The 41,403-nt window shown below is 48.6% G+C and carries 33 protein-coding genes and 1 riboswitch; of the genes, 15 read left to right on the plus strand and 18 right to left on the minus strand.

Annotated elements, in window-relative coordinates; translation table 11 throughout:
- Positions 1–142 precede the first annotated feature (142 nt).
- From PPA03S_RS06985 to nirB, 4 genes are all read right to left on the minus strand, one after another.
- Positions 143–5,128 (minus strand): DUF4132 domain-containing protein, encoded by a 4,986-nt coding sequence (locus PPA03S_RS06985; RefSeq protein WP_062321187.1) that lies wholly within the window; start codon positions 5,126–5,128, stop codon positions 143–145.
- Between the two features lie 23 nt (positions 5,129–5,151).
- Positions 5,152–5,571, minus strand: a complete 420-nt coding sequence (locus PPA03S_RS06990; protein WP_062321189.1) for a hypothetical protein — start codon at positions 5,569–5,571, stop codon at positions 5,152–5,154.
- A gap of 328 nt (positions 5,572–5,899) precedes the next feature.
- Positions 5,900–8,032, minus strand: a complete 2,133-nt coding sequence (gene nasC, locus PPA03S_RS06995) for an assimilatory nitrate reductase catalytic subunit NasC (RefSeq protein ID WP_062321191.1) — start codon at positions 8,030–8,032, stop codon at positions 5,900–5,902.
- Positions 8,033–8,049: 17 nt separating this feature from the next.
- Positions 8,050–10,296, minus strand: a complete 2,247-nt coding sequence (gene nirB, locus PPA03S_RS07000; protein WP_062321193.1) for a nitrite reductase large subunit NirB — start codon at positions 10,294–10,296, stop codon at positions 8,050–8,052.
- 431 nt (positions 10,297–10,727) lie between these two features.
- Here nirB and PPA03S_RS07005 point away from each other — a divergent pair, with 431 nt between their 5' ends.
- The gene (locus PPA03S_RS07005) at positions 10,728–11,957 is read left to right on the plus strand and encodes a nitrate/nitrite transporter (protein ID WP_062321294.1); all 1,230 of its coding nucleotides are present in this window, start codon (positions 10,728–10,730) and stop codon (positions 11,955–11,957) included.
- 184 nt (positions 11,958–12,141) lie between these two features.
- Here PPA03S_RS07005 and fabF read toward each other — a convergent pair whose 3' ends face one another.
- Positions 12,142–13,380: a beta-ketoacyl-ACP synthase II gene (gene fabF, locus PPA03S_RS07010; RefSeq protein WP_062321195.1), complete on the minus strand. Its 1,239-nt coding sequence runs from the start codon at positions 13,378–13,380 to the stop codon at positions 12,142–12,144.
- Between the two features lie 142 nt (positions 13,381–13,522).
- On the opposite strand from fabF, the gene PPA03S_RS07015 reads away from it, so the two are divergent.
- Complete coding sequence (locus PPA03S_RS07015) at positions 13,523–14,386, plus strand: helix-turn-helix transcriptional regulator (RefSeq protein ID WP_062321296.1); 864 nt, start codon at positions 13,523–13,525, stop codon at positions 14,384–14,386.
- 119 nt (positions 14,387–14,505) lie between these two features.
- On the opposite strand, the gene PPA03S_RS07020 is transcribed toward PPA03S_RS07015, so the two are convergent.
- The 7 genes from PPA03S_RS07020 to PPA03S_RS07050 all read right to left on the minus strand — a co-directional run bounded on the left by PPA03S_RS07020 (position 14,506) and on the right by PPA03S_RS07050 (position 22,283).
- The gene (locus tag PPA03S_RS07020; RefSeq protein WP_062321197.1) at positions 14,506–15,345 is read right to left on the minus strand and encodes a MetQ/NlpA family ABC transporter substrate-binding protein; all 840 of its coding nucleotides are present in this window, start codon (positions 15,343–15,345) and stop codon (positions 14,506–14,508) included.
- A 76-nt stretch (positions 15,346–15,421) separates the two neighbouring features.
- On the minus strand, positions 15,422–16,096 hold the full coding sequence (locus tag PPA03S_RS07025) for a methionine ABC transporter permease (RefSeq protein ID WP_082704032.1): 675 nt from the start codon (positions 16,094–16,096) through the stop codon (positions 15,422–15,424).
- Complete coding sequence (locus tag PPA03S_RS07030) at positions 16,080–16,898, minus strand: methionine ABC transporter ATP-binding protein (protein ID WP_062321199.1); 819 nt, start codon at positions 16,896–16,898, stop codon at positions 16,080–16,082. The genes PPA03S_RS07025 and PPA03S_RS07030 overlap by 17 nt, the downstream gene beginning before the upstream one ends.
- A gap of 132 nt (positions 16,899–17,030) precedes the next feature.
- Positions 17,031–19,319 carry an outer membrane protein assembly factor BamB family protein gene (locus tag PPA03S_RS07035; RefSeq protein WP_167665993.1) on the minus strand — a complete coding sequence of 763 codons (2,289 nt, stop codon included), beginning with the start codon at positions 19,317–19,319 and terminating at the stop codon, positions 17,031–17,033.
- Positions 19,320–19,411: 92 nt separating this feature from the next.
- A complete protein-coding gene (locus tag PPA03S_RS07040; protein WP_062321203.1) occupies positions 19,412–20,206 on the minus strand; it encodes an energy-coupling factor transporter transmembrane component T family protein in 795 nt (264 codons plus the stop codon).
- On the minus strand, positions 20,181–21,689 hold the full coding sequence (locus PPA03S_RS07045; protein ID WP_062321205.1) for an ABC transporter ATP-binding protein: 1,509 nt from the start codon (positions 21,687–21,689) through the stop codon (positions 20,181–20,183). The genes PPA03S_RS07040 and PPA03S_RS07045 overlap by 26 nt, the downstream gene beginning before the upstream one ends.
- Entirely contained in the window at positions 21,690–22,283 is a 594-nt protein-coding gene (locus tag PPA03S_RS07050) for an ECF transporter S component (RefSeq protein ID WP_062321207.1), read from the minus strand. It abuts the gene before it with no gap.
- A gap of 520 nt (positions 22,284–22,803) precedes the next feature.
- On the opposite strand from PPA03S_RS07050, the gene PPA03S_RS07055 reads away from it, so the two are divergent.
- Complete coding sequence (locus PPA03S_RS07055) at positions 22,804–23,757, plus strand: copper amine oxidase N-terminal domain-containing protein (protein WP_062321209.1); 954 nt, start codon at positions 22,804–22,806, stop codon at positions 23,755–23,757.
- A gap of 179 nt (positions 23,758–23,936) precedes the next feature.
- Here PPA03S_RS07055 and PPA03S_RS07060 read toward each other — a convergent pair whose 3' ends face one another.
- The 3 genes from PPA03S_RS07060 to PPA03S_RS07070 all read right to left on the minus strand — a co-directional run bounded on the left by PPA03S_RS07060 (position 23,937) and on the right by PPA03S_RS07070 (position 26,672).
- Complete coding sequence (locus tag PPA03S_RS07060) at positions 23,937–24,605, minus strand: pectate lyase (protein WP_062321212.1); 669 nt, start codon at positions 24,603–24,605, stop codon at positions 23,937–23,939.
- Between the two features lie 362 nt (positions 24,606–24,967).
- Positions 24,968–25,843: a radical SAM/SPASM domain-containing protein gene (locus PPA03S_RS07065; RefSeq protein ID WP_062321213.1), complete on the minus strand. Its 876-nt coding sequence runs from the start codon at positions 25,841–25,843 to the stop codon at positions 24,968–24,970.
- A 136-nt stretch (positions 25,844–25,979) separates the two neighbouring features.
- Positions 25,980–26,672, minus strand: coding sequence for an aspartate/glutamate racemase family protein (locus PPA03S_RS07070; protein ID WP_062321215.1), 693 nt, complete (start codon positions 26,670–26,672; stop codon positions 25,980–25,982).
- Positions 26,673–26,959: 287 nt separating this feature from the next.
- Between PPA03S_RS07070 and PPA03S_RS07075 the strand changes: the two genes are divergently transcribed.
- The 12 genes from PPA03S_RS07075 to PPA03S_RS07130 all read left to right on the plus strand — a co-directional run bounded on the left by PPA03S_RS07075 (position 26,960) and on the right by PPA03S_RS07130 (position 38,781).
- Positions 26,960–28,150 (plus strand): iron-containing alcohol dehydrogenase family protein, encoded by a 1,191-nt coding sequence (locus PPA03S_RS07075; RefSeq protein WP_062321218.1) that lies wholly within the window; start codon positions 26,960–26,962, stop codon positions 28,148–28,150.
- Positions 28,147–29,202, plus strand: a complete 1,056-nt coding sequence (locus PPA03S_RS07080; RefSeq protein WP_062321220.1) for an ABC transporter substrate-binding protein — start codon at positions 28,147–28,149, stop codon at positions 29,200–29,202. The genes PPA03S_RS07075 and PPA03S_RS07080 overlap by 4 nt, the downstream gene beginning before the upstream one ends.
- A gap of 27 nt (positions 29,203–29,229) precedes the next feature.
- Positions 29,230–30,015 (plus strand): ABC transporter permease subunit, encoded by a 786-nt coding sequence (locus PPA03S_RS07085; RefSeq protein ID WP_062321222.1) that lies wholly within the window; start codon positions 29,230–29,232, stop codon positions 30,013–30,015.
- A gap of 23 nt (positions 30,016–30,038) precedes the next feature.
- Positions 30,039–30,815: an ATP-binding cassette domain-containing protein gene (locus PPA03S_RS07090; RefSeq protein ID WP_062321224.1), complete on the plus strand. Its 777-nt coding sequence runs from the start codon at positions 30,039–30,041 to the stop codon at positions 30,813–30,815.
- Positions 30,816–30,839: 24 nt separating this feature from the next.
- On the plus strand, positions 30,840–31,952 hold the full coding sequence (gene hisC / locus PPA03S_RS07095) for a histidinol-phosphate transaminase (RefSeq protein ID WP_062321226.1): 1,113 nt from the start codon (positions 30,840–30,842) through the stop codon (positions 31,950–31,952).
- Between the two features lie 116 nt (positions 31,953–32,068).
- A riboswitch (TPP riboswitch) is annotated at positions 32,069–32,171 on the plus strand.
- Between the two features lie 168 nt (positions 32,172–32,339).
- Positions 32,340–33,107 (plus strand): ABC transporter ATP-binding protein, encoded by a 768-nt coding sequence (locus tag PPA03S_RS07100; RefSeq protein WP_062321228.1) that lies wholly within the window; start codon positions 32,340–32,342, stop codon positions 33,105–33,107.
- On the plus strand, positions 33,094–33,906 hold the full coding sequence (locus tag PPA03S_RS07105; protein WP_245683534.1) for an ABC transporter permease: 813 nt from the start codon (positions 33,094–33,096) through the stop codon (positions 33,904–33,906). The genes PPA03S_RS07100 and PPA03S_RS07105 overlap by 14 nt, the downstream gene beginning before the upstream one ends.
- 153 nt (positions 33,907–34,059) lie before the next feature.
- Complete coding sequence (locus PPA03S_RS07110) at positions 34,060–35,127, plus strand: ABC transporter substrate-binding protein (RefSeq protein ID WP_062321230.1); 1,068 nt, start codon at positions 34,060–34,062, stop codon at positions 35,125–35,127.
- Between the two features lie 313 nt (positions 35,128–35,440).
- Positions 35,441–36,253 carry a hydroxyethylthiazole kinase gene (thiM, locus tag PPA03S_RS07115; RefSeq protein WP_062321231.1) on the plus strand — a complete coding sequence of 271 codons (813 nt, stop codon included), beginning with the start codon at positions 35,441–35,443 and terminating at the stop codon, positions 36,251–36,253.
- Complete coding sequence (thiD, locus tag PPA03S_RS07120) at positions 36,250–37,062, plus strand: bifunctional hydroxymethylpyrimidine kinase/phosphomethylpyrimidine kinase (RefSeq protein ID WP_062321233.1); 813 nt, start codon at positions 36,250–36,252, stop codon at positions 37,060–37,062. Before thiM ends, thiD begins: the two co-directional genes overlap by 4 nt.
- The gene (gene thiE, locus PPA03S_RS07125) at positions 37,062–37,727 is read left to right on the plus strand and encodes a thiamine phosphate synthase (protein ID WP_062321235.1); all 666 of its coding nucleotides are present in this window, start codon (positions 37,062–37,064) and stop codon (positions 37,725–37,727) included. The genes thiD and thiE overlap by 1 nt, the downstream gene beginning before the upstream one ends.
- A gap of 310 nt (positions 37,728–38,037) precedes the next feature.
- Positions 38,038–38,781 carry a MerR family transcriptional regulator gene (locus PPA03S_RS07130; protein ID WP_062321237.1) on the plus strand — a complete coding sequence of 248 codons (744 nt, stop codon included), beginning with the start codon at positions 38,038–38,040 and terminating at the stop codon, positions 38,779–38,781.
- Between the two features lie 376 nt (positions 38,782–39,157).
- On the opposite strand, the gene PPA03S_RS07135 is transcribed toward PPA03S_RS07130, so the two are convergent.
- From PPA03S_RS07135 to PPA03S_RS07145, 3 genes are all read right to left on the minus strand, one after another.
- Positions 39,158–39,640 (minus strand): hypothetical protein, encoded by a 483-nt coding sequence (locus PPA03S_RS07135; protein ID WP_245683535.1) that lies wholly within the window; start codon positions 39,638–39,640, stop codon positions 39,158–39,160.
- A gap of 264 nt (positions 39,641–39,904) precedes the next feature.
- On the minus strand, positions 39,905–40,561 hold the full coding sequence (locus tag PPA03S_RS07140; RefSeq protein ID WP_062321239.1) for a deoxynucleoside kinase: 657 nt from the start codon (positions 40,559–40,561) through the stop codon (positions 39,905–39,907).
- Positions 40,558–41,181 carry a deoxynucleoside kinase gene (locus tag PPA03S_RS07145; protein ID WP_062321241.1) on the minus strand — a complete coding sequence of 208 codons (624 nt, stop codon included), beginning with the start codon at positions 41,179–41,181 and terminating at the stop codon, positions 40,558–40,560. The genes PPA03S_RS07140 and PPA03S_RS07145 overlap by 4 nt, the downstream gene beginning before the upstream one ends.
- Between the last annotated feature and the right edge of the window lie 222 nt (positions 41,182–41,403).

The following is a 41,403-nucleotide window of genomic DNA, read 5'->3' on the forward strand; positions in this document are numbered from 1 at the left end:
GTACTCCGGCTATCCTAATTCATAAAATGAACAAAGGGGTTGTTCCTTATCATAAATAACGAACGGGGAAGTGATAAAAGTCCCGCCCACATCGGAACGGGACTTTCCATGAGTACACATTAAATTTATTGCATCTGATCTGTTAATTTTGCAATTGTGCCAGAATTTGTGGGTCCTTGATCTTCTTGTCTTCAGCCAATAACATCACTTTGGATAGAATCTCGGCCGTTCTTGGATCTTCATCAAGGAACGGCAGGAAGATTCTGCCCCGATGCTGGCTGTGTACAGGTACGATGTGAAGTGCGCCCGTCGCCTGCTTGAACACATTACCGCTACCAAGATGAACGGCGTATTCGCCCAGTTCACCATCAATTCGTGCGTAGTTTCCATCGAGATGTACGTTACCGACTTTCAACAGACGCAGTGACTCATTCACAATCACGTGACGCATCTCAATCGTGGTCAAGCTGGCTTCCGGATCTACTCCGCCAACATGTGCCATACTCACTACCAGATCGATATCACGCATGACTTCCGAGAAGAAGACCGGCGGTACATCTTTCAGCGCAACAGGTTTGTAACTCTTCCGATCATAGAACTGCACTGTCTCCAGAGTAGGTGCTTCAGTATCTGCGGGTGAGAACCAGTCTGCCATGGCATAGAGATTGGCAATCAGATTATGCTCATAGCTTACCTTTTGCAGCCCTTCCTCATAGCTGACTGTCCATTGACGTCCTTTAAGCAGAGCAACTGCTTTTTTCGGTTGAATCTGATAACCTGCATACCGACGGGATACGGTACCATTAGCCAGTTCATCCTCATTCGGAAGATAGAGTTCACGGAACACCTGCTTAAATGGCTGCCGTTCCTGGCGATTGAACAGATCCCGCTGGAATTCGCTCCAGGTTCCACCCAGGAACAGATGCAATGGATGTGCAATCAGCAGTTTATCCTGTTCCGTCAACGTTTGAATTGAGCTCTCTGTACCCTCCGCATCTGGAGCAATAAGGCCACCCGAAGTGACATCGAAGCGTCCCAGCTTATCACCTGCCTGGAAAATAAGGGTGCGAACCAGTGGACGAAGGACCGGATTCTGCATCAGATTGGCGATTTCCTCCCGTGTAAAGGAGGTTCCAGCTGTCATGGAACGCTCCAATTCCTGTCTTGCCCGGCGATACTGATCAACCAGATCGGACTTTAACTCCTTCAATTCGGTAATGTAACCCTCTTTTTTGAAGCGTGCAGGTACCGACTTGAGTATCTTCCCTTTACTTACGATGACCAATTCCGGTTGACCTTCTTCATCGATGACCAATTGGGCTGTGGTGACGTCATCCAATTCACGCGGCTCAAAATAGGATTTCATCTCATCCAGCTTGCGAGCTTCCATATCCCACATCAGCCGGGTAACATCCGCATACCCTGCATTCCTGGCAAGGTTGCCCAGCGCAATCTGTGATACCAGACCTTCACTGGCACGGCGCTGTGCGCCAAACTGCTTGCTCTGCAGCAGAAACTTCTGAATGAAGTCGTACCGCTCGCGCAGATCCTGTTCCCTTTCTTCCGCAAACGGAATCAGGCTGTAGGTCAACAAATGATCTTTGTTGCGCTTATTTTCCACAGACTCACGCATATCTTCAAGCTTCAGCTTCCCAAGTGCCGCATCAGCGAACAATTGTGATCTGCGGTGGTTGGCTCCCCCGGAGATATACTTGGCACAATCGTACAGCAGATTGAACCGCTCCTCACCGACAGCCTCATACGCCTCCTCAAACCAGGCAATATCAAATGCGCCCTCGTTAAAGTCCTGAGGCGAGATTGGAGAATAATGCGCTACGATGGTTTCTTTTTCAGCAGTGAAACGTTCATTAATATGGGCATGGAAGTACCAGGCTGCACTACGCAGACCTTCCCATCCGAGATGTTTCGCAACAATCTCCATCCATTGCGGCGCGTACATTGCGGCTTCCAGGAGCTTCTTCTCCTGAATGGGATGCTTCGCCAGCAATTGTCCCAGCAGCACTTCGTCCTCTCCATCACGTGGATGGCAAACCTGAATCAGATGGCTGAACGTTTCTTTACGAGTTGTATCGTCACCGTAGCTGTAGATATATCCACGGACAAAAGTATCCTGATCCATGGCAGCAACGAGATGCACCCAATGCTCCATGCCTTCAATGCGCTCAAGCTTCATCGCCAAGGTACTTACTTCTGTGGAGAGCTCCCCTCGAGTCAACTCTATCTCCAGAATCCGTTCAACAACTGTTCTTCGCAGTTCTGCCAATACCGGCTTCTCCGCAATCCAGTCATTCCGACTGGATGTCAGTTCGCGAATAAACAGGGCACGTGACTCTCCCACAAGCAGCTGCTTGTAGACTTCCTGTGCATCAATAAAATCCAGTTCATAGGCACGCAGATAGTCGTTCAGAGAGAGGAAGGAGCTTCGGTGACTGTCTTTGTTTAACCTGTCGAATTGACACATAGTCTGGAAGTATCGCATGAAGCTGTTATCATCATGTACACGATCCCGCACAATATAGAACCATGGCCCAGACAAGAGATCAAGCATGCCCGATTCCTTTTCCATTTGCTCTTCAGGCATCATTTTCATCAGTGCATACAGTGTCCGTTCCGCGATTTCAAATGTATCTGATTTATCACTGTCCTCATACATGGCCTCAATCAGCGTTCTTACCTGATCTTCGTAACGAAGTTCACTAACCATCTTTTTCATATCCTGAATGTACTGGAGCGGGTAGACTTCTTCGGCAAAATCCTTACGCCACCCTTCCAGCAGGCTGTGTTTCTCCAACTCATTGTAGTCATATACGTTGGAATAGTATCGATAATAATGATCCAGCTTCTTATTCAGATCCTCCATGCGGATCGTGAACAAAACTTGCAGCAGTTCCTTATTGTCCAGACCACTCTTACGGACATATTCCCCCCATATGTTATGGAGAGGGAACTGCTCCAATAATACAGCATCTTGCCGCTGATCATAAGGAATATAGACCATGGCGCGCAAAGTCGCACCTACCAGCAAGTTTTCTTTGTAGCCGGCGTAATATTCAGCCTCATATTCATGGTCCCTGTGCTCATGCACCAGCTCATCCAAACCTTCAAGAAACCACTTTGCCTTTTCCAGCGAAAGGGTAAACAGGTCCTTCGGCTTGAATCCGCCAAGATCGCGTTCTTCATGGAGCAGTGGATTTTCCTCTGAAGGATCAAACAAGCCGAATCCATTCAACGCAGTATACCTGCTGGTCTGCTCGGTAAGTTTGTCCAGCAGCTTCTGCTCCTTGGCCGTTGGTGTCTTGATTAACGTTATCAATGACTGCATCTGCTCCTGCTGCTCCGAACGCTGTGGGTCTGCGGAGATTTCAGTGAGCAGCTCCAGCGCGCCCAAACGCTGTAGTTCACTTTTGGATTGCAGAAGACGTTTCAGCGATATAATCAGCTGATCTGTCGGCTGAAGTAACAGCACCTGGATAATTTTTTGACGCAGCGATCCCGTTTTCAGCTTGAGCAGCGCCTCCATTTGCAGCATCTCTTCGAGCGTCAGTGTTAACAACCTGGCTTTGAGCAGAGCATTCTCACGGTTGTTCATACTCTTATCCGACAGACTGTCAAAAATAAACTGTCTTTGTACTTCATTCTCGGGATGATGGACAAACTGGGACAACAATTCACCGCGTAAGTCCGGGCTTAGCTTGTCCTTGAGTGCAATGACCTCACCAAGCCATTCCGGGTCCATGTCATACGCGGCAAGGTACAGCATTTTTTTCACCACATCATCCGGATCGATCCGATATTGAACAAATTCAAGAACACCGGATGGTCCACCAGCCCCTCCCTGCGGAATATGGGCCAGCATTTGTTTGAACAGATCAAAGTCACGCCGACGCACGGCTTTATCTTCAAAAACAGACAGTGGCCAGATGTGGACACTACGTTGATTCTCCCCATTTTCAAAGCTCCAGTTAAACATGTACATGGCATCATAATTCTCAATGACCCAATGCAGCAACTCCAGATCCTGTACTTCAAGATACTGACGTGCCACATGCAATCGCAATTCTCTGTTCTGGCTGTTCGCGAGCACGTATTGAGCAACAATCTGCTGATATACTTGTCCTTGATCCATGATCTGGATGACTTTTTGCTCCAACTCATCCTCTTCAATGACAGCCGCTGCCCAGAGGCTAATGAACAACTCATTTGCATTGGCACTTTGCTGCCATTTCTCCCGAACCGCAGAATCCGTTAATGCTTGATGAGCTTGTGTAATTAACTGAGCAGCAACACGCTGATTCGCCGCTTCAATTCCGATCCCTGTCCATACGCCAAGTGCCCTCACAACCGAACTGAACCGAATCAGGTTGTTGTCGATGATTATTTTTAATATGTATATATACGCCTCAAGCGTACCTTCATCCATCCGTTCCACAATGCTTTGTCGCAGACCCTCTTGCAGTCTTGCCGCAACCAGCAATTCTCCAACCATCTGATAGGCATCGACTTGATCACTCATGAAGATCCCCTTAATCATCTCAGTTGTCAGCAATCCATTCTGATTATCGCCGTAGATAATAGTATGCAGTGCCTGCTTCATATCTCCGGTTTCATGATCCAGTTCATAAGCTATGCAATCCGGCAAAACTGCTCTGATCTCATGAAGATAATCAAATTTGTATTCCCGCAGTGACACATATTCGCTCAAAGAGAAGCCATGCATCTCCATACGGAACAAAGCAATCATTTTGCGAAGGACCTGTCCGATATGCTGTTCGGGATCGATTGTACGAAAGGGTCTTCGTTCATAATTTTTGCTATAAGGAAAATTCGCTGCACGCTCTGCAATATACCAGAATCTCGCCAAAAGTGGTTCACTAACCAGCTGACCCAGTACATCCAGCAGCGGGCGGAACAATGAAGTTTGCGTCTCAGCAGCCAGACGTTTCAATTGTTGTTCTGTATTCAAATAGGCCTTTTCGTCTTCGCGCAAATAGGTGAATCCTGCCATCTCTGCAACATAACCTGCGAGTTCCTGCTCTATACCATGCAGCGATTTCACCTTTTCCTGCAAATCATTGTGATACTGTTGAACTTTATCATCCTGAGCCATTCCAATCTCCTCCTCGTCACGCTCTACCACAGACGCCCGGCAAGCATTGTAAAACGGATAAATACCACGTTATCGTCTTCTCGTAAAATGAGCGGCTCGTCCAGTCCCTGCAATTCTTCATCATTGAGAAACACTTTAAATAGCCCATCTTCATATGCGGTTACCGCTGTATCCATGGCACCTTCTACATTAGGAATCTCTTCATTGTAGATCGTGCCAAAGCCCACTTTGCCCGCTGTCCCCTGCTCCTGAATGTCCTCGGGCATCAGGTAGGCAAGCCATTCCGCATCATTTTTCCTGTCCTGAAGAGCCTTGATCTGCTGAGCGACTATGCTCCTAATAAGCTGTCTAAGCGTATCGGTTGTTTCCGGAAGTTCGGCAGCTTGTTTGGCAAGTATCGGCTTGCGTTTCCCCAGACTTTTCACCGTAATCCATACGTTCACCGCTTTCCCTCCTATGTACTGCTTTACATTATATAGAAGCTTCTATCTGCCCAAATATCGATACTACCATGGAAAACTGAATCGAACTTAGGCATCAGCTTGTTTCATCCCACTCATAAATGCGTACATATGTGCCCCTCTCAAACATCATAACGAATATTCCAGCCATATTCATGGGCCATTCCTCATGTTTACGTGGAACCTGGGAACTATTGCATTTCTACGTTTAATACGCAAAAAAAAGCCGCACGTTCCCATATAAATAGGGGAGCGCACAGCCGCCTAAGCTCTTCATCAGATACTCATCGTTCAGTTCAATTCGTATTACTCACCTGACTAACCGTAAAGGATGAATGGTTACTGCAACCGTCTTGAATCCTGGCATACGGCAATATGGATCCAATTCTGGTCTTGTTGCACGATTCACATTCTGAATACCGCCCCAGTGCATGGGCACGAACAACGTATCTTCCCGAATATATTCTTTGACTCGCGCACGCACGGTAAAGCTCCCATAGATCGATTGTATTTCAACCCACTCCCCATCCAGTACACGATTACGGGCTGCGGCAGCCGGATGAAGTTCAACGAAGTTTTCCACTTCACGGGCTTCAAGTGCTGCACTTCGATGTGTCTGAACCCCTGTCAGGTAATGAGGAAGCACACGCCCATTGGTGAGAATCAAGGGGAATTCCGGGGATACTTCATTCCAGCCTGGGCTGAACTCGGCTGTAAATACAGCTCTGCCGTCAGGGTGGGCAAATCGGTCACTAAATAACAACCCTGTGCCTTGCTCCTCCGGAGCAGGACATGGCCAATATACACCTTTCTCGTTACGCAAACGTTCATAGGTAATCCCATAATAATCCGCGATTCCCCCGCGACTTGCTACCCTAAGCTCATTAAATATGTCCTCCGCACAATCATATTGAAAGTAAGTGCCTTTGCCCAACTCTTCAGCAATTCGGCACAAAACATCCCAATCATGAAGCGTTTCTCCAGGGGAAGGCCGACCTTGTTCGCGCAACAGAACACGTCCTTCCAGATTGGTCAGTGTACCTTCATTCTCCAGATAAGACGTGACCGGGAGAACCAGATCAGCCAATCGGGCTGTTTCGGACAGAAACATGTCTGCCACAACCAGGAAGTCCAGTTTCCGGAGTGCCTCCTCGACCAAACGCACATTGGGATTGGATACCACCGGATTCGACCCCATCACAAGCAGCGCCCGAATATCCTGATCATGCACACGCTCCATCATCTCGTAGGCCGAGACCCCTTTTCCCGGTAAACTTGCCGGGCCCACTCCCCAGACTGAAGCTACATAGGCACGATCTGCTTCATTTTCGATGGAGCGATAGCCAGGCAGCTGGTCGGCCTTTTGCCCATGCTCCCGCCCGCCTTGCCCATTCCCCTGACCTGTGATAGCACCGTATCCGCAGCCTGGTTTGCCAATTTTTCCAGTCGCCAGAACCAAATTCAGAAAATGTCTGACTGCCAAATGTCCGTCCGTTTGCTGCTCCACTCCGCGCGCCGTCATGATCATTCCGGTGTCTGCTTTACCATATGCCATTGCTGCCTGACGAATCTGAGCCAGGTCAATCCCACATGCCGCTGCGGCCTGCTCCAGTTGTAAATCTGCCAATCCGTGCCGCAATTGTTCATATCCAAGCGTTCTTTCTTCTATGAAATGAGAGTCCACCATTCCGTTATCCATGATTACTTTCAGCATGATATCCGCCAGCAGAGCATCCATTCCAGGCTTCACCTGTAAATGAAGATCGGCCATCGCCGCGGTCGCCGTCCTGCGAGGATCGATAACGATAATATATGCTCCGTTCTCCTTAGCCTGATTGAAGTACGGCAGCAGAGTAGGTTGGCATTCGGCAATGTTGGTACCTGCCAGTATAATGCAGCCCGCCTTGGGAATATCGGATAAACGGAATGTCAGTCCACGGTCCATGCCGAATACTTTGCTCCCGGCAGAAGCTGCAGCTGACATGCAAAAGCGTCCATTATAATCAATATACTTCGTCCCTAATGCAACCCTTGCGAACTTGCCAAGAAGATAGGCGGTTTCATTGGTCAGAGAGCCGCCTCCGTATACCCCAACCGTATCTGCCCCATAGTCCTCTTTCATACTCTGAAATTGCTCAGCAATATATTGGATGGCCTCTTCCCAGGAACATGTCTCCAGTTCGCCATTGCGACGAATTAAGGGGTGCAGCAACCGCTGCCCACTGAGCGCATGCTGATGTGCATTCATGCCTTTAACACATAATCTGCCCTGGGAGGCTTCATTTGGAACACCCTGAACCGCATACTCTCCCCGATGCTGTCCTTTAACCGGTGCAGCAAGTTCCTCAACTGTCATTTTGCATTGTACACTGCAATACGGACACTGAGTCTCCTTTACATGGAGCCTTGAAGCTATTGGTTCTGAACTCACCAATGATCTCATCTGCCCATCCCTGCCTTTCAGCTATGATTAACCAATCCAAGCTCATCATTCCGTTTCGTCGCCAGTTCCGTCTGCAGCTGATCATCCAAAAGCACTTCCCGAATGGACATAAATCCTAAACGCTCCGTCCATGCCCATAACGGTTCTTCATACCAGGCGGTTTGACGATACCACTGAAGACAGGCAGATGCGAGCATGGCCGCTTGCAGCTCGGTTTCTGCAACCCCGAGCAATCTGCCTTCCTTGACTGGATGCTCCGCATGCCCGCCTACGTATATCTCCCATCCAACAGGTGAAGCCAGCAAGCCGATATCCTGAACCAATGCACTTACCCATGAGCCAGGCTGAGGTGCTATACCTACGTTCACGGGGGATGGCATATGTGCACCTGTCCAGCTCGCAAGAAGTATCGCCCCCAAGCCTCCCGCTTCCAGGGTATAGGATGACAAAGGAATACCCTCATCCCAGCGGACCTGAACTTCATGTTTATGCTCGATTCCAGCCTCCATGGACTGCTGTCGCATCCCTTCCCGCTCAGCAGCCGAATGTACATCGGTTATCGCCACCCGCTCATTCATCGTTGAAGTGGATACTTGCATGTAATAGTGGATCGACGGGCGACATACCGTGCATCCGTGCTCCGAACCCCAACCCAGCTTCTGCATGATGATGGTTAAGTTCATTTGCCGGGTGAACACCGATGAATGCTGCTGAGGCTCCTCTGCATCCACGCCATCTTCACGTAATACAAGAATGTGATCCAACCTTTCTTTTAGTTCCGCGTGCCCCAATGTTGTACAGCTGCATACCGGCATTTCAGTTACCCTGTCCGGTTTACCCAACGCTTTCACATCACCGTTATTCTTTAGCTGATGCGTATGCTTCACCAGCGCAGCAACCATGGGGCGACATCCGCCACATGAACCTGAAGCCTTCGTATGCTCCCTAACCTGATCTGCCGTTTCCAGACCCTGTTCCCGAATGGCTTTCATAATGGCGGCTTTGGTTACATTGTTGCAGGCACATACTGTATCCTGTTCCGGCAGTGCGGCGGCAGCAATCTCGGCAGGGTCCTGAGAACCTTCACGTGGTGCCAGCTCCGCCACATCCGCACCTCGCTGCACCAGCCCAAGCAGTGCTGTCCCCTCAGCCGTATCACCGAACAAGATGGCTCCGCGCACCTTACCAGCCTGCATCAGCACTTTTTTGTAAGTGCCGCGAATCCCGTCCAGCATTTGTATAGCAGTCTGCAAGCCTTCACCATTGATCTCACCCGCCGAGAAAACATCAACACCCGACACCTTCAGCTGAGAGTATGGAACAGACCCTTTGTATTCAGTCGTTTCCTGTCCGCAGAGTGTCCGTGCAAGTACTTTTCCCTGTTCGTATAAAGGTGCCACCAGACCATAACTGATCCCTCGATGTTCAGCGCATTCTCCAACCGCGTATATATCCGGTACACTCGTACGCATATAATCATCGACCACAATCGCTCGATTCGTAGCAATTCCACTGCGCCTGGCCAGATCCACATTCGGGCGAATGCCCACAGCCACAACAACAACCTGAGCCTCAAGCCTTGAACCATCGGTAAACAGGAGACCTTGGGCCTGCGAACGACCGATAATTTTCTGAGTATTTTTCGCCAATAGAAAGGTCATCCCCTGAGCCTCAAGCTCCTGCTGAAGCATCGAGGCAGCCTTCAGATCCAGCTGTCGGTTCATTATATAAGGTGCGTTGTGCACTACCACCGCTTCCATGCCCAGATGCAGCAATCCACGTGCAGCCTCCAACCCAAGCAATCCCCCGCCAATTACCGCTGCCTTATGGTACTCCTTTGAATAATCCGACATGCGCGTACAATCATCGATCGTGCGGAAGGACATCACCCTCTCTTTATCGATTCCGGGAATCGGTGGAATAAAAGGAGAAGACCCGGTTGCTAGTATCAGAATATCGTATGTTTCCCTTATGCCGGATTCAGTCTCTACATATTTTGCGTGGGTATTAATCCTGTTGATCGTTTCTCCTGTCCGCAGCCGAATCCCATGGTCGTCATACCAGGTCCAATCATTAATAAGAATATCCTGTAACGAATGCTCGCCTTGCAATACTTTGGATAACATAATCCGATTGTAGTTGGGACGGGGTTCATTACCGTAAATAACAATCTCATATGTATCAGGTCCCAGTGCAATAATCTCTTCCACACACTTCACACCAGCCATGCCATTCCCGATAACAACCAGTTTCGTTTTGCTCATCGGTTATCCCCCTTTCTCTGCCGCACATGCCTATAAATAAACAGAAAAAGCCCTTCTCCATGTATCGGAAAAGGGCACCGTTGCCTCCGGAATCCACACGCCATTGTGTAGATTCATAATAGATTCAGATTAAGGCAATTTCAGTTTTATGTCAATAAAATTAACATATAAATCAACAAAATCATAAAATGATTAAAACATTTTGGACTCTGTGTAATTTTTGTTGACATCTTTAATTTCTCTTTTTATAATTTGAATCAAAATCACAGTGCTGTGATCAACTCAGGTGCGGGAACACAATGACGTGTTCCGCCTGTCGGCAACGGGGCCGCAAATCGTTCTTATCGGGACGAATTGCGGCCTTTTTCTGCCTGAACATGCACATAGACAAGTTTCGAAGATTTCAATTGGATGAGGAGCGATGATGGATGATGGAGAGTAAAAGTTTTTGGAAGAGCGGGCATAAACCTACCCTGTTCGGGGCGTTTATGTATTTTGACATCAGTTTTATGATCTGGGGTATGCTTGGTCCACTCGCAGTAGTGATTGCCTTGGATTATCCAATGACACCATTGGAAAAAGCCAATCTGGTGGCCTTGCCTATTCTTGGTGGCTCCATTCTGCGACTTGTACTTGGCTTCCTGTCCGATTATATTGGACCGAAACTGACTGCACAGATTGGGATGCTCGTCACCCTTGTTCCCTTGTTGTTAGGATGGCTGTGGGTTGACTCTCTGAGCCAACTCTATGTGGTAGCTCTTCTACTCGGTGTAGCCGGCGCCTCCTTTGCTGCTGCATTGCCTTTGGCAGGACAATGGTATCCCAAAGAGCATCAGGGTCTGGCCATGGGTATTGCGGGAGCGGGGAACAGCGGGACAGTACTCGCAACGTTGTTTGCCAATCGATTGGCTACCCATTTTGGCAGCTGGGAAGTCGTATTTGGACTGGCGATTATCCCCATCGCAATCGTATTTATTCTCTTTTCTCTCTTTGCTCGTAACAGCCCCAACCGGCCTGAACCAAAGAAACTGTCTCAATACGGAAGCCTGTTGAAACAAAAGGATGCATGGGTATTCTGTGCCTTCTATTGTGTTACCTTTGGTGGCTTCGTGGGGTTATGCAACTATCTGACCATCTTCTTCAATACCCAATATGGGCTTTCTCCTGTTCGCGCCGCAGATATTACCACGTTCTGTGTAATCGCAGGTAGTTTCTTCCGACCAGTAGGTGGGTACTTGGCTGACAAGATTGGCGGAACACGTATGCTGACCTTCCTGTACACAGGTGCTTGTATCATGCTGATCGGTGTATCCTTCATGCCACCGCTTCCTGTTGTTGTTGTCATGTTGTTCCTGGGCATGATGTGTCTAGGTGCCGGGAACGGCTCCGTATTCCAACTGGTTCCCCAGCGGTTTGGCAACGAGATTGGCCTGATGACAGGCATCGTCGGTGCAGCTGGTGGCTTGGGTGGTTATGCATTGCCTCTGATTCTTGGTCAACTGTACAGCAGTTATCAATCCTACACACCAGGCTTCGTCATTCTTAGTCTGATTGCGGCTGCGTCCATGTTCCTCGTTCTCATCATGCAATCCCGCTGGCGTGTCAGCTGGCTGCAAAAAAGCAGTAAAGGGATCACTGAATCTCCGTCCCTATCGTCCTAATTATTCTGATCATCCCTTAATTATCCTGAGTATTCGAATTATTCGTCCGCAGTCTGCTGTATACAAATGCGGATCATCACGCCACGCCATAAAGGGGTTGTCCAATAAGTCATGAGCATGACGATGGACGCCCCTTTGTAGCGTTATTTTGTCTAATGAACCTGACACGCGTTATGCGCTCTGTTCAGGATGAATACTTTTGCAAAATAATGACTGCATTATGACCACCGAAGCCAAATGAATTGGACATGCCAATCTTCAGATCAGCTTCTCGTGCAACGTTGGGTACATAATCGAGATCACATGCCGGATCGCTCTGCTCCTGATTGATTGTCGGTGGAATGATGCCGGTCCGCAAGCTTTGAATGAGCGAGATCGCTTCCGCCCCACCAGCCGCACCCAGCATATGTCCGGTCATCGATTTGTTTGCTGTTACCGGAATATGATAGGCCTCCGCACCGAACAGCTGCTTAATTGCCCGGGTCTCGGAAAGATCACCCGCTTCCGTACTGGTAGCATGAGCATTAATGACATCAATCTCTTGCGGCTGAAGCTGTGCATCTGCCAGAGCGGCTTTCATGGCCAAGTATGCACCACGCCCTTCCGGATGGGTGGCCACCATATGATACGCGTCTGAACTGGCACCATAACCTACGATCTCTGCAAGGATGTTTGCGCCTCTCGCAAGGGCGTGAGTCAAAGACTCCACAACCAAGACCCCGGCGCCCTCAGCCATGACAAAACCATCTCTGCCTGCATCAAATGGTCGACTCGCCCCTTCGTACGCTTCGTTGCGTGTAGATAGTGCCGTCGCATTACCGAAGCTTGCCAGTGAAACTTCCGTGACAGCTGCCTCCGTCCCGCCAGCAAAAATCACGTCTGCGCCACCGTGACGGATCAGCCGGAAAGCCTCACCTATCGCTGTGTTGCCGATCGAACAAGCTGTTACTGGCGATAGAGTGGGTCCCCAACAGCCAAATCTCATGCTCACCATAGCCGCAGCCATATTGGATATCATCATCGGCACCAAGGTTGGGCTGACTCGCGAAGGCCCACGCTCAGACAGGAGCTTGCCTTGTTCCATCAGGGTCTGAATTCCGCCAATCCCCGAACCGATATATACACCAACCCGCTCCCTGTCCACATGATCCATCACGAGACCAGAGTCCGATAGAGCCTGATCTGCTGCCGCAACAGCAAATTGCACGAACCGGTCCATACGCCGTGCTTCCTTTCGCCCGAACCGTTCCTCTCCGTCAAAGTCACGGACCACTCCTGCTATCTTCGTTTTGTAGGACGTTGTGTCGAACGACTCAATAGGTGAAACTCCAGATTCGCCTTCTACCAAACCATTCCAAAATGATTGCACATCATTCCCCAAAGGAGAGATAATCCCCATTCCAGTAATAACAACACGCTCCATAACGCATCCCCCTTTAGTGCTCCTTGACTAGTTGTTTAACTATGTTATGCACTTATATTGCCATTCGTATTATCCTATTACAAGTTGTCAAATATAATAGTATAATGACTACCATGATAAACTGATGATCGAAGGTGATGGATTGAACCATGATGTGAGGTTACAGGCATTGTCCGCTTTTCTGAAAAACCAACGCTCCAAAATCTCTCCGGAATCCGTCGGCTTACCTGCGGGCTCCCGTCGAAGAACGCCTGGATTAAGAAGAGAGGAAGTATCCCAATTGGCAGGCGTCAGCACAACGTGGTACACCTGGCTTGAACAAGGCCGAGATATTCAGGTGTCTCATTCTGTATTGGACAATATTGCGTCAGCTCTCAGGCTCACCTCGGACGAACGGAAGTATTTATTTTCCCTTGCTCTAGAGTATCATTCGGAACTTCATATCCTGGATGAGAAGCCACTACAGATTCATCCCTCCTTGCAGAAAATATTGCAGGAACTTCGCAATTGTCCCACGATCATCTCGGATCGACGCTGTCACATTGTGGGTTGGAACGAAGCCGCCCGGCATGTGTTTATGGATTTTGAACAGATTCCTGCTGAACAGCGGAACATGATCAGCTTGTTGTTTGAGCGAAAGGAATTTCGGAGACTGGCCGTCAATTGGGAGGATTTTGTTAGCGGATTCCTGGCTATTTTCCGTGCTTATTACGGTCAATATGTCGATGATGAATGGTATAACATGTTTTTGGACGACATGATGGACAGATATCCTGATTTTCACACACTTTGGAAACAAAGCAGTGTCAGCAGCGCCCCGGACGTATTGATTGAATTTAGACATTCCAAAGCTGGCAAAATGCTTTTTGATCTTACTTCACTCCAGGTTCAGGGAAATGCTGATCTGCGATGCAGCATCTACACCCCTGCAATAGACACCGCTACTGAGCGGAAATTGATCCGTCTGATGGAGCCGAAACCAGAACACGACTCTGATAAGAGCTGATGCTGTCCCTCCCATCGTAAGCCATATAAAAAAGCCCCCGGCAAATGAGAATAAGCCGGGGGCTTCGTGTTTCTTTTGAAACCTACCTTTACAATAATTCAGTTGCAGATCAACGGATCTTATTTAAAAGCCGGGATTGCAATATCCGCATACTTCTCTTCAAAGAAGGCCTTCACTTCTGGACCCGCCATACGTTTTGCCAGCTTCTGAATGGCTTCCGAATCCTTGTTATCTTCACGGGCAACCAAGGTAATGGCAAAATGGGAATCATCCTTCTCAGTGAACAGCGCATCCTTTTTCGGCGTAAGCCCCAGCGGACTCGCATAAGCCGGAGTCATGGCAACCAGATCGGCATCATCCAGCATACGAGCGAGCATCAACAGATCCACTTCTTTGAACTGGAAGTTCTTCGTGTTTTCCGTGATGTCTGCTTGCGTTGCATTGAAACCGACGCCTTCTTTTAACTTGATCAGGCCGTTCTGTTCCATCATAACCAGCGAGCGTCCAATGTTGGACGGATCGTTGGCAATCGCAACCGTTGCACCTTCAGGCAATTCCTCGATCGATTTATATTTTTTGGAATATGCTCCGTAAATAGCATTGTAGATAGGCTGCACAGCAACCAGATTAGCGTTATTCGCTTCATTGTACTGATTCATGTAAGGTACGTGCTGAAAGAAGTTTGCGTCTACTTCTTTGTTCGCCAGTGCAGTATTCGGTTGAACGTTATCGGAAAGTACAACAACTTCCAGATTAACACCATCTTCTTTCAGCAATGGCTTCACAATATCCAGCACATCCGTCATTGGCGGAATCAGAGTAGCTACTTTCAATGTCACTTCTTGTCCGGCTTGAGTGCCTTCCTTACTTCCTTCCGCCGCAGGCGTTTCTTCTTTTTTGCCGCATCCGGCTGCCACAAGCGTCACTGCCAGCAGCATGAGCATTAATTTTGCTTTCATCTGATATAAACCCCTTCATCATATAATCTGTATTGTTCATGCTGTAATTCAATCTTTCTGCATTGCTTGTCCTTCTTCAGGATCTGCGATCGAGCCAGCGGGACAGTCTGCTGCCGGTATATTGGATCATCTGTACCAGGATAATCATAATGATAATCGTAAATACCATAATCTCCGTCTCGAATCGCTGATAACCGTAACGAATCGCAAAATCACCAACACCGCCCCCACCGACAATACCCATGACTGTAGAATAAGAGATAAAACTGATGGTTGCCGTCGTTAAGCCGAGGACGAGTCCTGAGCGAGCCTCCACATAAAGGAATTTCACCACAAGCTGCATGGTCGATGCACCCATGGAAGAGGCAGCTTCAATTACCCCCCTTGGTACATCAAGCAATGCCTGTTCTACCAGTCTGGCGTAATACGCAACTGCGATGACCGATAACGGCACGGTTGCTGCAAGCGTCCCGATGGATGTTCCAACGACCAGACGTGTGAACGGAATCATAAATACGACGAGCAGCAGAAACGGGAAGGAACGAATAATGTTGACGAGACTTCCCAGAATCATGAACAAAGGTCGATTCTGATAACGCTGCCCTCTTCGGAACAGATACAACAGTGTACCCAGAGGCAGCCCGATTAACACGGCCGCCGTGATCGAGATTCCGACCATAACAAAGGTCTCTCCGATGGCCTGCCAAATTTCATGCTGATACTTCACAACGGACTCAGGTATCATCAGCATTTTCCTCCTGACTGCTAGGAAGAGAGGTATCAGGTCCGCTCACGGATGCATCTTCACCCATCAACAAGGATGTCAGCAGATCAGGCTTCGGTTCCGGTATGCTTCGTACTTCCGCCTCCGATAACGTTCTGACAATCCGTCCCTCTTTCATCACCGAGATCCGGTCACAGAGCTTTCGGGCAACCTCCATCTCATGTGTAACGAGCACAATGGTTACGCCCAGCGTTTCATTGACATGACGCAGCACATCCAGAATTCCGCTCGTTGTCTGCGGATCAAGCGAAGATGTTGGCTCATCACAGAGCAGCACATCCGGTCGGCTGGCAAGTGCTCTGGCGATAGCCACACGCTGCTTTTGGCCTCCGCTTAACTGTGCAGGATACTGGTTGGCCTTATCCTCAAGTCCGACAAATCTTAATACCTCAAGTCCCCGTGCAACCCGCTCGGTACGGGAGACGCCAGCGAGTTCCAAAGGCATACAAACATTGCCGCTCACGGTCCGATTGCTAACCAGATTGAAGTGCTGAAAAATCATGCCAATGGAACTCCGCGCCTGACGCAGACTTCGCTCACTCATCCGGGTCAGATGCTGCCCATTCACAATGACTTCGCCGTCATCCGGTTTTTCCAATCCGTTGAGCATGCGCAGAAGCGTGGATTTTCCCGCACCACTGGAGCCGATAATGCCATGGATCTCTCCCTGGCCTACTTCCAGGGAAACCGAGCTTAGCGCCTCGAATCCCTGATCTTCACGGGACCCACGCTCGTTATAACGCTTGCTTACCCCGTATAATGAAATCATGGGAGATTCCTCCTGCGATTGATCGTACATGTTCCTTCAAGAACACATGAAGAAAGCCCGCACAGCCGATAAACCGGAGCGCGAGCAATCCTGTTTATTTATAATAAATCATCATCCCACATGAAACAAGCTTTAACGTAAGATATCCATATTTAAGGCACTTGCCTCATACAAACTAAACCGCCCGTTGGACGAACCGATATAAACTTCATTTCCAACCCGATTCAGGATTCCGTTCTTCGCATCCCGATCCCGGTGCTCCGGATTACCCATCACCACGTCATGCACACGCCCCATCAAAGTACCGTCTAGTTTGTTCATCACCAGAAGATCGTCACCCATCGGCAGCAAAAGCTGATTATCAAACACCAGGTAACTCCCTTGATTGGTAGGGTATCGCAAGGCGGCAATCGTGTTTTGGGCAGTCCAGCGTGTCTCCCCCGTATCATATGCAAGAGCTGCCGGATATCCATTCTTGATTACATATAATTGATCGCCCTCTACAAGTCCACGTTCAATCTTATCGTTCATTACCCATAGCTTTTTTCCGCTCTTGGCATCATATAGTGTCGTTGTAAAATCCGCGTAATCGCCATATATATCCGCCTTCTTGTTATCACGGATCAGCAGCCGGCCATCGTTAAGCACCTCTATTTGCTGTCCATTTCTGGCAGGGAATTGTGCGAGCTTCTTACCGGTGTTCAGATCAAGCAGCACCCATTGATCATTCAACAACATCCAGCGTTCCGGCTGAGCTGATACAAACGGATCCAGACGGTATATTCCGTCAAAGTACGAATTGTTCTCCGGATGATCCACAGTCGATTTACCAACCTTCATGCTCCATATGGTTCGGCCAGACTTCGGATCGGCTGCGACCAATTTATTGTTCTCCCAATACATCACATAGGGGTCATCTGCGCCCTTGTTTAACAGTTGATATCCTGTACTAAGCTTTCTTGTCCATAATGTTTTTCCATTTGCACTGTCCAACACCGTTAACCAGCTATTGCTTGAGCCTTCAACAACCGGACTATTTACTACGACTACATTCTTTGCGGCAGTGATGCCATTCAATCTGAATTTTTGCTTGGGGGCATACTCCCATACGACATCACCGCTTTTCAACTGGAGGTGGCGGATGCGATCTACGTATTTTTTCTGATCAGCGTCATAATCGGTGTAGATTGTAACATGCTGGCGTCCTGCATCCATCTCTGCATGCTGTCTTCCATACCCTGAATTAATTTCCCATAACTGCTTACCCGTATGACGATCAAGTGCGTAAAAAGAACCTTCATAATAACCCCCGCTGAATCCACCATCATCTCCTTTTATCAGGAGCACATCCTCTGTAGCCGCTTGTAAAAAGGTATAATTGATATCCCCCTGATTGGTCCACACCGGTTTCCAGGGTAAGGTAGACGGCAGCGTCTTACCATATATTTTAGTCGTGAAGTCGTACTCACCCGAACGACCGAAGCTCCAATCAGACACCACCTCGTTTCCGTCAACCTGCGGTATGTTCCAGCGTGCTCTGGCAAGCCTGCCGTTCTTGTTAAATGTCACGAGAAAATGGGCATCTGCCCGCTCGTACCGCCAAGTGTTCCCAATGCTCATGGCATAACCGGTATCGTTCAAATTGCCGGAATGCTCTTGCCAATCCGGTTCACCAAGCCACTGCGCGACCTGTTTCGAGGTTGTTTTTTGGTTCAGCACAATATCCGTCAAATGACGTACAGTCGTTGTAGGCATCGCCGGTTCACTCCTGAACCAGCCGTCCGCTATCTTGGTATGCTCTGCTACATCCTGTGCCTTAACCCATAGCAATGCAGGACGATAGATGGACGATTCCTCATTCCAGACGCGCGGGGCAATCGACACGCCATACCAGCCCTTCGTCGCTGTAACAATGAACGCCTGATCTTTCAGGAATGCTCCTGAAGACCAGCTTGCCTGACTTCCCGGAAACAGATACAGTTTGCTGCCCGATTGCAGTGTGAACGTCTGTGGCGATATTTTCGTCAGGCTGCGGCTTTCTTTGGAGGCATACCAGCCAGGTATCCAGAATTCACTGTAATCGCTACCTTTTAATTTGATCCATTCCCCGCGAACCGTATCTATTTTCAGGCTCCCCTGGGCGGAGCTATACCCGTCTATGCCCATCAGATCAGGGGAAACGCGGCTCTCGATCACACGGCTGTATATAGGGACTTCATCTGCAATCGTGACTTTGTCCCCTTTTTTATAATTCAGCTTTACAGATAGCGCTTGCGTTACGGAACCTGACCCTTGCCCCTCCAGCGCCATTGAATGGGTATTCGTCAACAGCCACCCCGTGACCACCACGGCTGCGATACCGGCAACGATGCTCCATGGGTAGCCCATCCCTAGCCTTTTACGCCCCTTCCCCTTCTTCACGTCAGTCCACTCCATTCTTTTGAAGTTATTTCCATCTAAGACGTTATGAACAAGCAAAAGTTACTGTTTCTACCCATATATTTTTTCGCAAGTTATCTGACATCCAGCAGGCCTGAATGGTACGGTAATGTCAAGCCCAGCGTATAAGCCAACGTTAGCGATATGATAAAATACCCCACAAACCACAGATCCGCCCCAGAATACCCGATCTGGATGTAATACGTTCGGCTCGCACCTTCTGTGAATCCCTTCGCTTCCATCGCCACCGCCATACGCTGCGCACGGCGAATACTCTGTGCAAGCAGCGGGATGGCATATCGTTTCAGTACGCCGTATACATTCCAGCGGGAACCGCGCTGCCCCGTTCCCCGAATGCGGATGGCATAACGCAGCGTCTGGAATTCATCCAGCAGAATCGGAATCATGCGCATAGCCGCCAGAAAGCTATAGGCATACTTGGGTGGGAGCCTCCACTGCTGCATCAGGGAATAAAACAACCGAACAGGCTTGGTCGTCAGACCGAATAACAATCCAGCCGCCGCCATACTCAAGGAACGAAATCCGAGATGTAATCCGCGGTAGAAGCTCTCTTCCGTAATATGAATCAAACCCCACTTAAACCAGGTAGTCTCGCCTTTACCAAACATGATCATACCTGTAGAAGTGGAGATAAATACCAGAATGAACGGAGACGCATACAGCAACAGTCTGGGCCATGGGTGACCTGTCCAGCACAGCAATAGCAGCATGACGACTGCCACATTCGCCATTACATTCAGGTTGTGAACAAGAATGACGAAGACAAACAGCAGGGTAAGAAAAACCATTTTCAACCCGGGATTCACCGCATGAATCCAGGTCTCACGATGAGGAAACGAGAGCTGCATCCGTTAACCTCCCCTCATTCACCGTCCAGATCCGGGTGCAATAACGTTTCACGATTTCCCGGTCATGCGTAACCATCACAATGGCGGTCCCTTCACGCCGCAACCGCTCCAGCTGCGACAGCATCGCAAATGTATTACGCGCATCCTGACCAAAGGTAGGCTCATCCAGTAACAGAATACGCTGTTCCCGTACCAGTGCCGAGGCTACACTCAGTCGTCGTTTCTGCCCCATCGACAACTGGTATGGATGCCTTCCGGACAGAGCGGTCAGTCCGAATTGCTCCAGCATATGATCCGTTTGCACCCCTCTTTCTTCGGCAGTACGTTTCCCGCCCAGCAAGGAGAATCCCACTTCATCCCGGACCGAATTTGTAACGAATTGAAATTCAGGATTCTGGAATACAAAGGCAATGTGATCTGCAAGCTGCTCTGTTTTGCCAGCCGATTGTCCTTCCACAACATAATGACCTGTCGTTTTCAGGATATTCATCATGGACAGCAATAATGAACTTTTACCTGCACCGTTAACCCCGACAATCCCCACCCAATCTCCGTGCCATACCTTGGCCTGTTCCACCTGAATGTATGGTGTCTTTCCACGCCATCCGGTGAATTGCTGCATGTCCAGGGCTGGCTGGAGCTCAGCAGGGACTCTCCCCTGCCTATAATCCATGCGTTCCGTTTCTGCGGCTCCATAACGAATGGACTCTCCTGTGACCAACGCCTGAGCCTTCGTCTGACCTCGCTCTTCCCAAACGCCCGGATACCAGATTCCGTATTCTCTCAGCATATTCCGCTCATCTGTAAACACCTGATTCGCCGGGCCATCTGCCACAATATTTCCTTCAGGCGACAATACGATGATTCGGTCTACCCACTCGACAATTTCATTGATTTTATGTTCCACGATAATGAGTGTTTTGTCCTGTGCAATCTGTTTCACCGTATCCCACACCTGAGAAGTTCCCTCATCATCCAGCAGTGCTGTTGGTTCATCCAAAAAGAGAACATCTGGCTCCATGGCCAGAATCGAAGCCATCGCAAGGCGCTGCTTCATGCCCTGAGACATCGATTGAATGAGTACACGATTATGTTCAAATCTTAACCCCACCTGTTCCAGGTATTGATGGATCAGAGCAGGCATCTGCTCGCGTGGAATATTCCGGTTTTCCAGTACAAAAGCAATCTCTTCATCCGTATATGACATACAGAATTGGGTATCCGGATCTTGAAAAACAATACCAGGCTGCTCTGGCACTTGAATGTCGTCGCATTTCATCGGAATCTCCACAGATCGCGGAATCAGGCCGCTCAGAATGTGCAGCAAGGTCGATTTGCCAGAGCCGCTTGGTCCGAGCAATAATACTTTCTCCCCTTGACGCACAGAAAGAGACAAGCCTTGAAACACCAAGGCTTTCTCTCCCGGGAACTTGCATCTTAGATTCGTAACACCTACCGCCTGTGCATTCCCCTCTCCTTTCATCTAGTCCAGCGCCTCATAATCCTGCTTCGACACTGGTCTGAGGGAGCGCGTTACCCCTGTCAGCTCCAGCGCTTTGGCAAGATAATAGGCAAATACGCCCGCAATCAGAATGCTGCCGATGAAGCGGAAACCGATAAAGAGCGTGTAGTTCCAAGCCGAGAGGGAATCGATATACCCATACTGATAATCCAGGAGAAGCGAAGCTGCCGCAGCCCCAATCGCCGCAAGACAGGTGACGAACAGATTGCTTTTCCGATACAGGAATGCAGCGAAGAAGATCTCCGCTCCCAGCCCCTGCAACAAGCCATATACCAATGTGGACATGCCCCATTCACTTCCGAGAAATGCACTCACCGTTGATGCCGCTACTTCAGCCAGAATAGCTACACCCGGCTTGCGAATGATGACAAAGGCAAAGGTTCCCGCCATAAACCACATGCCGTAAATCATCTGCTCCGCATGAACACCGAATGGTTTCATCAGATCATATGTAGGTCCCCATATTTTGTAGATCACCCCGAATACCACTGCAATCACAATCGTTACCAGAATATCGGTTAACTTCAATCTGTTGCTGCCTGCTGCTGTTGACATGTTCTCTACTTCCTTCCTCTGTTTCCCTTGATTGATAAAATAAACAATAAAACAAACAAAAAAAGCCTCCCCGGTTCCCAGGCAGGCCATACGCACAGTTTACAATTTTTACGATGCTGGGCATCAGGCAGGTAATGAGAAATAAGAAACCAATGATCTCATCCTTGACACATCAGAAAAACTCCCTCTGCGTCCAAGTAATCTGGTCTTCATCGTCTATTTCTTACCCTTACCATTGCACATTGCACATCGCAATTTCATGTTCTCTACGCTGGCATTACCCAGATCAGATATACGGTCAGCGGCACAAGGCCGCTCTCTCAGCCCAACTTCATTGAGCTCCCGGTTCACTTATTTCATTGCTTCTACTGTACAACACATGGGTATTTGTGACAATACCGGAAAAATCATTACGCTGTATTTTGGGTAAATGAGAGAAGATATTCTGTGGTGTACTTTACAATACTATGCAACATTTGGATCAAGTAGTCCGTTTGGTATACAAGAAGGGAGATTGATAATGATGAAACCAACCAATACTGCCTGGCAGCAAAAAAAGTGGAAAATGATCCTTGCCGCTTCGATTCTCACCGCGGGTACGGCACCCGCACTGCTGTCCTCCACTGTGGCGGAAGCAGCAACAACACACAAACCGACAGCGTATATTAACAATGTACAAGCTCAATATGATGTGGTTATAAAACAGGGTATCACGTACGTAGCATTGACTGAGCTTCAATTCCTCGGCAACTATACGTTTGGGTACAACAACAAAACAAAAGAGATCAGCATTAACACAGGCAGCGACAAATATGTCCTTACCCCTAACAGCAAAACAATGAAGAAAAATGGCCAAAATGCGACATTGTCTTCCCCGCCGATTCTGGTGAATGGCAAAGCCATGCTTCCGCTCCGTGCCATCGGTGAAGCTTTTGGTGCCAAGGTGCAGTGGAACCAGAAGGCCAAGGAAGCCTACATTTACACTACCGATGCCGCTATTGTAAAAGAATATAACAGTTCCGATCTGACTGTGGCGCGTGAAGCCGCCCTGCATCTGCCACGCTTCTCTGAACTGGGACAAGCTCGCCTGGAGATTCGCAAACCTCTAGGTCCAGTGGATTCATCCATTGAATACATTTTTGAACAAGGCAAAAAAGACCATTTCTATGTTGTAGAGGATAACGATCTAATCAGCTATTATACAATTAAAAATGAAAGTGCCCTGCTGAAATGGCAGGCCAACATCGGCAAGAATGCCGGAACCATCGGTGACCTGTTCTTTATTAAAACCAAAGCTGTTGCTGAAGCAGGGACTCGTCCTTCCGTAGCAGGTCAAACACTCATATCATTCAAATATTCTCGTATGCTTGAAGAAACCTCTTACAACATCATGAACAAGTCGGGCTCCATTGATACCGGTTCTGTTGTCCCCGAGAAAGGCAAAGTCATCGTTGAAGTTCCGGGAGAGAAATAATTCAAGCTTCCACTATGAAACATTGCTCAGCAGAATTATACTGTAACATCAACATTAAAAAGAGCGTCCCTCAAAGTCAGTGTGGCAATGACCTTGGGACGCTCTTTTTGGCGTTATAATTCCAACCGCAAATCACAAGCGGAGCTGAACCTTTTAACGAATCCAGCGATTCATCCTGTTTAATATTGCGTATTCCCCGATTGACTTGTTTTACCCGATGCAAAGCCTTTAAACAAGGTCGGTACTTTGGAGTAACGTGTATTTGTAATTTTCCCTTGTGATGTACTGCTGTCCGTACGCATAATCGAATCTTTGACATTGGAGATGTCCGAATTGTCCAGCGTCATGTTAACGGCGAAGGTGGAGCCACCATTTTGACGCACCAGCTTGCCAATATCATCTGCCCTGAAATTTTTAATGTTAATTGTCCCGGCTGCATTCATTTGAAACACTTTATCATACGCCTTGTATGCTGCCCCACCAGTGATGTTGACCGTTCCGGAAGACTTCAGTGTCAGTGCATCTTCTCCGACATCCTGCCAGACTACATTCGATATATTACAGCTGCCATAACAGTGAACACCATCAGCAGCAGGTGATCCGATAATTACATTTTTGAGTGAGGCACCGGCTTCCAAACGAAATACCGGCTTCTGATTCTCTGCTTGAGATCCATCGCCCAGTGTGGAGGGGTTGGCTACATAGGTTTGGCCCTTGCCATCAAAGGTGGTACCCTTTGGTACAACAATCGTTGAGTTTACAACCGTAGGCGCAGCAGAAGCAGGAATCGCACCGAATAATGAAGCGACCAGACCGGCGGACAGCAACAACGTCAACATTTTTTTCATCCATAAATCCTCCCTTATTCTGATAGATTGGCAGACAAACGTAAGCTTGTCCTCACGGAACCTCTCAGAGGTGCACCTCTGCCCGGAATCTGCCCTAATCCTACCAAAAAAGGGATAAAACGATAATAATCATTAAGTTAGATATAAAAAAAGGCAGTAAAACCCTTGTTTTCTCGGCATTGTTTGCATGCACTTCAACATGTAATATGCCGATCTCAACTTCGAGTATGCTTCATTTACAGCCCGTTATCCATTGTTAGATGCTACGTATCGCTCTAGAAAAACAAAAAGACCACTTCATCTGTTTCCAGACCACGTGATCTCTATCTTTTTGCATCCAGTTCTATTTATTACATTACGCTTTAGGCTCCGAACCGTTGACGGTATCCGCACTTCCGACATAATTCCTCCACTGCTTCCCGTTTGGAGAAACCATAGAACAGATTGTTGGCTCGTTCACCATCCACGATCTCCGAGAACGACTTCTCATGAACGTTACCCAAGTTAATTACACCCTCACCATCCAGACAGCATGGAACCACCGTTCCATCGACAAGCACTGCCGCCTGACTGCGAAGCGCGTGGCAGAAGCCTTTGCCGTCGTCTTCCGGTGCATCCAGACTCGGCCACTGGAACTCATGATCCTGATTCAGGTACACATTCGGAGCAATTTTGACACCGCTCCCCGGCACCACCTTCTCCTCGATGCGAAAATCCAGATTGAACTCCCGTTCAAGGACCTCCAGCGTCTCCCGGTTTCGGTTCATCTGGGCGTTCGTGAAGTTATCCTGTGTCAGATTCCAGAGTCGGAATGAAATAATGACATTGTGCTTCACTGCTTCCCGTACAAAAGACAACACGTTGCCCAGATATCCCTCACGGTCTGTTGAACCTTCGTGACCATCAAAGCTGTGCAGGGAGAAGTTCATCTGACGCAATGCCGGTTTGCCGAGCAATTTATGCTGGGTTTTGGGCAGCAGCGTACCATTCGTCGTAATGTTGACCTTGAATCCCTTCTCATGCGCTGAATCCAGTAACACATCAATTTTGGGATGAAGCAGCGGCTCACCTTTGACATGCAAATAAATATGTTTGGTGTGAGGTTTAATCTGATCCAATATATTGTTGAAGACTTCAGGGTCAATGAAATTTTTGGCACGTTTGGTCTGCGGACAGAAGCTGCATGCCAGATTACATATACTTGTGATCTCAATATACACTTTCTTGAACGTTTTCAACTCGGGGTCCCCATTCTGCTTAGGAGGGAGAACAGTCCCACCCTCATTTGTGATCCGGCTTTTATGCGCCACCACCATTATATCGGGTTCGGGAGCCAAGGTAAATCCGGGAACCGGTTTATCCCGTTAGGTCCAATTATTGGGCTAATGCCAGATTAACAGATTCAATGGCATGTATTCGTGTTGTATCAAATAAGGGCACTTCTGAATCCTCCGGTTTTACTAATAAACCAATTTCAGTGCAACCTAATATTATCCCCTCGGCTCCATCATCAACTAATCTCTTAATAACCTCTTTATAATAATCTCTTGATTCTTGTTGAATTTTCCCTAAACACAATTCCTCATATATTATTTTATTTATACCTGTTCGCTCCTCTTCATTCGGCACCAAAACCTGAATACCATTAAACTCAATTCGTGTTTTATAAAAGTCCTGTTCCATCGTATATTTGGTGCCAAGTAACCCAACGGTACTTATTTTGGACTTTTGAATTTGATCTGCTGTTGAATCAGCAATGTGTACGATGGGTAAGCTCACTTTTTCTTCAATATGTTTAATCACTTTATGCATCGTATTTGTACAAATTACAATCATTTCTGCTCCTGCCTTTTCCAAAGCCTGAGCAACATTGCCTAATAATTCACCAGAGCTTTCCCAATCACCCTCAGCTTGATAGCGCTCGATTTCTTCAAAATCCACGCTATATAAAATGCACTTGGCTGAATGTAATCCTCCCAATTTAATTTTCACTTCTTCGTTAATTATTCGATAATATTCTAACGAAGACTCCCAACTCATTCCACCAATAAGGCCAATGGTTTTCATAAAAACTCCCCCTTTTCAATTGATATATCCCGAAAGCAGCGTATAGAAATTTTTAGACATTGTACCGTATCTTACATCTTAAATAAACCCTGCCCTCTGTATGCGGAGTAAAAAGTCGATTGCCCATCGTTCCCCCGTTCTATTGTTACTTATAGATTCTTTCAATCGAAGTATAGGATGTATTGATTGTCGAGGTTATTGTAGTTGCAGGATTGCAATGCTAGAATCAAAGCAATTTAAAACCAAGTTAAAACGTAAGAATAATAAGTTATAAAGGGAGTGTATTTATGATTACTGTTAAGGCACCCGCAGTATATGTTCACGAGGCTAATATTCTTGAGCAAAGCGGTTCGCGGATTGCACAGCTTGGGCAGCATGCGCTCATCATCGCCGGTGAGTCTGCATGGAAAGCCGTACAGCCTTACCTTCTTCCTTCCCTGGAAGAGCATAAGGTCAAGTTCCATGTACAGTTGTTTCACGGTGAAGTTACAACAGGCCAGATTGATACTTTTACGCAGCAAGCTTTCGATCTGGATGTTGATCTGATTATCGGCGTCGGCGGAGGTAAAGTGCTCGATCTGTCCAAAGCGGTGGCCGAGCAAGCCCAATTGCCCATTGTAACGGTCCCCACCATTGCCGCAACTTGCGCTGCCTGGTCCGCCTTAACCGTGCTCTATGATGAACAGGGCCAATCTGCAGGATATCGTCCCCTGCGCCGTTCGCCTAATCTCGTTCTGGCTGATCCCCATATTCTGGCGAGTGCACCAAGGCGGTATTTGGCCGCAGGAATCGGTGACACACTCGTAAAGTGGCATGAGTTCGCCGTTAATCTAAGTGGCAATGCCACCAGCCTCACTCTCCGAAACAGTGTTAGCACTGCCAAGCTTGCACTCGATATTCTTGAAGCACACGCCATCGATGTCTATGAATCCACCGATACCACCGGTAGTACACCTCAATTCCGTGATGTTGCCGATGCCATTATTGTGCTCGCAGGCCTTGTCGGCAGCATTAGCGATGGATCACTTCACGCTGCGATTGCTCATGGACTACATGATAGCCTCACCAAATTACCTGAAACACACGCTTCGCTGCATGGAGAAAAGGTAGCCTTTGGACTGTTCACCCAGTGGATTCTTGAAGGCAAAGCGGGGGATGAGCTTCAAGAGCTGCTCACTCTGTTACATAAGCTGAATCTGCCAATCACTCTTGCCCAACTTGGCATACAACAACAGTCTCGGGAAGCAGCTGCACGCATTGCAGCAGGACTACAGCTGCGGGAAGGCAGTGCGGCACATCTGTCCTTCGGGGTCAGCGCCACCCTAGTAACCGAAGCCATTCTTCAGGCAGACCAAATCGGCCAAACATTCATAGAATCCAGTAACTCTATTGAGTCCAATGGATCTATTACTAAATTCACTGAGTCAGTTGAGTCCCATGAGAACAGTTCATACACCAAGGAGGTTTCTTCCCTATGATTCGTCGAAATCGCCGTTACTCCCTATCTTTAACCTTTCTTGTGAGCGCATTTCTCTTACTCACTGTATCGGGCTGCTCTACCGGAACTGACCATCAGGCCGCGGGTACAGGCACAACACCGACAGCGGCATCAGGTGCTTCGAATAATGACGTTACCATTCGGGTTGGCCAAACGGGATGGGGCAATCTCGAATTGGGGCTGAAAGCCGCCGGACTTGATGACACCCCCTATAAAGTCACTTATAACGTTTTTCAGGGAGGTAACCTGATCCTTGAAGCGATGGCTGCAAACCAATTGGACTTTGGTGTAACCAGTGAAATTCCGCCCATTTTTGCATCTCAGGCTGCCAATGGTGGAAGCTTCAAAATTATTGCGGTACAACAAGGCAGTACTTTAAATCAGGAGGTCGTTGTGCCCAAAGGTTCATCGATCAAATCGGTTGCTGACCTGAAAGGCAAGAAAGTGGCTTTCGTAAAAAATACAACGGCCCACTATTTCCTGCTCAAAATGCTGGAGGATGCCGGATTAACCTGGAGTGACATCAATCCTGTTGAGCTTTCAACAGCCGATGGACTCAGCGCCCTGATTAGCGGGAAAGTAGATGCTCTTGCCAGTTACGGTAATGCCATCATTTCCGCACATCAGAATGAAGCAACAACGCTCGCCAGCGCCAAAGATATTCTGTCAGGCAGCTTCCTTGTAGCCGCCTCTGATCAGGCTCTTGCGAATGAGGAACAGAAAAAGGCACTTGCCGATTATCTGGAGCGAATCAACAAATTCAATGATTGGGCTCGTGCCAATAAGGATGCATGGGCTCAAATTACAGCAGACAACACCCACCAGCCATTGGCGCAAGCCCTTAAAACCTACACGGATGGAGAAGCCCAGCGACCATCACGTATTGTTGCCATATCTGACGAGGCCCTCAAGTCCGAACAGGACGTTGCGGATACGTTTCAGCAAGCGGGAATTTTTGAGCAGGCAGTCGATGTGAGCACATTCTGGAGTGATGCACTTCAAGATCAACTTCCAGATCCAGGTAACCAATAATGAACGAAGCAAGGAGGTAGACATAACGTGCGGTCCAACACATTTAACCGGGCATGGTTTAACCAATTCATTCCTTTTGTAGTACCCCTACTCATTCTGGCTCTGTGGCAATGGCTTACTGCATCTGGAGTTGTGGCAGCCAATGTTTTGCCTCGTCCCGCTCAGGTACTGGAGGCCTTCATTCGTCTGCTTCGTAACGGTGAACTACTGAACAATATCAGTATTAGTGCCAGGCGGGCTTTGGGAGGATTCCTGATTGGTGGGGGTCTGGGTTTCCTGCTGGGTGTGCTGAATGGCATCTCCTCTCTTGCGGAAAAGATCGCCGACTCCTCGGTGCAGATGATCCGCAACATTCCGCATCTGTCCTTGATCCCCCTCGTGATCGTGTGGTTCGGGATCGGTGAAGAAGCCAAATTATTTCTCGTTTCCCTGGGTGTATTCTTTCCGGTATATCTGAACACGTTCCACGGCATACGATCGGTCGATCCCGGCCTGATTGAAATGGGGAAAGTATATGGCCTCAGCCGTTGGTCCCTTTATAAGGACATTATCCTGCCCGGTGCACTGCCATCCATTCTGGTGGGCATTCGTTACGCACTTGGCATCATGTGGCTGACACTCATCGTAGCCGAGACGGTTGCGGCGGATGCGGGGATTGGGTATATGGCGATGAACGCGCGGGAATTCATGCAAATGGACGTGATTGTCTTAAGCATTCTACTGTATGCCCTGCTGGGCAAGCTGTCTGATACCATCGCCAAATGGCTGGAACGGCGCTGGCTGCGCTGGAATCCGGCTCTATCACGCAAGTAACAAAAGGGAGTGTGAATTGATCCATGAGCACAAGTCAGATCAGTCCTTTTCTTCAAGTAGATGGGGTTCAGAAATCGTATGATCAGCGGACGATTCTATCCGACATCAACGTCAATGTCAGACAAGGGGAATTTGTAGCCATCGTCGGACGAAGCGGTTGTGGCAAAAGTACCTTGCTGCGTTTGATCGCCGGGCTGGAAGCCCCCTCTTCCGGGAGCGTTATTCTGGGCAACAGAAAGCTTGGCGGCACGGCCCCCGAGACACGGTTTCTGTTTCAGGAAGCCCGGCTGCTGCCTTGGAAATCCGTGCTCGACAACGTACGGCTGGGCATCCCCGACAAGAACAAGGAAGATGCACGCCAGTCACTTCGCAATGTAGGACTCGGAGAGCGTGAAGGCGACTGGCCGGGGGTATTATCTGGCGGGCAAAAACAACGTGTCGCTCTGGCACGGGCACTCGCCAGTCATCCGCGCTTACTGCTTCTGGATGAACCGCTGGGTGCACTGGATGCATTGACCCGAATTGAGATGCAGCAATTAATCGAACGCTTGTGGGTAGAAGAAGGTCTGACCGTCATTCTGGTCACGCATGATGTTAGCGAGGCGGTTGCGCTGGCAGACAGGGTGCTGTTAATCGAGGATGGTCATATAACGATGGATACCCGAATTACACTGGAGCGGCCACGCGTTCGGGACAGCGGGTTTGCTCATTTTGAAAACCTGATTCTGAATCGCTTGTTGACTCCTCATCAAGAGACGCCACAGCAGATGGCCCAAAAACAGATCTCATTCTCGATTTAATTCCACTGGAAAGAAGGCATGATTATGCAATCCCTCTCACCCGTTCCCTCTCCTCCTGTTAAAGACCTGTTAAATCATATTCCGGCCTATACGCCTGCCAAATCCATGGAACAGATCCGGCGGGAGTTGGGACTCGAAAGTGTCGATCGGCTTGCAGCGAACGAGAATCCCTTCGGCTCATCTCCACTGGCTGCAGAAGCGGTCAGATCATTGGGCTCCGAACTTTTGGCACAATACCCCGACGGCTCCAGCCAACTGCTGCGTGACAAGCTTGCGGATCGCTTGGGTGTGCGTACATCCCAATTGGTATTTGGCAGTGGATCATTCGAGCTCCTAACCCTTACCGCCCAAGCCTATCTTAATCCCGGCGAGGAATCACTCATTCCGGTGCCCTCCTTTAACTGGTATAAGGGCGCTACGCTGCTGGCAGGCGGAGTCATTCATGAAGTGCCTTTGGTCAACCATTCGCTGGATCTGGAGCAATTCCGGCAACGGATCAATGATTCTACCCGAATTATCTGGTTGTGCAATCCGAATAATCCGACCGGAACCATCTTCACAGCAGATGCCCTGCTTGGTTTACTCGAACATGTTCCCTCCCATGTTGTGGTTGTCCTGGACGAAGCGTATTATGAATTCGCGGAAAGTGAAGATTATCCTGATACGGTTAAGCTGCTGGAACAGTATAATAATCTGATTATTTTGCGGACCTTCTCCAAAATATACGGACTTGCCGGCCTGCGAATCGGATATGGCATCGGGAATGAAAGCATTATTGAAGGCATTAACCGGGTCAAGCTGCCCATCAGTCTGACAGCCACATCTCAGGCCGCTGCTTCGGCCAGCCTGGATGATCATGAATTTGTCTCTCATTGCCTGCATTACAATCGTCAGGGACGGGAAACGTTAATGCAATCCTTTGAGCAGTGGAAATTACCCTATATCCCTTCCGAAACGAATTTCATCATGGTTGACCTGTTACAGGATAGTGGCCCGATTACCAAAGCATTGTTGAACAGAGGCATCTCTGTCCGCGGCGGTGCCGAATTTGGCATGCCGACCTGGCTTCGGATTACGATTGGCACACCTGAGCAGATTGCACGTCTGATCGGGGAGCTTGATTCGTTGTTACATTAAAACGTTTAGAATCCTGGGTTATTTTTCTAACTCGCAGTACTCACATTCTTTCCAAGGACCCTCTTTACATTCCACTTGCATGTGATATATGCTGAACACACAACTGCATATCTTGAACATTGCACTAGGGGAGCCTTGCGGCTGAGACGAATCGAACGATTCGGACCCTTTGAACCTGATCTGGATCATACCAGCGGAGGGAAGTGGAGCGGCCTTTCAGTAAGCGGATTTTTCATGTTGATGATGAAATTTTATGTGAATTGAACTTACAGACCCACTCATTTCTCCGGAAATGGGTGGGTCTTTTTCGTGTTCTGCGTGCAGATCAGAAGGTGTAATTCAAGATCCCGCAGTTTGAAGTCTGAATAACAAGGGGAACGGTATGCGATGGATAACGACATCACCATTCACAACATGAGCTATGCTTTCCCGAAAAAAAAGGATTCCCCCGTGCTCTCCAATGTGTCGATGCGTGTAGCCAAGGGCGAATTCGTCTCGCTTATCGGTTCCAGCGGCTCCGGTAAAAGCACCCTGTTCAAGCTGATGGCAGGCTTGCTTGAGCCAACTCACGGAACCATTGAAATCCCTTGGGTTCAAGAAGGAAAGCGACTGGGGCAGGTGGCCTACATGCCGCAGAAGGACCTCTTGTTACCCTGGCGCACGGTCATGGAGAATTGCATGCTCCCTTCTGAACTTGCTTCAGGTCGTCAAGACAAGGCAAGGATTCGAGCGGACATTCTGGCCGGTCTCAACCGATTTGGCTTATCCGGCCACGCGCATGCTTACCCGGACGAGCTGTCAGGCGGCATGCGCCAGCGTGTCGCGCTGCTTCGTACTTTGCTGACAGGTGGCCAACTCATGCTGCTGGATGAACCATTCGGAGCCCTCGATGCCCTGACCAAACGGGAGATGCACCGCTGGCTGCTGGAGCTCTGGGAAGGCTTGGGCAAAACCGTATTGTTCATCACGCATGACATTGAAGAAGCCCTGCTGCTCAGTGATCGGATTGTCCTGTTAACTCCGGGGCGTCAAGACCAACAGCTGCAGGATCTGACGGTTCCTTTGCCACGTCCAAGACATTCGGACATGATCTACGAACCGGCTCTCGTTCAGATGAGACGACGACTGGAGGAACAATTACATGCGAGACGGTAACTTGAGAGCCCCGTTGATGGATGGCGTAAAACGTTGGCTTGCCCGTTATGCTCTGTTTCTCTTGCTCATGCTCTTGCTGCTAGTCATCTGGGAGTGGGTGGTGCGTATGGGATGGGTGCCTTCCTTCATCATTCCAGCCCCGACGGCGATTGCCAGTTCGCTGTATGAGCATCGCCGCCTCCTGCTGGCTACACATCTGCCCGCTACGTTGATGGAGGTTGTCATTGGTTTTGGCTTATCTATCAGCGCAGGGATTGCGTTGGCAACAGGCATGCATATGAATCGGTCGATTGAAAAGGCCTTATACCCCTTCATTGTAATCAGTCAGACGATCCCGCTGATTGCCCTGTCCCCCGTCTTCATCCTATGGTTTGGCTATACGTTGTGGAGCAAAGTCGCGGTGGTATTCCTGATCGCGTTCTTCCCGATTGTGGTGAGCACCTACGATGGCCTGCACCAGGGTGACCCGGAGCAGCGTGAACTGCTGCTGACGATGGGGGCCAGCAAGTGGGATAATTTTCGCAAATTACAGATTCCGCTTGCCCTTCCCTCTTTCTTCTCGGGACTGAAGATGTCTGTGGTGTATTGTGTGGTCGGTGCCACGATCGGGGAATGGCTTGGCGGAAGTAAGGGTCTCGGTTATTTCAGCCGCAGAATGTCGAGCAGCATGAACACGGATGCGATGTTCGCATCCATTGTGCTGTTATCTCTGCTTGGAATCACCCTGTTTGTACTCATTGCATGGCTGGAGAAAAGATTCGGTACACCACATCATGCAGGTAGAAGGAAAACTGGATAACTCTCGCCTGCCATTAGCGAAACTCAGAGCTATAGCCCCTGATATTGGCTGTGAACTCATTGCAGCACATTGCAGCTCATCGATTTCTCTTCGCCTGAATGTCGAAACTTATGGATTTCAAAACAGATAAAAGGAAATGAGGAATTTGAAGCTATGAATAAAAAGTATATCTATTCCCTGCTCCCCATCCTGCTTATGACCCTGCTGCTGATCATCAGCGGATGCGGAAATACAGGTACCGACACGCCTGCTACAGATTCAACTTCCAATGTAAAAGAGACAGAATCATCTGCGAACGGACCTTTATCGGAATCCAAAGAAAAGCTGTCCATCATGCTCGATTGGTACCCGAATGCAGTGCATTCCTTCATCTATGTTGCTCAGGAGAAAGGTTACTTCGCGGATCAAGGTCTGGATGTGGATGTTCAGATGCCAGCCGATACCAATGACTCACTCAAGCTTGTTGCAGCCGGGAAAATCGATCTGGCGCTGAGCTACCAGCCGCAAATTTTGCTTGCGCGCGGGGAGAACATTCCAGTACGTTCCATTGCAGCCGTTGTTCGGCATCCGCTCGTGCATCTGTTGACCGAAGCAGACGGTAAAGTGAAGTCGCCAAAAGATCTTGAAGGGCTTACGGTCGGTTATTCCTCTGTCCCTCTGTATGAAGCGATGGTCCGTACGATGATCAGCCAGGATGGAGGTAATCCCGACAAGATGAATCTGGTGGATGTGGGATTTGACCTGATTCCTTCCCTGGCTTCCGGGCAGGCAGATGGCATTATGGGCGGATTTATTAACCATGAGCAATTGATTCTGGAAAAAGAAGGCCATGCCATGAAATCAATCAATCCCGTCGATTACGGCGTACCTGATTATTATGAACTAGTTCTCACTGCAAGTGATACGGGCATTGAAGCGAAAAAAGATCAGCTTACCCGCTTCATCCAAGCAATACAGAAAGGGCAGAAATATGTAACAGAGCACCCCGAAGATGCGCTGAACATTCTGCTTGCGCATGAGAACGAAACGTCTCCCCTTGACCCGGAGATCGAAACCCAAAGTCTGAATATTTTACTTCCACTGATGAATGAAGACGGTCTCCCGTTTGGCAGGCAGGACGCCTCGTCTTGGGAAAACGTACGCGCATGGCTGGTTCAAAGTGAACTGATTCCAGATTCCGTGAAGACTGAGGATGCTTTTATCAACTTGCAGGGTGAGTAAGGAAATCCGTGTTGGATGAGATCCAAGAAAATCTGAAAGTTGTAAATTCAATATCGGAAATGGTCTACATGAGTTTCTTCGGTATTCAATAACTGTACGAATAAAACTTCTATAGAATATATGGAATTTTTATTAAGTAGATGAATTATTTATTTGATCTTTCTATATGGACATTGCAGCTATCCGAGAATGATCTTTAACTCAATCATTTTATGAAAATCCTGCTATCCAACAACCTTGCAAACTTATGCGTATAAGGGTAACCCTGCCTGCTTTTGTCGATCAAATTGCTTATTTATAAGGAGGAACTCATATGTCTTATTTGAAACGTGTTCGTACGAAAAATCCGCTTGTTCATAACATTACGAATATTGTCGTCGCTCCGTTTACGGCCAACGGTTTGCTCGCACTAGGTGCATCCCCTTTTATGGCTTACGCGCATGAAGAAGTCGCTGATGTCGCCAAGATGTCGGGAGCGGTGGTACTGAACATTGGCACGCTGGATGAAAAGGTAGTTGAGGCGATCCGCCTGGCTGGTCAATCCGCTAATGTAAATAACGTGCCTGTTGTGCTCGATCCGGTTGGAGCTGGCGCAACGGCCTATCGTACGGAAACCGTTCAGATGCTCGCTCGTGAGCTTCGCCTCACAGTATTGCGTGGTAATGTGGCGGAAGTCGCCAATGTCATCGGTGAGAGCTGGAGTATCAAAGGTGTGGATGCAGGTCAAGGCGATGGTGATCGCATCGGGATAGCGGAACGGGCAGCACAAAAACTCGGCTGTGTAGTCGTCATTACCGGACGCGAGGATGTCATTACGGATGGGCAAACGACGTTCCTGACGAGTAATGGACATGCCTTGCTTACCCAAGTGACTGGTGCAGGCTGCTTGCTCAGTTCAGTGATTGGTGCTTTTGCAGCTATTGCGAAACCGGGAGACGACTTGCTGGGCAGTGTTGTGGAGGCACTCGCTTTCTATGGCGTTGCAGCAGAGATTGCAGCAGAGCGTACCGCTGATCAGGGACCGGGCAGCTTTCAAATTGAATTGCTGAACCAACTGGCCCAAGTGACGCCTGACGTTCTCGCACAGCGGGCACAGGTTCGCCAGATTGATGGAGGTTCGCAATGAGTATTGCACAGGCTTTGACGATTGCAGGTTCCGATAATGGTGGCGGCGCCGGAATACAGGCCGATCTAAAGACCTTTCAGGAGCTTGGTGTATACGGCATGACGGTGATTACAGCCATTGCTGCCCAAAATACAACAGGCGTACAGGGCGTCTTCCCTATTTCATATGAAGGTATCGCTCAACAATTGGATTCAACTGGTGATGATTTTCAACCCGCCGCTGTAAAAACTGGCATGCTCTACAGTGCCGAGATTATTCGACTGGTCGCCGGGAAATGGCAGCAATACGGCTGGTCCAATCTGGTCATCGATCCGGTTATGGTTGCCAAGGGCGGTGCCCCTCTGTTACAACAGGAGGCTATTCAGGCGCTAATTACAGAGCTGCTGCCTCATGCCCTGATCACAACGCCGAACATTCCGGAAGCCGAGCTGCTTACTGGAATGTCTATTACCAATCTGAGTCAGCGGGAAGAAGCCGCAAGGCGGATGGTGCAGATGGGCTCCACGTATGCTTTGGTGAAAGGTGGTCATGATGAGGGAAGTGGCATGATTGTTGATGTGCTCTATGATGGGCAGTCTTTTCATTATCTGGAGAACGTTCGGGTGGTGACAAGGCATACCCACGGAACGGGATGTACGTATTCTGCGGCCATTACTGCCGAATTGGCTAAGGGCTCCGCTGTACTGGCTGCCGTCACGACTGCGCGAGCATTCATTCAGGCAGCTATCGAAGATGAACTGGGGATCGGGGCCGGACATGGGCCGACGAATCATTTTGCGTACCAGCGCAGACTGCGGGGTGGGCAGTGATGCGCCATCTGGATGCAGAAGCGGTACGCCGTGCGATGCAGGTGTATTTGGTCATGGGCAGCGTGAATACGACGCGTGACCCGGTGGAGGTGCTGCGCCAGGCTATTGCTGGCGGCATTACGCTGTTCCAGTTCCGGGAAAAAGGAACTGGCGCTCTCGTTGGCGAAGCACGCATTACGCTTGCGATGCGGCTTCGCGAGGTGTGCAGCCAGCACGGGATACCGTTCATCGTGAACGATGATGTGGAGCTGGCTGTGGCGGTGGAGGCCGACGGCATGCATGTCGGCCAGGACGATGCGGACGCGGCGCTGGTACGCGCCCGCATCGGAGAAGGGCGGATGCTTGGCGTATCCGCCCACTCCGCGCTGGAAGCCCGCCGTGCGGTGCAGGCGGGCGCCAACTATCTTGGCGTCGGGCCCATGTACCCGACGCGGTCCAAAGCGGATGCCCACGCTGTGCTGGGCCCCGCCGGGATAGCGGAACTGCGCGCCGCAGGTATTGCAGTTCCGGTGGTCGGTATCGGCGGCATTACGCCCGATACCACGGCCGCCGTGATGGCGGCAGGAGCCGACGGCGTAGCCGTCATCTCCGCCATCGCGGGCGCGGCCGATGTGCGCGCAGCGGCTGCGCAGTTCGCTGCGGCGGTGCGCGGGATGCAGGCGTAGCCATTCGCTCCCTGCACCGCCGGCCCGAGGGCTGCACCGAGTGGGTGGTGCAGCCCTCACAAGAGCGCAATATTCTATAACATTGACAAGAAGCGCCTTGTTCACCCTAAGCTAACTGATTATTGCAATAATCCAGGCTCTTAATCATTCATTACACATTTACTCAATTATTCATCCACTCAAACACTCAGTCGTTCAATCACCCAAGCCATTCTCAAGATGCAGCATCCGTGCGTGCATCTTATTTTTTTCTTGTTGACTCTCACGTAACGTGACGCTGTACAATCGGTGGTGTAAGGAGGTATCAATCATGGCCATGAAAGTAAAAGAAGTGGCCGAACTTGTCGGGATCAGTGTGCGCACACTGCATCACTATGATGAGATCGGACTATTAATACCGGACGAAGTAACATCTGCCGGGTATCGACTTTACTCAGATGCCAATCTGGAAATGCTGCAGCAGATTTTATTTTTTAAAGAACTCGATTTCTCTCTAAAAGATATTAAGGAGATTATCAACAATCCCTCTTTCGATCGGGAGGAAGCGCTAAATATACATCGCCGCATTCTATTGGAGAAACGCCAGCGATTGGACCAAATAATTGCCACTATTGATAAATCAGTTCAGCACGTGAGAGGAGAAATTAAGATGACAGCCAAAGAACAATTCGAAGGATTCAATTTCAGCCATAACCCGTATGAGCAGGAAGCGCGGGAACGTTGGGGAGACCAAGCAGTGGATCAGGCTAACCAAAAGATACAGAGCCAGTCTCCTGCGAAACAAAAAGCTCTATCCGATCAAATGAATGAAATCTACAACCGCCTGGCAGCACTTCGTCACACGGATCCAAACTCTGCCGAAGCTCAAGCCGGAATCTCGGAATGGTACAGCTTTTTGAACAATATGGGTACGTATTCCCCTGAAGCCTTCAGAGGGCTGGGCCAAATGTACGTAGACGACGAACGTTTTACACGTAATATTGATCAATTCGGCGAAGGCTTGGCTGTATTTATGAGGGATGCCATGGCTGTGTTTGCTGATCGAAACAGTTAACATTTGCCTACATTGATTCCACCTATAGCATTATCCGATTCCCCTCGCAATCAGGTATAAATTGTAGACAAGTAGTTCCATTTCGATCTTTCTATTGCTAATGAAAACTTGCTCTCTCGTTATAGGCAATATGCTCGTATTAAATAGAACTCCGTTCTGCCACATCTTTTCCGAGTTCATGCAATGTGCTGGACAGCCCAGGGATACAACATTACTCAGTTTACACAAAAAAGGGACGTACGCCCTAAGGCGTCACGTCCCTCTTTTAGTATCTCAGCCGCAATGTGAATAAGCCATTACAGTTATTCACTCTGAGTACTATTTTAATGGAGGCAGTCCCTGTATTACACAGGTCTTGCTTTCTGCTATTCACCGCCTAAGCTCTAGGAGCGTGATCAGATGAAGATGCATCTGACGCCAGGCTGGTCCTTGCCATTCTACCTGGGATCTGCCATGCTGACACGATGGCCAGTACGATGAATAACAGATCAATCGGCTCACTGAAATAATCCGTAATAGTCTCCGCAAACGCGCTTACCATCTCACCATCGAACACCAAATCCATCATGCCCGCATCGCTGAACAACTCGGATGTAAAATATACTACAGTTAGGTACTTACCCAGCAAAATGCCGATAAGTGCAAAGATAACAGCGATGACCTTATGTACCGTTGCGATCTGTTTGTTTGAGAACAATACGACCGCGTAGCCTGTAAGTGCCCCAATGACGATAGCAATGAGCCCAAGCTCCCTTTCCGTCAGTGCAGCGATCACTGCCCACACAATGCCTCCTACAATTGCTGCCACTAATCCACCAATGATTGGCATGCCGATCTTGATCCCTTGCTTCTCTTCCACGTTGTCTTTCCCTCCTGAGTCATGCTTATGCTTCTTTTCCAGAATTCACCTTTCCTATGAAACCACATATTCTTCTTTTATTCAACAAATTTCTACTTTTTTCTGACATATAAAATATATCTGTTGGCTCATGCTATGATTTCAACATAACGTAAATATCCCCTCTGGCGGCCTTAAAGCTGGACACAGAGGGGACATCTTTAAATCTATTTATTCATAAGTTCTCATGATCTTATCCAAACTGTAGTTCAGATGCATTCTCATTTAGAGCTGTGCTGCATTAGAAGGCCGAATGACAGCAGCGATCTGTGCCAAAATGGCATCCACTGATGCGGGGTCATTCACATCATATTCATCAATATTCAAACGAAGTACAGGACAAGCCGTAAACTGGTTAATCCATACGGAGTAGCGCTCATGCATATGTTCCCAGTAGGAACGATCTGTCTGGATCTCCATTTCACGTCCGCGAACGGTAATCCGGTTAAGAATGGATGGCAGACTGCCTTCCAGATAGATCAGTACGTCCGGATGTGGGAAATATGGTGTCATCACCATAGCTTCAAACAAACTGCTGTATGTCTCGAAATCCGTGGCTGACATTGTACCTTGATCGGCATGCATTTGCGCAAAGATACCTGTATCTTCATAGATGGAACGGTCCTGTACAAATCCACCGCCCAGTTCAAAGATTTTCTTCTGTTCCTTGAAGCGCTCTGCGAGGAAGTAAATCTGCAAATGGAAGCTCCAGCGTTCAAAGTCATGATAGAACTTCTCCAGATACGGATTGTGGTCAACTTGCTCCAGAGAAGTTTTAAAATTCAAACGCTCTGCCAAAGCCGCAGTCAGTGTGGATTTGCCCACCCCAACGGTACCTGCTACTGTAATTAACGCATTCGTCGGAATGCCATAGTTATTCATGTGATATACTCCTTTACCTGATTAACAATCTGTTTAAAATGTTCAGGATGTTCTACAAAATCGATCTGCTCCGCATTTACCTTAATGATTATCGGCGGGTTCGGGCTGCCAGCCAAGTAAGCCATGCCTGTTTTGTAATCTGCAATTAACTGTTCCATATAAGCCGGATCCATATCTTGCTCAAAAGACCGTCCGCGTTTGTTGATACGATGCATTAATGTACCGAGTTCAGCCTCGATATAGAGCACCAGATTGGGTTTGGGCAGATCATCTGTTAACAGATGATAGATTTGGCGGTATTTATCCCTTTTCGATCCTTTCAGCGTACGCTCGGCAAATATCATATTTTTATAGATATGATAGTCCGAAATGACGGGTGTGTTCTGTTTAATATAGTGCGCGCCTGTGTCTTCCAGTTGCTTGAACCGGTTGCATAGAAAAAACATTTCAAGCTGAAAGCTCCACTCATCTATATCCTGATAGAAGGAAGCCAGAAAGGGGTTCTCTTCTACAATTTCCTTGACCAGCGGAAGGTTCAATTCCTGAGAAAGCATCGTTGCCAACGTTGTTTTCCCCGCTCCAATCGGACCTTCCACCGCAATAAACGGGGCTGATTTCATCGTGTTCCCGTACCTCCTCGTACACATGCGTGTTTCCGTTTCTATATAGACCTCACCTATTGTATCACAGCTTCGATGATGGGAAGGCCAGTATTTTATGTATAAAATGAGTTTTATCTCTCCGATCAAGCCTACATTAGACAGTTCATTGAACCAACAAACTCCCTAAATTTAAAAATAAAACAAAAAGACACGATCATTTAATTCGATCGTGTCTTTTAA

The organism is Paenibacillus pabuli NBRC 13638, assembly GCF_001514495.1.
Lineage (GTDB): Bacteria > Bacillota > Bacilli > Paenibacillales > Paenibacillaceae > Paenibacillus > Paenibacillus pabuli.

Excerpts from the sequence above, each read along its gene's own strand:
- PPA03S_RS06985 (WP_062321187.1), bottom strand. The coding sequence starts at position 5,128 with ATGGCTCAGGATGATAAAGTTCAACAGTATCACAATGATTTGCAGGAA.
- nasC (WP_062321191.1), bottom strand. The coding sequence starts at position 8,032 with ATGAGATCATTGGTGAGTTCAGAACCAATAGCTTCAAGGCTCCATGTA.
- nirB (WP_062321193.1), bottom strand. The coding sequence starts at position 10,296 with ATGAGCAAAACGAAACTGGTTGTTATCGGGAATGGCATGGCTGGTGTG.
- PPA03S_RS07005 (WP_062321294.1), top strand. The coding sequence starts at position 10,728 with ATGGAGAGTAAAAGTTTTTGGAAGAGCGGGCATAAACCTACCCTGTTC.
- fabF (WP_062321195.1), bottom strand. The coding sequence starts at position 13,380 with ATGGAGCGTGTTGTTATTACTGGAATGGGGATTATCTCTCCTTTGGGG.
- PPA03S_RS07020 (WP_062321197.1), bottom strand. The coding sequence starts at position 15,345 with ATGAAAGCAAAATTAATGCTCATGCTGCTGGCAGTGACGCTTGTGGCA.
- PPA03S_RS07025 (WP_082704032.1), bottom strand. The coding sequence starts at position 16,096 with ATGCTGATGATACCTGAGTCCGTTGTGAAGTATCAGCATGAAATTTGG.
- PPA03S_RS07030 (WP_062321199.1), bottom strand. The coding sequence starts at position 16,898 with ATGATTTCATTATACGGGGTAAGCAAGCGTTATAACGAGCGTGGGTCC.
- PPA03S_RS07040 (WP_062321203.1), bottom strand. The coding sequence starts at position 20,206 with ATGCAGCTCTCGTTTCCTCATCGTGAGACCTGGATTCATGCGGTGAAT.
- PPA03S_RS07045 (WP_062321205.1), bottom strand. The coding sequence starts at position 21,689 with ATGAAAGGAGAGGGGAATGCACAGGCGGTAGGTGTTACGAATCTAAGA.
- PPA03S_RS07050 (WP_062321207.1), bottom strand. The coding sequence starts at position 22,283 with ATGTCAACAGCAGCAGGCAGCAACAGATTGAAGTTAACCGATATTCTG.
- PPA03S_RS07055 (WP_062321209.1), top strand. The coding sequence starts at position 22,804 with ATGATGAAACCAACCAATACTGCCTGGCAGCAAAAAAAGTGGAAAATG.
- PPA03S_RS07060 (WP_062321212.1), bottom strand. The coding sequence starts at position 24,605 with ATGAAAAAAATGTTGACGTTGTTGCTGTCCGCCGGTCTGGTCGCTTCA.
- PPA03S_RS07070 (WP_062321215.1), bottom strand. The coding sequence starts at position 26,672 with ATGAAAACCATTGGCCTTATTGGTGGAATGAGTTGGGAGTCTTCGTTA.
- PPA03S_RS07075 (WP_062321218.1), top strand. The coding sequence starts at position 26,960 with ATGATTACTGTTAAGGCACCCGCAGTATATGTTCACGAGGCTAATATT.
- PPA03S_RS07080 (WP_062321220.1), top strand. The coding sequence starts at position 28,147 with ATGATTCGTCGAAATCGCCGTTACTCCCTATCTTTAACCTTTCTTGTG.
- PPA03S_RS07090 (WP_062321224.1), top strand. The coding sequence starts at position 30,039 with ATGAGCACAAGTCAGATCAGTCCTTTTCTTCAAGTAGATGGGGTTCAG.
- hisC (WP_062321226.1), top strand. The coding sequence starts at position 30,840 with ATGCAATCCCTCTCACCCGTTCCCTCTCCTCCTGTTAAAGACCTGTTA.
- PPA03S_RS07100 (WP_062321228.1), top strand. The coding sequence starts at position 32,340 with ATGGATAACGACATCACCATTCACAACATGAGCTATGCTTTCCCGAAA.
- PPA03S_RS07105 (WP_245683534.1), top strand. The coding sequence starts at position 33,094 with ATGCGAGACGGTAACTTGAGAGCCCCGTTGATGGATGGCGTAAAACGT.
- PPA03S_RS07110 (WP_062321230.1), top strand. The coding sequence starts at position 34,060 with ATGAATAAAAAGTATATCTATTCCCTGCTCCCCATCCTGCTTATGACC.
- thiM (WP_062321231.1), top strand. The coding sequence starts at position 35,441 with ATGTCTTATTTGAAACGTGTTCGTACGAAAAATCCGCTTGTTCATAAC.
- thiD (WP_062321233.1), top strand. The coding sequence starts at position 36,250 with ATGAGTATTGCACAGGCTTTGACGATTGCAGGTTCCGATAATGGTGGC.
- thiE (WP_062321235.1), top strand. The coding sequence starts at position 37,062 with ATGCGCCATCTGGATGCAGAAGCGGTACGCCGTGCGATGCAGGTGTAT.
- PPA03S_RS07130 (WP_062321237.1), top strand. The coding sequence starts at position 38,038 with ATGGCCATGAAAGTAAAAGAAGTGGCCGAACTTGTCGGGATCAGTGTG.
- PPA03S_RS07140 (WP_062321239.1), bottom strand. The coding sequence starts at position 40,561 with ATGAATAACTATGGCATTCCGACGAATGCGTTAATTACAGTAGCAGGT.
- PPA03S_RS07145 (WP_062321241.1), bottom strand. The coding sequence starts at position 41,181 with ATGAAATCAGCCCCGTTTATTGCGGTGGAAGGTCCGATTGGAGCGGGG.